The sequence below is a fragment of the Leucobacter komagatae genome, assembly GCF_000834055.1.
GTDB classification, from domain to species: domain Bacteria; phylum Actinomycetota; class Actinomycetes; order Actinomycetales; family Microbacteriaceae; genus Leucobacter; species Leucobacter komagatae_A.
On record NZ_JXSQ01000010.1, the window covers coordinates 57,352 to 103,142 of the forward strand.

Sequence of the window (45,791 nt, forward strand, 5' to 3'; positions counted from 1 at the left end):
CTCACCCTCTCGGAAGACGAGCGCGCCGGCGATGGGCAGTTCGCCCTCCGAGCCATCGAGGTGGAGCAAGACAAGCCGTCGTGGCGGGTGGCCGAGGTTGTGCACCTTCGCGACGGTCTCCTGCCCGCGGTAGCACCCCTTGGTGAGGTGAACCGCGCTGCGCAACCAATCAAACTCGTGTGGGATCGCCCGGTCGTCGACGTCGGCGGCGCGGGATGGGCGCCACGCACGAATCTCGAGCGCGTCGAGCGCCATCAGGCCAGCCGGTGCGGCGGCGCGCGAGACGGCAGCCAACGCAGCGGCCGGGAAGACAAACTGTACGGCGCTCCAGTCGGCACCAGCGTGCTCGCCGTGCGCGTACTGGGTGCCGCCGCGCGCGACCTCAGCCCACGGGTCGGCCCATTCGACAACGGGCTCGAGCGCGCGCAACGCGGTCGTTGCGCTCCCGCCCTCGAACGCGAGTACCGCTGCGAACCGCTCTGAAACGTCCTCGACGACGACGCGCAGCGCGAATCGCATGCGGTTGAGGTATGTGGCGAGAGACTCGGCAGAGTCCTCGTCGACGAGCAACCAGGCGGTCTCGCCATCGTCGACAACGCGGATTGCGTGTTGGATTCTGCCATTCGGGTCAAGCAGCAGCGTCTCGGTTGCCACGCCGGGGGCGAGCCCGAGGAGCTGCTGACTCGTCATCGAGTTCAGCCAGCTCAGGCGGTCAACGCCGCCGACGGTGATGATGCCGCGATGCGAGAGATCGACGACAGCGTTACCCGCGTCGAGGGCGCGCTGTTCGGCGACTGGCGAGCCGTAGTGGAGCGCGACTGGCTCCCCGACCGCCCCAGGCAGTGTGAGGAACGGGCTCGACATGAGGGAGCGAGCGACTAGCGCTGACCCTTGAAGAGATTGTAAATAACGGCGCCGGAGACCCAAGCGATCGCGACGCCCGCGAGACCAAGAAGGCCAAGGAAGAAGAGTTCAAGAGCCATAAGCATGGCTCCAGTCTAGCAACTCTTGCTGGAGCTAGCGGATGAGCGTGCCGAAGATGTCGATCACCGCGATAATCACCACGGAGCCGGCGATACTAAACGCGAGGCGACTGATGAAGCCCTCACGCTGGGCGGTGCCGAGCTGGAGCGCGAAGGTGACAAGCGTCGACACGCCGACGGCGAGCGTGAGCCACTGGAAACGTGCGCCGTCGACCAACACCGTCACGAGCACTCCGAACACCACGGCAACACCCCACGCGATGATGAGGCGCGGCAGGTGCCAAGACACTCGCGTGACCTCGCTCGTTTCACTTGCACTCATTTACATATCTTCCCACACTGCCGCAGTTGCCGCCCCAGTAAGATGAACCCCTAGACAGTTCGGGAGGTCAGCCATGCACCTACTGCTCCTCACCGCGGCTGATTTCGCCGGCAACCGCGACGACGGGCGGCAGCCGCAGCGCGGCTCAGGAACGCTCAGCGATCCGCCGCCGCACACTCAGCTGACACCGCTGCCCTCGCTCGACGTGCTTCCGCACGAGGTATCGATTGCGAGCATTGCGTCTCCGCTGCAGGCCGCACTCGCGCAGGAGGGGGCGACGCATCCGGCAGACGCCATCCTGCTTGACGGCACGCGCGACCCGCGGGCTGCCCGCGCCGCAGCACTCGCCCTCAGCGAGCGCACCCGGCTGCCGCGCGTCGCGATTCTGCGCGACGCAGCGCTCGCCGCGCTCTCCCCTGAGTGGGGCGTCGCCGATTTCCTCACCCCTGAGGCAAGCCCAGCCGAGATCGACGCGCGGCTGAAGCTGCTCGCCGCGGCTCACACGGCTGGCGCGCCAACCGGTGCAGGTGCAGCCGTGGAAGTGTCTGGCGTGGAGATTGATGAGTCGAACTTCATCGCGACGGTGCACGGGCGCACTCTCGATCTCACCTACAAAGAGTTTGAGCTGCTGCACTTCCTTGCGCTTCACCCGGCACGGGTCTTCACGCGCGAACAGCTCCTCACGGAGGTGTGGGGTACCGACTATTTTGGCGGCGCGCGCACGGTCGACGTGCACGTGCGGCGGCTCCGCGCGAAGCTCGGAGAGCACGAGTTGCTCATTAGTACGGTGCGCGGGGTCGGCTACGGCTTCGCGCGTGGCAGCCAGGGTTAGCCGTCACGAACAAGCGGTAAGAGATAGGAGCACGGGATGCGGGCAGACAGTCGGGACAGTGTGAGCGGTGTCATCCTTGAGGCGGGCTCGGCCGAGCACGCAACCCCGATCATCGAACGCGCGGAACGTAGCGACAGGGTTCCGCCGGTCTCCGACCAGGCGTTGCTCGCTGCGGCGCAGGGCCAGCGCGAGCTGCTGCTGATTTCTCGCGCGGCAGACAGCGGCCACGCTGCTGGCGAGCCGGTGGCCGTCGGTGTACTCGGCCAGGGCGAGCTCGACCTCGTTGTGGATCCCGCCGCGCGCGGGGCTGGGGTGGGAACCGCAGCGCTGCACGCGCTGCTCGAGCGGCACGCGGCGGCCGCTGGTGCTGCAGGCGGGGAGCCCGGGTTGCTTGCCTGGGCGCACGGCGTCAACCCAGCGGCGACGGCGCTGCTCAGCGGCGCAGGTTTTCGCCCGGTGCGTTCACTGTTTCGGATGGCGCTGGATCCGGCGCTGCTGCCGGCGGCTGGCAGTGACCCCATGAGCGTCGCGCTGCCCGAGGGGTTCGCGTTGCGAACATTCGATACGGATCGCGAGGCCACCCCCGATGCCCCCGACGATGCGAGCGCGTGGGTTGCCGTGAACGCCAGAGCGTTTGCGAGCCACCCTGAGCAGGGACGAGTGACGCTCGCGGACTTCGCCCTCATGCGCGAGGAGTCGTGGTTCGACGCGTCGGACCTGCTGTTGCTCGCGTCGGTGAACAGCACGCAGCTGGCTGGTTTCACCTGGGTAAAGACGGTACGCGACGGGGAGCTCGTTGAGACGGAGCTGTACGCGATCGGCGTTGACCCTGAGCACGCTGGGCGGGGTCTTGGCAGGGCGCTGCTTGAGGTGACGCTTGCGCGGATGGCGCAGCACGGGCCTTCCAAGGTGACGCTCTACGTCGACGGCGAGAACGAGCGGGCCGTCCGCATGTACGAGGCCGCGGGGTTTACCGTCGATTCACGAAGCACACAATGGCGCGGCCCAGCCGGACACTAGGTGCCAGAATAGAACCATGAGCGAAGAGACCCGCGAGATCACCATCGTCGATGACGGGGCTTTGCCCGCCGATCGGTACATCGACCGCGAACTCAGCTGGCTCGCGTTCAACCAGCGCGTCCTCGAGCTCGCGGAAGACGAAACCGTTCCGCTGCTTGAGCGAGCGAAGTTCCTCTCCATTTTCGCGACGAACCTCGACGAGTTCTTCATGGTCCGCGTTGCCGGCCTGAAGCGCCGCATCGTCACAGGGCTTGCGGTTCCGACGAACGTCGGGCGCGCCCCGACCGAGGTGCTCGCTGAGATCAACCGCACCGCCTCCGAGCTGCAGCTGCGGCACGCTCGCTGCTTCGCGGAGAAGGTCAAGCCGCAACTCGCTGACGCCGGGATCCACATCGTCGAGTGGGAGGCCCTCGACGATGCCGACCGCGAGATCCTCACCAATTACTACGAGCAGCGCATCTACCCCGTGCTCATGCCGCTCGCCGTCGACCCTGCGCACCCCTTCCCCTACATTTCGGGCCGCGCGCTCAACCTGTCGATCAGGGTGCACAACCCGAACACCGACAAGATCGAATTCGCGCGCCTGAAGGTGCCGCAGATGATCCCCCGTTACGTGCGTGTGGATCGCCGCGAGTCCGACGACAACGTTCGCTTCATCGCGCTCGAAGAGCTCATCGCGAACCAGCTCGACGGGCTCTTTCCCGGCATGAAGGTTATCGACGACCACGTCTTCCGCGTCACCCGCAACGAGGACGTTGAGATCGAGGAAGACGAGACAGAGAACCTCATCCAGGCGCTCGAGAAGGAGCTGCTGCGCCGTCGCTTCGGCCCGCCGATCCGCCTCGAAATCTCCGACGACATGGACGAGGCAACGCTCGACCTCCTCATCCGCGAATTCGACATCGACGAAGAGCAGGTCTACACGCTTCCGGCGCCGCTCGACCTTTCGGGGCTGTTCGGGCTTGCGAGCCTGCGCCGGCCAGACCTCAAGTACCAGCCGCACATCCCCGTCACGCACCCGGCGTTTCGCACGAGTTCGCCGAGCGATAAGCCAGACATGTTCGCTGCGATCGCCAGGCGTGAGGTGCTCGTGCATCACCCGTACGAATCGTTTGCGACCAGCGTGCAGGCCTTCATTGAGCAGGCGGCCACCGACCCAGACGTGCTTGCGATCAAGCAGACCCTGTATCGCACGTCGGGCGACAGCCCCATCGTTGCCTCGCTCATCAAGGCTGCCGAGGCAGGCAAGCAGGTGCTCGCGCTCGTCGAGGTGAAGGCACGCTTCGACGAGGAAGCGAACATCACCTGGGCTCGCAAGCTCGAACAGGCCGGGGTGCACGTCGTCTACGGCATCGTCGGGCTGAAGACGCACTGCAAGCTCGTGCAGGTGATTCGTGAGGAGAGCGGAAAGCTCACCCACTACTGCCACATCGGTACGGGCAATTACAACCCGAAGACAAGCCGAATCTATGAGGACTTCGGGCTCTTCACGACGTCCTCCGAGATCGGCCGCGACGTCACGAAGCTGTTCAACGTGCTCTCCGGGTACGCGATCGAAACCGACTACGACCGGCTCCTCGTCGCGCCCCTGCAGCTGCGCAGCGGGCTGCTCGAGCGGATCGAGCGCGAAGCGGAGCATGCCAGGGCTGGCCGGCCAAGCGGTATCCGCTTGAAAGCGAACTCCATGGTTGATGAGGCCATCATCGATGCGCTGTACCGCGCGAGTCAGGCCGGTGTTCCCGTCGACGTCTGGGTGCGTGGCATCTGCTCGATCCGCGCGGGCGTCCCAGGGCTATCCGAGAACATCCGCGTGCGTTCCGTACTCGGACGCTACCTCGAACACTCACGAATTTACTCGTTCGAGAACGACGGCGAGCGAGACGTGTTCATCGGCAGCGCCGACCTCATGCACCGCAACCTCGATCGGCGCATCGAGGTGCTCGTGAGCCTCGCCGAGCGCGAACATCTCGCGCGCGTTGACCGGTTCTTCGGCTTCGCGTTCAGCGACGACGTCTCGTCGTGGCGCATGCTCCCCGACGGATCGTGGCAGCGCCGCGTCGTCAGCGAAGAGGGCGAGCCGCTCCCCGACCTGCAGGATCTCGTGATGACAGACCGCACCCAGGCGAGGAGAGCACGGTAACTTCGTGACGAAACAGATCTTTGCCGCGGGCACGATCCCGTGGCGGCGCGTACTCACCCCTGCCGGCGCAGAGGAACTCATGGTGCTGCTCATCCACAGGAGAAAGCAGCGGGACATCTCCTTCCCGAAGGGCAAACTCGACGCAGGCGAGAGCATGCCGGAGGCTGCGGTGCGCGAGACCCGTGAGGAGACAGGCCTGCGGGTGAGGCTCGGAGCGACCCTCGGCACGATCCACTACGAGCTGCCAGGCGGCAACGCGAAGATCGTGCAGTACTGGGCTGCCGAAGTCACAGCAAAAATGGCGCTCGCTTCGACGTTCAAGCCAAACTCCGAGGTGCAAGCACTCGAGTGGGTGCCGGTCGCCGCGGCACGCGACCTCCTCAGCTACGAGGCCGACCGCGAACTGTTCGACGTCTTCCTCAAGCTCGCAGCCCCCGGCCTCCTCGACACGTTTTCGGTCACGCTGTTGCGGCACGCGAAGGCAACGGCACGCGGCGAAGAAGCAGCGGAGGATTACCTCCGCCCGCTCACCCCAAGCGGCGAACGCCAGGCGCACACGCTCGCGCCGATCCTTCGCAGCTTCGCTCCGCGCCGAATCTACTCCTCCACCGCGACGCGGTGCCTCGCCACCGTTGCGCCCCTCGCGGAGCGCATCGGCAAGGATGTGCGGGAACGCGATTGCCTGAGCCAGGATTTCTGGGACAGGGGCGACCTCACCGCGACCCGCAGGCTCATTGGGAAGATCGTGAAGCGCGGCCGCTCGACAGTCGTGTGCAGCCACCTACCAGTGCTACCCGATCTTGCTCGCGAACTCATGTTGGCAAGTGGTAGTCTGCCTGGCGAGTACGTCGAGGACGCGGCTCGCCTCCCGCCAGCCGGATTTTCGGTCTTTCACTTCTCCCGCACCCGACCGGGCGCGGGCATCCTCGGTGTCGAAACGTATCCGCTCAAGCACTAGCTCTTTCTGAGCTGTCAGGGGTTGTTCATGCGCAATGAAGCGCCGTACGGCGTGGTGGTAAATCCGAGGTCAGCGCTCGGCCGGGGTGCTCGAGTCGCGAAGGTGGTGCTCGCCGAGTTTGCGTCGGCAGGGGTGCACGCGATTGAGATCACCGGCACCGACGGCGCAGACTGTCAGGCGAAGGTGCGCGCGGCATGCGCCGATGGCCTCCGCGGGCTCGTGCTCGTCGGCGGCGACGGGCTCATTGGCCTCGTGCTCCAGGTCGCTGAGGCGAGAGCGCTGCCGATCGGCGTGGTTCCCGCAGGCAGCGGCAACGACTTCGCCCGCCAGTTCAACCTCCCCAGCAGCCCGGCGGCCGCCGTCGCGCGGGTGCTCGCCGCGGAGGGTGCGCCGCTCGCAGTGGATCTCGGTGTGGTCGAGCGCCCAGGCACCGCGGAGCACTGGTTCGCCGGCGCGCTCTCCATCGGGCTCGACGCGGCGGTCAACCGGCGCGCCAACGCGATCCGCCTCCCGCTCGGGCCGCTTCGCTACCACCTCGCGTTGCTTGCGGAGCTCCCCGTGCTCCGCGGGCGCCGCTTCACCGTGCGCTCTGGCGACCGCGAGCGGTCGTTCATGGGGGTAATCGCGACGGTGATGAACACGCGGGCGATCGGCGGCGGCATCCGGCTCGCGCCGCTCGCCTCCGTGCACGACGGCTCGCTCGACATTGTCGAGATTGCTGACGGCCCGAAGCTGCGGCTGCTTCGGGTGCTCCTCCTCCTCGCGCGGGCACGGCACGAACGCCTGCCCGAGGTGACGATCACCCGGGTCGAACGGGTGCGGATCGACGCTGCAGACGAGATCGCGTTCTCTGACGGGGAGCAGGTGGGTACGGGCCCGTTCGAGGTGCGTGTTGAACCGGGCGCGCTCATGCTGCTCGCCTAGCGGCGGCGCATCATTCTTCGGTGATGAGCCACTCGTGTAGGCCATGCTCGGCAGCGCCGAGCGATTCGACCGTCGCCCGTGTGCGCTCGCGCACGTCGGCGTCGAACTCTGGCCACTGGCACACGCCCTGCGGCGCATCGCTCGCGACCGAGCACCACCGGTAGCCCTGGTTCTGCAGGTTCGTCGCGGCAGCCCAGGCGAGATCCACGGCCTCCCACGAGCCATCTGGGTGCTGCGCAAACTGCACCCGCGAGAGCAGGAACTCGTTGTTCACGCGGTTCGCCGGCGGCGCGCTCTCGCTCACGAAATTACCTGTGCCGTAGTGGATCCACTTGCCGTTGTGCATCTCGAACGGCTGGATCGAGTGCGTGTGATTCGAGTACATGAAGTCGAACTCGCCTGAGTCCATGAGCGCGTGCGCATCGGCGGTCTGTTCGGTGGTCGGCTGCGACCAGTATTCTGCGCCGTTGTGCTGCACGCCGATAACGATGTCGGCGCCGAGTTCGCGCGCGGTCTTCGCCTTCGCGATCGACCGTTCGATATCGAGGTCGAAGTCGGTTCCGCTGAAATCCACCTGCCAATCGAACTCGCTGAAGTTGCCGTTGAGCCCGTATGTCGAGGTGATGACCGCGATCCTCACACCGTTCGCTTCGACGATGAGGGGCACGTCGCGTTCGCCCTCTTCCCGGTACGTCCCGGTGTGCTCGAGCCCGGCGGCCTCGAGGGTGTCGAGCGTGCGCACGAGGCCCTCGGTGCCCATATCGACGCTGTGGTTCGAGGCCGTCGTCGCAACGTCAAACCCGATCGCTTTCGCCGCAACCGCAACCTCTGGTGGCGTGCTGAACAGGGGAAACCCCGCGTACGGGCCGCCCGGCGCGGCGAGCGGGGTCTCCTGCTGGTAGATCGCAAGATCACTCGCGTCGAGGTACTGCTTCGCGCCGTCGAGGAGCGGAAGGAAATCGAAGTTGTGGCCCTCTTCCGTTGTCGGAATCGCGAACGGCCGCCACAGCCCGGGGTGGAACAGGAAGTCGCCAGCAAACGCGATGCTCACGCAGTGATCGGTTGGGCAGGCTGGGCCAAGGCCTGGCTGCGGCGTGACCACCTGCTCGGGCTCCTCCTGCGGTTCCTGGGGTTTTACTGGCGCTGGCGGAGCGGGCGCGTCTTGCTCCGGCTCATCGGCGCAGCCAGCGGTTCCGACGATGAGTGCGAGCGCCAGGAGTGCCGCGCCCGAGCGGAACACGGCGCGTGCCGACCGCGCGGCAACGGCTGAGTGCGTCATGGCCCTGAGTCTACGGTGAGCGTTTCGTCCGGCGTGCAACGATTTGAACCTGACGCCGGCCGGCTCGCCGCGCGACTGTCGCATCGAACGAAGGCCGCGCAATCTGTTAGCGCCAGCGCACAAGAACCCCTGCGTTGCAGACCATAGGATCGATACAGCCGCTATCCGCGGACGGGTCGCATTTCTCGATGGGGAGGATACCAATGACGGAATCACTGGATCAGGTTGGCGCTTGGATTGCAGAGCAGCTGCCAGAACTCCTCCGCAAGCACCGCGTTCCAGCGGCCTCCATCGCGGTGCTCAGCGGCGACGAGATCTTCACGACAGCGAGCGGTGTGCTCAACAAGCTCACGGGCGTTGAGGCGACACCGGATTCGGTATTCCAGATCGGTTCCATCACCAAGGTATGGACGGCCTCCCTCGTCATGCAGCTCGTTGACGAGGGGCTCGTTGAGCTCGACGCTCCGCTGCAGCGCTACATGCCAGAGTTCGCACTCGCCGACGAGCAGGCGGCGACCCGCATCACCGTCCGTCAGCTCCTCAGCCACACCTCCGGCTTCGAGGGCGATGTGTTCACCGCGACCACCCAGGGCGAAGACGCAGTCGAGCGCTTCGTCGAGGTACTCAGCGACATCCCTCAGCTGTTCGCACCCGGTGAGATGTTCTCCTACAACAACGCCGCCTTCGCGGTGCTCGGCCGACTCGTCGAGGTTGTGCGGGGCACCCGCTACGACGTCAGCCTCCGCGAGCACCTCATCACTCCGCTCCAGCTCGACCGTGCTGCGACGAGCGCGGCGGAGGCGATCCGCTTCCGCGCAGCGCTCGGCCACCTCACTCGTGAGGCTGGCGGCGAACCGCAACCAGCCAGCGAGTGGTCACTGATTCGGGCCCACGCCCCAGCGGGCTCGATCTTTGGCATGAGCGCTGAGAACCTGCTTGGCTTCGCGAAGCTGCACTTGAACGGCGGCGTCGGCCCAGACGGCACCCAGATCCTCAGCGCCGCGAGCGTCGCCGCGATGCAGGAGGAACAGGTCAAGCTTCCCGTGCTCGGAACCGGCCGCGACGGGTGGGGGCTCGGCTGGCGCATCTTCGACTGGGCTGGTGGCAGGGCGATCGGGCACAACGGCGGGACGCTCGGACAGGCCGCGTTCTTCCGCGTGTTCCCCGACCACGGCGTCGCGGTCGCCCTCCTCACGAACGGCGGAAGTGGGCAGGGGCTCTACACCGACCTCGTGTTGCCCGCGGTGGATCGCCTCACCGGGATCGCACCGCACCCCGCTCCGACACCGCCAGCCGACGCTAGCCGCATTGACGCGTCGCGCTACGTCGGCACCTACCGGTCGCAGGCCGCAGACATTCACGTCTCGCAGGACGATGACGGGCGCATCTGGATCACGCATGAGCTGCAGGGAATCTTCGCGGAAATCGGCCCGAAGCCGGAGCCGGCTGAGCTCGTGCACTGGCGGGGCGACACCGTGCTCTCGCTCACCGTCGACGGCGTGACCACCCCGCAGTACGAGTTCGTTGGCGACGACGGTGCTGGCAAGGCGACGCACCTCCACAACGGCCGCGCGAGCCGCCGCATCTCGCAGTAGCCGAAGCACGCTCCGGGACCAGCCAGGGTTGGCGGCGTCGCAGGCGACACCGCCAATCAGGTGCCGCCCAAACCGCACACCAGCCGAACAGGAGTTCCCTTATGACGCAACGGCGCATTCTCACTGACGAGTTCATCGCGCAAGCGCTCCCCGAACAGCCGTCAATTTCGCCTGACGGATCGCAGATCGTCTACGTCCTGCGCACCGTGAACCGCGCTGCCGACCGGGATGAGCGCTCACTCTGGGTGGTCTCGGCGGCTGGCGGGCAGGCGCGTCGCCTGACCTACGGCACCGCAGACACCGCTCCTGCTTGGAGCCCTGACGGCAACCACATCGCGTTCCTGCGCGTGCAGGAGGGACCGGCTCAGCTTTGGGTGCTGCCGCTCGCGGGTGGGGAGCCCGAGCAGGTCTCGTCGCAGCCGCTGGGTGCAGGTGCCCCGGTGTGGAGCACAGACAGTTTACGGATCGCGTTCACGGGCCCGATAGATAGCGCGGCGCTACCCGGGGACGGCACAGCAGAGTCCACGCGCCGCCGCACGGCGCCACTGGTCACCGACCGGCTCGGCTACAAGCTCGATGGCAGGGGCTTCTTCGGCACCGTGCGCTCCCACGTCCACGTCGTCACCCTTGCCGACCGCAGCGTGCTGCAGCTGACACGGGGCGACTGGTTCGCTGGCGCCCCAGTCTGGTCGCCAGACGGCGAGCGGATCGCGTTCTCCGCTGGCATGGAGGAGGACACCGACCTCACTCTTGCGAGCGCGGTCTACGTCGTACCGACGCACAGCGCGAAGGGGACGCCGCAGCTCGTGAGCGCCCTCGATGCGCAGCTCACAGCTGTCGGCTGGACGCCGGATGGCACGGGCCTCCTCGCGGTCGGCCGCGCAGATACAGAGATCGGCAACGCGAGCGTGTTCCTGCTGCCACTCGACGGCTCGGGCCACACGAACCTCACGGCAGCGCTCGACAGAAACGTCATGCCTGGGGGCCCCGGCTACCCTGGCGCGCTGCCGCAGCTCACTGGAGCGGCAACCGAGCTGGTGTTCTGCGCCCGCGACAACGGCTACACGCACCTGTACGCCAGCGACCTTGCCGGCACCACGGTGCGCCCGATCCTCACTGGCGATGCCAACGTATCGGGGATGGCAGTCGCCGGTTCGCGCGCGGCCGCGATCGTCGCACACGACACCCGCTTCGACGAGGTCGTCCTGGTGGACCTTACCTCCGGCGAGATGACAGTACTCACCGCGTACTCACCGGAGGAGCCGGGGGTGGTCGCGCCGGAATCGCGCAGTTTCACGATCTCAGACGGCACCGTCGTGCACGGCTGGCTGCGCCGGGATCCATCGCTCTCGGGCCCGCTCCCCCTGTTACTCGACGTCCACGGCGGCCCGCACAACGCCTGGAATGGCGCCGCCGAACCGTTCCACGCGTACCACCACGAGCTCGTGAGCCGCGGCTGGGCGGTGCTCATCCTCAACCCGCGCGGCAGCGACGGCTACGGCGAAGACTTCATGCGGGCCGTGCTTGGGGTGTGGGGCTCAAGCGACGCCAACGACTTCTTGGAGCCGCTCGACACGCTCGTCGCCGAGGGTATCGCCGACCCGGATCGGCTCGCCCTCGCCGGCTACAGCTACGGCGGCTACATGACCTGCTACCTCACCTCGCGGGATCAGCGCTTCGCTGCCGCGGTGACCGGCGGCGTCGTTGCCGACCTCACGAGCCTCGCAGGCACCTCAGACGTCGGCAATTTTCTGTCGCGGCTCGAGCACCAGGCGATGCCGTGGGAGGATCCCGAGGCCACGATGCGGCAGTCCCCGTACACGCGCGTTGGCGATGTGAGCACGCCGACACTCATCGTGCACGGCGGCGACGACCAGCGGTGTCCTGTCGGGCAAGCAGAGCAGTGGTTCACTGCCCTGCGCGAACAGCGCGTGCCTACGGAGCTTGTCGTTTACCCTGGCGGGGCGCACGGCTTCCTCCGCAGCGGAAAGCCCTCGCACCGGGCAGACTGGAACCGCCGCATCGTTGACTGGGTTGTGCGCTACGCGCCGCCCGCCGGGTCTCCCGCGCACGGCGCGGCGCTCGATGCGGCGCACTGGCAGCAGCGGCTGAGCGAGCTCGCCGAGCTCCACGGGATCCCTGGCGCGACGCTCGGCATCCTCCGCCTCGGTGATGAGCCCGCGCTCGCCTGCCACGGCGTACTCAACGCCGATACCGGCGTCGAAACAACAACCGACTCGCTCTTCCAGATCGGTTCGATAACGAAGCCGTGGACGGCGACCGTCGCAATGCAACTCATCGACGAGGGCGCGCTCACGCTCGACACCCGCGTCGTCGATGTGCTGCCCGGCTTCACGCTCGCGGATGCGGACGCAGCACAGGCCATTACCGTGCGGCACTTGCTCACGCACACCAGCGGCATTGACGGCGACGTGTTCACCGACACGGGCCGCGGCGACGACTGCATCGAAAAGTACGTCGCGTCGCTCGCTGAAGTGGCCACCACGCATCCCGTCGGTGCGACGTTCTCTTACTGCAACTCGGGATACGTGATCCTTGGCCGAGTTATTGAGCAGCTCACCGGCCTCTCATGGGACGAGGCGTTGCGCCAGCGCATCTACGCCCCGCTCGGCCTGCAACGCACCGGGACGCTGCCGGAGGAAGCACTCAGGCACCGCGCCGCATTCGGCCACCTCGGGCGTGACGAGCACGGGCCGCTCGTCGCCAAGCAGTGGTCGCCTCCGCGATCCCTCGGACCGTCAGGCATCATCAACTCGACAGCCGGCGAAGTGCTTGAGTTCGCGAGAATGCACCTCCTCGGCGGGGTCGCAGGAAACGGCACGAGGATCCTGTCTGAGCAGAGCACAACTCGCATGACGGAGTTCCAGGTCGGGCTGCCTGACCCGAGCGCGTTTGGCGATTCGTGGGGGCTCGGCTGGATCCGTTTCGACTGGGGCGGAACGCGCCTCTTTGGTCACGACGGTGGCACCATCGGCCAGTCGGCGATCCTCCGCGTGCTACCTGACTCCGGTCTCGCCGTCATTCTCATGACGAACGGCGGGAACACGAAGGATCTCTACCAGCAGCTGTTCACCGAGATCTTCGACGAGCTCGCCGGGGTGACCGTTCCGGCGCCGTTCGCACCCCCGACCGTGCCGTATACGGCTGACGTGGCCCGCTACGTTGGTAGCTACCGCCGCACGGACGTCCTCATGGAGGTCTTCGAGGAGGATGGGTCGCTGCGCCTCCGCAACACCGTAAGCGGTGCCGCAGCGAGCTTCATGGCGAACGCCGTCACCGAGTTCGAACTGGTGCCAGTGCGCGAGGACGTCTTCGCGATCCGCCCCGAGGGCGCCCAGTCGTGGGCGTCGGTGCGGTTCTACTCGCTCCCGAGCGGGGAGCGGTACATCACGTTCGGCTCGCGCGCGACGCCCCAGGCCACGCGCTAGGCCGCGCAGCAACGAACACGCGCACGCGCGCCACAGGGGGTTCACGCCGGAAACGGCGGGAACCCCCTTTCGTGCTGCTGCGGCGAGCGCAGTGCCCGCGGCCGCACCGCAGCACCCGAGTCTGAGCGCTGCCGCGCCTGGCGGCTTAGCGACGCCCGAGCATCACCGCGAGTTCACCTCATGTTTACCCTCCGGTCGGATCCCAGTCACACCCGCTCCTTAGCGTTGAGACCGTTGGGCACTCGCCCCGCACTTCAGGATCACACCACATCAGAATGGACACGACACTCGTGAAGTTCTCATCCACGATGAAGGCAGCCGCTGTCGGCGGCGCCGCCCTGCTTATCCTCACCGGCTGCGCTACCAATGAGGGCGCACCCGACACTGGCGAAGAGACCGCATCGTCGCTCTCCGGCACGATCTCCGGCGCTGGCGCTTCCTCACAGGACGCGGCTCAGCAGCAGGGGTGGATCGCTGGCTTCCAGACCGCGAACGCTGACGTCACCATCAACTACGACCCCTCGGGTTCGGGTGCCGGCCGCGAGTCCTTCCAGAAGGGCGCAGTAGCGTTCGCTGGCTCGGACCGCGCGTTCAAGACCGACGAGATCACCGCGGGCCCCTTCGACGCGTGCACGACGAGCGACATCGTCGAGATCCCCGCGTACATCTCCCCGATCGCCATCGTGTTCAACGTTGACGGTGTCGACAAGCTGAACCTCGACGCTTCGACTGTCGCGAAGATCTTCACCGGCGAGATCACGAAGTGGAACGACCCTGCTATCGCAGAGGCGAACGCTGACGCGACCCTCCCCGACCAGGCGATCGTGCCGGTTCACCGCTCCGACAAGTCGGGCACCACGGGCAACTTCACCGACTACCTTGCAGCTGCAGCCCCCGAGGCGTGGACCGCAGGCTCGGTCGAGGAATGGCCAGCAGAGATCACCGGCGGCGAGGCAGCCCAGGGCACCTCGGGTGTCGTCGAGGCAGTGAAGGGCGGCGTCGGCACCATCGGCTACGCCGACGCTTCGAAGGCAGACGATCTCGGTACCGTGAGCATCAAGGTTGGCGAGAAGTACGTTCCGTTCACACCTGAGGCCGCGGCAGCAATCGTTGACGCATCGCCGCTCGAAGAGGGCCGTACCGCGCACGACCTCGCGATCGCCCTTGACCGCACCAGCACCGAAGCGGGCGTCTACCCGATCGTGCTCGTGAGCTACCTCGTCGGCTGCGAGAAGTACGAGGATCCGGCAAACGCCGAGCTCGTCAAGTCGTACTTCGACTACATCGTGAGCTCCGAGGGCCAGGAAGTCGCCGCGAAGGCGGCAGGCTCGGCGCCGATCTCGGACACGCTCCGCGAGCAGGCCGTCGCCGCTGTAGCGTCGATCAGCTAGCCACCGCCTGGCAGGATCGGCGGCTCACCCGGTGAGCGCCGATCCTGCCAGGGCTTCGGCCCCAGTCAGGTCGCAACCAACCACACATCGGAAGGCACTCCCCTAGTGACTGCACCCACGACCGCGCCGCGCCAGGTTCTCAGCCGCGGCGACCGAGTGTTCTCGCGCACGGCCATCGCATCAGGCAGCATGATTCTGGTCATCCTCGCCGCCGTCGCAATCTTCCTCATCGTGCAGAGCCTCCCCGCGTTCGTCGCAACAGGCGACACCGCGTCGGTGCTCACCACCAACTTCTGGGCCTACGTTGGCCCGCTGGTCTTCGGCACCGTCTGGGCCGCTGTCCTCGCACTCATCATCGCGCTCCCCCTCTCTATCGGGATCGCACTCTTCATCTCCCACTACGCACCGCGACGGCTTTCCGCGGTGCTCGGGTACATCATCGACCTGCTCTCGGCGGTGCCGAGCGTGGTCTACGGCCTCTGGGGCATCCTCGTCCTCGCACCGGCCGTCCGCCCCCTCTACGTGTGGCTCAACGAAAACCTCGGTTGGATCCCGCTCTTCGGCGGCACTGCGACGGGAACGGGCCGCACGATTCTCACCGCGGCGATCGTGCTCGCAGTGATGATCCTCCCCGTGATGACCGCAATCTCCCGCGAGGTCTTCCTCCAGGCGCCAAAACTCAACGAAGAGGCCGCGCTCGCGCTCGGCGCCACTCGCTGGGAAATGATCCGCCTTTCCGTACTTCCCTTCGCGAAGCCAGGCATCATCTCGGGCGCGATGCTCGGCCTCGGCCGCGCGCTCGGCGAGACCATGGCCGTCGCGATGGTGCTCTCCGCGAGCGGCGTCGTCTCGTTCAAGCTCCTCACCGCTGACAACCCGTCGACGATCGCAGCGAACATCGCGCTCACCTTCCCAGAGGCATACGGCGAGAACGTCAACGTGCTCATCGCAACGGGCCTCATCCTCTTCATCGTCACCTTCCTCGTGAACGCGCTCGCGCGGTGGATTGTGAGCCGCCAGACCGCACGGACCGGAGCGTAACCATGTCTCTCTCTGCAGCCTCCTCCGCGGCAACAATGCGCCGCAAGATCACCGACCGGCTCGTCACCGTGCTCGTCTCCGCGGCCTTCGTCGTCGCGCTCATCCCGCTCATCTCCCTCGCGATCACGGTCGTCTCCAACGGTGTCGCCCGCTTCGACCTCGAGTTCTTCACCTCGTCGATGCGCAACGTCACCGGTGAGGGCGGCGGCGCGCTCCACGCGATGATCGGCACCCTGCTCATCACCCTCGCCGCGACCATCATCGCGGTGCCGCTTGGCCTCATGACCTCGATCTACCTCGTCGAGTACGGTCGCGGCCGGCTCGCGAAGATCATCACCTTCCTCGTGGACGTGATGACGGGTATTCCCTCAATCGTCGCCGGCCTCTTCGCATACGCAGCATTCGTGCTCATCCTCGGCCCAGGAGCCCGCATGGGCATCATCGGCGCCGTCGCACTCGCGGTGCTCATGATCCCCGTCGTCGTGCGCTCAAGCGAGGAGATGCTCCGCCTCGTGCCGAGCGAGCTCCGTGAGGCCTCATACGCGCTCGGCGTGCCGAAGTGGCGCACGATCCTCAAGGTGGTCCTCCCCACGTCGATGGCCGGCATCATGACGGGCGTGATGCTCGCGATCGCTCGCGTCATCGGCGAGACCGCGCCGCTGCTCATCACCGCAGGCTTCACCGCGAGCATGAACTACAGCCTGTTCAGCGACCGTATGCAGTCGCTGCCCGTGTACGTGTACACGCAGTTCGCGAACCAGGGCAATCCGGCCTCAGCGTTCATCGAGCGCGCGTGGGCAGCAGCGCTCCTCCTCATCCTCATCGTGATGGCGCTCAATCTCATTGCCCGCCTCATCGCCCGCCGGTTCTCCGCCGTCGCGCGCTGATCACAGACCACACCCACAGAAAGCAGCACATGTCGAAGCGCATCGAAGTTGAAGACCTCAACGTCTACTACTCGAAGTTTCTTGCAGTCGAAGACGTCTCACTCGCGATCGAGCCGCGCTCGGTCACGGGCGTTCATCGGTCCGTCGGGCTGCGGGAAGTCCACCTTCCTCCGCACGCTGAACCGGATGCACGAGACGATCCCAGGCGCACGCGTCGAGGGCAGCGTCATGCTTGACGGTGAAGATCTCTACGGCGCCGGGGTCGATCCCGTGCTCGTACGGCGCCAGGTTGGCATGGTCTTCCAGCGGCCCAACCCGTTCCCGACGATGTCGATCCGCGACAACGTGCTCGCCGGTGTGAAGCTCAACAACAAGCGCATTTCCAAGGGCGACGCCGATGCCCTCGTCGAGAAGTCGCTCCGCGGCGCGAACCTCTGGAACGAGGTGAAGGACCGCCTGGAAAAGCCGGGCGCTGGCCTCTCCGGTGGGCAGCAGCAGCGCCTCTGCATCGCGCGTGCGATCGCGGTCTCCCCCGAGGTGCTCCTCATGGACGAGCCCTGCTCGGCGCTCGACCCGATCTCGACGCTCGCGATCGAGGACCTCATCTCAGAGCTCAAGCAGGAGTACACGATCGTGATCGTGACCCACAACATGCAGCAGGCATCGCGCGTCTCCGACCGCACCGCGTTCTTCAACATCGCCGGCACCGGCAAGCCGGGCAAGCTCATCGAGTACAACGACACCGCGACGATCTTCGGTGCGCCAACCGTGCAGGCGACCGAGGACTACGTCTCGGGCCGCTTCGGCTAGGGAGGCTTCGGGGCTTCGGGGGCTTCGGCAGGGAGGCTTCCGCTAGGAAGGTTTCGGGCTGCTTCTGCTCGTCCGCTGCTCGTGTCCGTCCCCTCTGCTCGTGCTCTGTTCGCGCTCGTCCGCTCTGCGGGCGGGCGCGTTGGCATTTGGCGCTGAGCCGCCGCGCGGGCTGGTGCTCGGGCTGGTGCGCTGCAGAGCGCGCTGGCGAGTGCGCTGCAGAAGATATCGGATCCACCGTAACAAGGAAGAATTGCGCGAAAAGCTGCAGAGGATGCGCAGATCCAAGAGTTACTGCAGCTGCGTCCGGGAAACCTCACCGGAGAGCGCCGAAAAGAAGAGACCGAGCCGCAGAACGCCTCTCGGCGGAAGGCCGCTCGAAGCGGCAATTTTTGGAGCCCGGGGAACTGCGGCCCGGCACTCATAAGTGTACCCGGAGTTACTGAATCTGCTGTCCGTTAGCCAAGTGTTCCGTCGCGCCATCTGCGCGCAGCTCCGTCAAGTTCACGTGCGATCGTCGTGTACCGAAGCGCGCGCGTGGTGAGCTCGCTGCCGTGTTCTTCGTCGTGTGGATCCCTGTCATCTGCGAGTTCCGCCGCTCCGGCCGCCATCACGCGAGAGTAGGCCGCTGCGCGGTCGAGCGTCACCCCGAGGTCCCCGACGAATGCGCCACGCAGAATCTTGTCGCAGAGTTCAGCGATGGTCTCGGGCGTGGCGGGCTCGACCGCTCCCACCACGACTGGGTCGATCGTGCCGATGCGCTGCGAGCCGCGGCGGAATAGGTCTGCGGTGCCCTCAGGGTCTGCGAGTGGGATCCGCCTGAGCAGGTAGAGCCGCCAGAGCACGCCTGCCAGCGAGTTCGGGCTCTCGCGGGCCCACAGCTCGGCAATGTCGTTGATCCCGTCGCCAGCCGCGACCTCGACAACGCGTCGCACGGTCTCGGGATCGGCTACCTTGCGCACGCGATGGAGTAGTGCCCACGAGGTTTCCTGGGCTATTCGATGAGCTGCCTCGGGATCGTCTGAGCCGATGATTCCGTCGAAGGCTGCGGATGGTTGCAGAATGGGGCGCTGATGTTCTCTTGTCATACGTGCAGCTACGTTACCGTTCGCCGCGACGCAGTGACACAGCAGCCCAGATAAGCGAGCCACCGATGAGGGTCGTGAGAAGCCCTGCGGCGAACGCCGCGAGGATAAGCGCGAGTGAGGGCCACAGCAGTGCGGCGACGCCGAGCACGATGAGCACGGCGGGTAGCGCGACAAAGATCCAGTGGATCCCCTGACGCATCCGCACCGCGATCGCCAGCCACAGCACGCCGATGAACAGCATGGTTGCGGCGACGAAGCCCACCAGCAGGCTCACCGTCAGCTCGGGGAATGCGATAGCGACGACGCCAAGCACGATGAACAAGACTGCCGCTGGGGTGCTGAAGCCACGGCCCCGAGATCCAACGATCGCGGCGAGCCCGTTGCCGATGAGGGCGGCCCCGATCAGGAATGCGAGGATCCTGCTGCCTGCGAAAAACGGCCAGATGAGCAGCGTAAGCCCGAGCAGCGCAGTGACGACGCCGAGCGCGAGCGGGACACCCCACGGGAATCGGCGCGCAGGCCCTCTGCCCGGCTCTTGGCCGCCTGGAATCAGTTCCCAGCTCATTGTGCTTCCTTCCCGCATCGCCCATGGCCCCGACCGCGAGGAGCCGTGTGCGACCGCGGATACGTGCCAATTTCGAGCGAATGCACTCCCCACTGTAAACGTAGGCGCCTGAGCGGGCCTGACGGTTCGCTTTGGGAGCAATCCAGGCGTGTCGCAAAAACTGTGACATTCACCAAAACCCTTGACTCGCATTGTCAACAGAGAATAATTGGACACCCAAGCGAAAGGGGAAACTCATGGGATTCTTAGCTTTCATTCTGCTCGGGCTCATTGCCGGGGCAATCGCAAAGGCGATCATGCCGGGCAAAAGTGGTGGCGGCTGGTTCGCGACGCTGATTCTCGGCGTCATTGGGGCAAACATCGGCGGCTGGCTCGGTTCACTGCTGTTCAATGCTCCACTCGAGGACTTCTGGTCGCTTCAGACCTGGGCCCTCGCAATTGGTGGAGCACTCGTCGTGCTCCTCATCTGGGGGATGATCACGGGACGCCGAAAGGCTTAACCGGCGAAAAACGTCGCGAACGCCCGGCCAGGATTCAGTTCCTGGCCGGGCGTTCGGTGTTTTCGGGGGCGCAAACGGCACGCTTCAACGCCTGGGGGCAACAGCCCGCGAGAGTGCGCAACCGTGTGAGGGTGCGGCCTATCCCCCCGCCGCAGCGTGCGGGGTATACAGCCATACCGGAACGGTCTCCTTGATGATCTGAAAACACAGCTCGGGCTCTCGCGCACCAGGCATGCGCAGCCAGGCTTCGATCGCTCCCGCCATCGAGTGCGCGAATACCTCGGCGGCCACCGCCTGGATCTCTGGTCGGCTCGCGCCTGCGATGTCGCTCTGCCAGTAGTCCGTCGGGTGATACTTCCCGAGGAAACCGCTCAGCGTTCCGGCGAAGTGGCTCGCCAGCATTTGATGCCACACAGCGCCAACACTCCCCGAGCCAGTTTGCTCGTAGATGACGCGGTGACCTGCGACGTGTGCGAGCACCGCGCGAAGGCCAACTTCGAACGTTTCCGCGGCGGATCGCGCCGAGTAGCCCGACTCCAGTTCTTCGCGAATGCTCGTCAGCTCTTCCGACAGGAACCGAAACAGCAGCTCTTGCGGGCTTCTTCCGTGGTTATAAACGGTCCTCCGCGCCACCCCCGCGAAGAGAGCGAGCTCCGTCGTAGTGACCTGCGCAATATCGCGCTGCGCTGCGAGCTCAAATACCGCGTCCCGCAGGGCATTTGCGGTTCTGAGTTCTCGGGCGTCCATTGGCCAAGTGTACCCATTTCCGCTATTGCTCAAGTGAGCAATAGCGGGTGTAGGCTGGGCGCGTGACACCGAGGCCAACACGAACCTCGCGCCTCGAAATCTGGGGAGACGGGTGGGGGTGTCTGTCCTTGCGACGTCGAGATTCTCCAGAGTGCCACGATCATCTATTCACTACAGAAAGAGAACGTCATGAAAGCCTGGAGACTTGATAGTGTGCCTGGTGAGCTGAAGCGGGTCGAGGTCGACATTCCGCAGCCCAACCCAGGTACCGTCATTGTGGAGACCAAAGCAGTGGGGCTGTGCCACACCGACGTTGGGTACATGGAGGGCAAGATTCCGTTCGCCAAGCCACTCCCCATCATTCTCGGCCACGAAGCCGCAGGCGTCGTATCCGCGATCGGGGAAGGCGTGGAGAACGTGGCAGTGGGCGATGCGGTTGCTGCTGCGCTCATCATCGCCGACGCCCCGGGCGCGACCAGGGACGGGGCATACGCAGATTTCTTCGAGGTGACAGCGGCGCAGCTCGTACACCTGCCAGCAGGATTCGACTGGGGACAAGCTGCTGCTGCGACCGACGCTGGGGTGACCGCGTACACCGGCGTCGCCGTCCACGGCGCGGTCAAAGCGGGAGACCGTGTTGGCATCGTCGGGTTGGGCGGGCTCGGAATGACCGGCGCACGAATCGCGAAGGTTCTCGGGGCAACGGTCTTCGGCGTGGAGCCCAGGCAGTCGTCATGGGAGGTCGCGAAGGAGCAGGGAGTCGACGAGGTGTACGCCGACGTCTCCGAGCTCGAGGGCAAAGACCTCGACGTGATCATTGATTTCGCGGGTTTTGGCACCACAACTGCTGGGGCACTGCGCGCGGTAAAGTACGCAGGCACCGTTGTGCTCGTCGGGCTGGGGAAGACCGAAACGGAGTTCACCTCGTTTGATCTCGTGTCGCGATCGATCACGCTGAAAGGCTCAACGCCCGACGGCAACCCCGAAAACCTCAGGGCCGTGCTCAAGATGATCGCCGACGGGGATCTCAAGATCCGCGCAACCGAGATCGGTTTTGAGGAGATCCCAGACGGTCTTGGGCGGCTCCAGCGCGGCGAAGCCGACGGCCGCCTGTACGCGACCATCTAAGCGGAGAGCTTCCGACACCACCACAAAGGCCCGGTCAGAATGGAGATTCTGACCGGCCTTTGTGCTGTGTTGAGTTGGTGCCCCCAGTAGGGATCGAACCTACGACCTGCGGATTAAAAGTCCGTAGCTCTACCGCTGAGCTATAGGGGCAACAGCTTCCAATGCTACACGCCTGGCAGGCCAGTCTGTGGACACTCCGGAGGTGTCGGCAATCAGGTCGACGTGATCGAGGCTCCATTTCGTAACCCCGTTCAGCCTTTGACTGAACTTAGAGACTCCAACCCGACTCGCCAGTGAGCGCCGACAGTGTCGCGCGACCAATTGGCGTCATTTGGTGCGCTGGCGTGAGTTGCGAAGACCTCCGAGTCAAGGGCGTGAGTGGGTGACACACATCCTTGCGGAGGTCTTCGCTACCTGAGCTGTTCACATCGTGTGTGGGATCCTACAACTAGTGCGCGTCCCTTCGAATGCGCCGGCGCAGCAGCAACACGCAACCGAGCAGCAATAGCGCCACGGCAGTGCTCCCCAGTGCGACGGCCGCGGTCCCGCCTGTAGCGACCAGCCCCTGCGGTTTCGAAGCGACCAGCCCCTGCGGTTTCGAGGCGGTTTTCCCTGGTCGAACTTCGATTGTCACTGACGTTTTGACGTCGCCGTAGGTCAGGGTGACGACGTGCCGGCTCGCACTAGGGAACCGCATGGTCATTCCTGTCGCGACGTCGGTGTCTACGTCGGAGGTGAGTTTCGCTTGCGCCGGATCGAGTTCGATGGAGTTGCCATATTCGTCATGGCCCACAGCCGTGAAGGTAAGCGAGCCGCCCTGATCCACGGTCGTTGCAGAAGGAGTGAGGGTGAGTGAGTCGACCGAGGACGGTCCTACTGTGACCGTGGTCCGTGCCACAGCGCCGTCAAACACACCCTCAAGAACATGCGCACCCGCGGTCGTCGAGACCACCGAGCCGTCCGTAAACGTTGCGACGTCGTCGAGAGAGCTAAACTCTGTTTCAGCTGTCGCGTCGGTGGTCGTGCCGAACGAACCGTTCGCCGTTGCGGTGATCGTAGCGGCTTCGCCAGCGGCCACTCGGTCTTTCGAGAGCGAGAGCTCGAGCGTGCGTCGCTCCCACCTCGCGTACAACGTGACGTTCGGGCCGTCTGCGATATCTGCGAGTGGGGTGCTGGTCGTCACCGGTGTTCCGTCGCCTTGCGCTGCGGTGTTCCAGCCAGTGATCACCCAGCCGGCAGCGGAAGGATCAGGGAGTTCGACGAGGGTGTCGGCGGAGACAGTGTCGGACGACGGCGCATCCGCATCGGGCCAGTTCTCGTCCCAAGTCACGATATACCGCGGAGATGCGGTCACCTCGACAGTCCCGCTCACGCTACCGACCGTTGCGGTGACTGTTCGCGTGCCAGCGGTATCGAACGCCATGCTGGTGCCAGTCCCCACGTCGCGCCCGACGGTGCTTCTCAGCTCCACATCTTCAGGCGCAACCGGGAGCGGGTCCCCGTACGTGTTTGCTCCGGTCACCGTGAACTGCGCTGTGTCGCCCTGAACGACCGGGGTGAGCGGATCGCTGAGACTCACGGTGAGCATTGCGAGCGTTACGTCGGGGGTCGTGGTCACCGAGGCGGTCTCCGAAGCGACGCTCAGCCCGAATGAGTTCTGTGAGTGCACGACAACTTCATATGTTCGGCCGGGGAGAAGTCCGTCGATCTGTGAGTCGGCTGCCTCAGACCATTCGAGATCCCCGGCCTTGCGGTATTTGATGGGGTTGCCGGTGATCGCAGACCGACCGGTGTATGCCGGGTTGTTCCACGTGACATCGATCGAAGTCTGAGGTGATCCAGCGGAAGGGACAGCGGTGAGTTCGGTTGGCGCATCGGGCACATCCTGATACGTGTATCCGCCGACAACTGTTTCGGTGCGTCCTTCGAACGTTGCGGTCACGTCAACGACGCCGGGGGCGTGAGCGGGCACAGTTCCACGGCGCTCCGCATCGAGCGCAACCGGCACGCCATCAAACGCGTAGCTGGCCACAGACATTGGGCTGCTCGGCGTAGGCGAAAACACTTTTGTTCCGTTGCCGAGTTGATAGGAGGCGTTGTACCCCCAGGTGTACATGGAGCCGTCAGAGGCGAGCACAAGTCGATGCAGGCCTGTTCTGAATTGAGTGATGTGCTTTCCTTCCAGCGAAGTACCCGCTGTGTTCACCAGCACCGGGACCTTCCACATCGCAGACTCTCCCTCGTAGTAGTCGGTCGTCGGGTTGGAGCCCCAACCGAAAACAGAACCATCTGAGGCTACGGCCCCCATCGTGTGTCCAGATGCCCCAATGTGGACGATCGTTTTCCCGGCCATTGGAGAACCTGCGGGAGTCGGCACGGGCGTCGGAACAGGTGAATCTACGTAGGTGCCATTTCCGAGCATCCCGTACTTGTTATCTCCCCAGCTGTAGACCACGCCTGATGAATCGAGCGCAAGCGTGGTCGTTGATCCTGCGACGACCTGCGAAAGCGTCTTTCCCTCGAGCGCAGTGCCCTCGGTCCTGAGAGCGATGGGCGTGAGAGCGCTGGCCGTAGTGCCGTCGCCGAGTTGGCCTACGTGGTTGAGTCCCCACGCGTAGTACGAGCCATCCGAGGTGCGGGCGATGACGTGCCCACCGATCGAGATATCGACGACCTTTTCCCGGCCATTGGGGTGCCTACGGTTGTGACCTGAACGGGGACGGCCGAATTCTCGGTGTCACCATTGCCCAAAAGACCGTTGGGGCCCTGTCCCCACCCATAAACGGAGCCGTCCGAAGCAACTACCACCGTGGTATAGGTCGCTGTCGCAATCTTTACGATCGTCTTTCCCGCCATCGGGGTGCCAGCGGTGGGCACTGCGACAGGTGAAATCGTGGATGACTCCAGCCCATGGGTGCCATTGCCTAGCTGACCGTACGAGTTATTTCCCCAGGTGTAGACGACCCCATCAGTGTCGAGTGCGACCCCGTGCATGAGGCCCCCCTCGGCTTGCGTGAACTTCTTCCCGGCGAGAGGAGTTCCGTCGGGCGTGGGAATTCGAGTGGGTGTTTGAGCGTATTCGGAGCCAGAGCCAATCCCGAGTCGGCCTTGGCGGTTGCTACCCCACGCATAGATAGAGCCGTCTCTGGTGACGGCGAACGACTGGTAGTCTCCCCTCCCAACGTGCACCCACTCGCGATCGAACTGGCTCGGCGCAATGGCGACGCGTTCGCCGCCAACGCTCGTTCCCTTCGCCGGGCTCACCGTCATGCTGCTGTCGGCCGCCACCTCATCGGCGGGGTCTGCGAGCGCTGCCGAGACCGGGGCGAAAAGTGTCAGTGCGATCGTGGCGGACGCGAGCATGGCCACGAGACTGCGTCCATTCCGGGGTTCTCTGGGGGCCGACTCTGTTCGAGGAGCGGAGAGCAACATGCGAGATTTCCTTCGAGATTGGAGCGCCCACACCTGGGTATCGGCGCTCGTTGGGGTATAGGGGCTGATGCACGTATAGGTCCAGTCGGATGTCACCTATCCACTGCGTACCTCTGGCGACGAGGCCGCGCCGATGGCGGAGAAATGTACGACGACTTCTTCAAGACCCCGAAGTCCTGAAGATGCGGCGATCTCCGCCCCGATACGCGCGCTAGCGGCCCGGAATCTGTCGTTTGCTAAGACTCGGCGAACAGCCCGCCGTACCTGTTCGGGCTTGGGCGCATTCGTTGCGAGGTTCACTCCCGCACCGCTCCACCCGACCCTGGCAGTGACCTCGGCCTTGTCTTCGGTCTTCCCAGCAACCACGAGCGGAACTCCATGCTCGAGTGCGTAGTGCACACCCCCGTACCCGCCGTTACTCACGAATACATCGGTGAGGGGCAGCAGCTTGTCGTGAGGGAGATACGAGGCGACTCGAACGTTTGCGGGCAGCGGCGACGGCAACGTCTCGACCGGGCGCCCCCCGGTTGAGACGACGACAAGCACGTCCTCGCCCGCGAGCCCGGCGATCGCAGGTGCGATGAGCTGCGAATAGTCCCGGTTTGCGACAGTTCCCTGGCTCACGTGCACCATCGGCTTGCTCCCGTCAAGCTCACCCCACCACTCCGGCAATTCACCCGAGGAGGGCACCGTACGCGACAGTGGGCCAACAAAACGGACGTGCGACGGCAGGTTTGCACGCGGATATTCAAACCCGGGCACTGAAAACTGCACGATTGCATCGGCGCTCTCCTGTCCGTTCATGAAGAACCCTTGAAGCGGCTCACCCGTCGCTTCGAGGATCAGCTGCTCAGCTTCTTTCTGAACCCCGCCAAAGATGACATTCTGGGCGAGGAACCGGAGCATCGAGTTTCGCAACCTTCCGACCGGGCCACGCATCGGAGCAATCCCGAGCCCGTAGGGCGCCGTGTCTGGGCTCGAGAGCCCAAGCGGGATGATCCCAAGCGAGATCACAGCCGGCCTGGCCTCGCGCTCTACCCGAATGAGCCCGAGTGTCCCCATAAACATCGGCTCCACAAGCACTGCGTCCGTTGGCTCCGCCGAGAGGGCGGCCTCGACCGCAGCAAGCTGGCTGAGCGCCGGTCGCAAGAAGATTGCTGATATGTCGTATCGGATTCCTGCTGGGCCCTTCAGCCCAACTCGTTCGGGGAACGCGGCGTCCATGTCAGAGTCGTCGTAATCGGCATCCGCAGGGAGCTGAAGGAATTCTGCCCCGGTCGCCTCGATCGCGTCCCTATACTTCGCGCCGCTCAGAAAGCGGACGCGGTGCCCGTTCTCACTCAGGTGACGGGCAACCGCGAGAAGCGGGGTGACGTGCCCGTAAACAGGGGTGCTACAGAGGAGGACAGCGGACACGAGGGTCCTTTCAGCGAATAGTGAGGGGCAGCAAATAGAATCTCCCCCGTTGAAGTTTTCATTAAACCATAGAGGTGGCCAAATGTCTGTAGTTCCTGACGCCACAACCCCGACGCGTGGGTATCGGTCACCGCTGCGAGACGAACAGGCTGCGGAAACACGATCCCGGATCCTGAGTGCAGCCGCGGAACTTTTCGCATCCAACGGGTACGGAGGCACCTCTCTGTCCCGAATCGGTGAGCTCGCTGGAGTATCAGTTGAGACAGTAAAAGCCAGCGGCTTCAAACGAGACCTGTTGCTCGCCGCGTTCGAGAACAGCTTTGCCGGAATGGAAGGCATCGAATCGCTCGCAACCCACGCCCCCGTGGCTGAGATCACAGCAGACCTCGACAACGCCCGCTACCTTGCAGGCATCATGCATTTCCTTGCTGAGTCAAACAGGCGCAGCAGCCGCTTGTGGACAGCGTTGGTTTCTGCCGCCGTCTCTGACCTGGAACTCAGCACGAAACTCGATGGCCTCCAAGAGCGCCGCCGAGCGGACATTCTCGTGCTTGTCGACGAGCTGCAAAACCGCGGCATTGCGACATCAAGCATCCCGCCCGAAACGCACGCCGACACCCTCTCATTCATCCTGTCTCCCGAAGGCTACAATCAGCTCGTCCACGACTCCGGCTGGAGCCAAGAGGCATACGAGGGATGGCTCATCCGGACAGTCCCAGCGCTTTCAGGGCACAGCGCCCAGATTAGCCAGACCCAAGAGTAAGATCCCGCCAGCGGGTGAGCCCGGCTCGCCACTCCGAGCACGGCCCAAACTTCGCGAAAATAGGGCCGCGCTCGGAGGCAAGGACCCGGATCGGGGAGGCAAGGTCCCGGATCGGGGAAGCAAGGACCGGGGTCGGGACCGGGGACCGGGCCCAGGCCCAGGCCAGAAGGGCAGGGCCGCGCCCGCTACAGCCAGCGCCGGATCGCCGCCCCTAGTGGATCACGAGCAGCAGTGCAGCGACGGCGACGAAGAGCGCCCCAAACACGCCGTTGAGCACGCGCTGTCCGCGGGCCGTCGAGGCGAAGCGTCCGAACGGGCGCGCGGCCGCGGCGAAGAAGAACCACATGACGAGCACGTCGACAACGACCGTGGTTGCCGTGAGCACGAGGTACTGCGGGAGCTGCGGCTCATCGAGCCGCACGAACTGGGGAATGAACGCGAGGAAGAACACGATCGCCTTCGGGTTCAGCAGGTTCACCCACAGCCCGCGAAGCAGCATCGCGCGGTTCGTGACGTGCGGCACGACGGCGACGGGCGCGTCAGGGTCGGCCTGCCTTGGCGTGCTGAATATCATGCGCAGGCCGAGGTAGACGAGGTATGCGGCACCGACGTAGCGGATCGTCGTGAACAGCACGGGCGACCGCGCGACGAGCACGCCCACGCCGGCCGCGACGATGATCACGTGGATGACGATCGCGAGCTGCTGGCCGATGATGCCCCACAGCGATCGCCGCCAGCCGCGCGCGAGCGCGTTCGACATCGTGTTGATCGCGCCGGCACCCGGGGTCAGGCTAATGACGAGACACGCGGTCAGGAGCGAGAGCCAGAGCGAGAACGACACCAGGTCAGTGTATTGCCGTTCGAGCCCCGCTCAGGCACGTACTAGTACCGGGTCCGGCCGGGCCCGGCCTCGCACCGCCGACAGCCAGGCCCCGCCGAAAGCCAAGCACCGCCGACAGCCGGGCCCCGCCGCGCCCCGCTACCAGCCCGGCTCACCTCGGCGAACTACCAGCCGCGCTCGGCCAGCCTGTGCGGCGCGGGGAGGTCCGCGACGTTGATCCCGACCATCGCCTCGCCCAGCCCGCGCGAGGCCTCGGCGATCGCGTTCGGGTCGGTGAAGCTCGCGGTTGCGCGCACGATCGCGTCGGCCCGCCGCTCGGGCTCGTTCGACTTGAAGATGCCCGAGCCGACGAACACCCCGTCGGCCCCGAGCTGCATCATCATGGCCGCATCGGCCGGCGTCGCGATCCCACCGGCGGTGAAGAGCGGCACGGGAAGCGCGCCTTCGCGTGCGACCTGTGCGACGAGCTCGTAGGGCGCGCGCAGTTCCTTTGCCGCGACGTACAGCTCCTCCTGCCCGAGCGCCTTGAGGCCCGCGATCTCGCCGCGGATCGTGCGGATGTGCTTCGTCGCTTCCGACACGTCTCCGGTTCCCGCCTCGCCCTTCGAGCGGATCATCGCGGCACCCTCGGCGATCCGTCGCAGCGCCTCGCCGAGGTTCGTCGCCCCGCACACGAACGGCACTCCGAAGCGGCGCTTGTCGATGTGGTGCACGTAGTCGGCGGGCGAGAGCACCTCGCTCTCGTCGACGAAGTCCACGCCGAGCGCTTCGAGCACCTGGGCCTCGACGAAGTGGCCGATGCGGGCCTTCGCCATGACCGGGATCGAGACGACCGCGCGGATCCCGTCGATGAGGTCGGGATCGCTCATCCGGGCGACGCCGCCCTGCGCGCGGATATCGGCCGGTACTCGCTCGAGCGCCATCACGGCGACGGCACCCGCCTGCTCGGCGACGCGGGCCTGCTCGGGCGTGACGACGTCCATGATCACGCCGCCCCGGAAGCGCTCGGTCAGCGCGGCGAATTCGGTGTTGGTGGATGTGGTCTGCAGTGCATTTCTTGCGTTCATAACTCAACCCTCTCGCCCATTTTGGTTTATCTCAAGACCCACTATTGACCAATACAAATAGACCACTTTGCGTCACTGCGCGCACAGCAACGGGCATCGACCTCGCCCCCTACGCAACCCCCGCCCCTGCCCCGACGCAGCCGTGTCCAGAACCCTGAAGGCTCAGCACCAGGCCTAGACTTCTGGGTATGCAGCACCGCAGCAGCCAGGCCGGCACCCGCCAAGTCGCCACCGGCCTCACCGCCCTCGTAGGCATGGCGGTGCTCGCGGCGATGAGCCTCGCCGGGTGCGCGCCAGAGCCGCCGGCCGCCCCGACCGCGCCCCTGAGCAGCCCCTCCGCGAAGCCGCCCCCACCCACGCGCGAAGAGCTCCGGGCAGCAGAAGCGGAGGCGTGGGTTGCGACTGCCTCCACCCGCGAGCTCGCCGGTGCCGTCATCATGGCGACCGCCCCGACGACAGACGCCACCCAACTCCGCGAGCTCATGACCTCGACGGGGCTCGGCGGGTTCATCATCATGGGGGCGAATGTGCCAGGCACGCCCGACGAGCTCAGCGCGCTCACCGCGCAGCTCACGGTGGATCAGGATCTGCCGCCGCTCGTCGGCATCGACGAGGAGGGCGGTCTCGTCGCCCGGCTTCCCTGGGACACGCTGCCGGGCGCAGACGCCCTCCGTGGGGCACCCGCGGCCGACGCCGAGGCAGCGTTCGCGGAGCGGGCCGCCATGCTCCGCGCGGCCGGTGTCAACGTAAACTTCGGGGTGGTCGCAGACGTGACGGGGTCTGAGACGAGCTTCATCTATCCGCGCACGCTGGGCAACACGGGGGCCGATGCGAGCCCGCGCGTAGCGGCAGCGGTTGCGGGCGAGCGCGGCGTCGTAGCCTCGACCCTCAAACACTTCCCTGGGCACGGAGCGACCCCCGACGACTCGCACACCGCGATCCCCCGCACCGACATCACCCTCGACTCCTGGCGCGCAGACGCGCGGCTCCCCTTTGCGGCCGGGATCGATTCCGGGGCCGAACTCCTCATGTTCGGGCACCTCGCGTACGGTGCAGTGAGCGAGAAGCCCGCCTCGCTCGCCCCGGAGTGGTACGAGATCGCTCGCAACGACCTCGGCTTCGAGGGCGTCACGGTGACCGACGACCTCGGCATGCTCCGCGCGAGCGGCCTGCCCGAGTATCAGGATCCGACGAGCACGACAGTTGCCGCGCTCAACGCCGGAGCCGACCTGGCGCTCACGGTGATCGGCATGGACGCGGCCGGGGCAACGGCGCTCGTCGACGGCGTCACTGCCGCCGTCGAGAGCGGCGCGCTGCCCGAGGCGAGGCTGCGGGAGGCGGCGACGCGGGTCGTCGAGCTGCGGCTGCTGCTCGCGGAGTGAGTGCGGAGACGCACACGTCAACCACCGCACGCACACAGGCCGAGCAGAGACCGGATGGGGGGAGAATTCGTTGTGGATCCTAGGGGAATTGAACCCCTGACCTCGTCATTGCGAACGACGCGCTCTACCAACTGAGCTAAGGACCCGTGCGGGCGTTGCAGCCCGTACAGCGAACAACTTTATCAGCCGTTACCGGCCCACGCGAAATCCGCCTGCGCGGAAATTACGCGGATTCGCTGCGACGCGGCAGCACGATCCTGTGCCCGGTCACCGGGTGCCGGATCACCTCGACGGGCGTGCGGTACACATCGGTAAGCACGTCCGCTTCAAGCACCGCTTCTGGGGCGCCATTGGCGACGATCCGCCCCTCCCGGAGCAACGCGATCCTGTCGGAGTACGCACTCGCAAGGTTGAGGTCGTGCAGCACCACGAGAACAGCGTCACCCGCGGCGGCGCGCTCGCGCGCAAGCGTCAACACGGCCTCCTGGTGACCGAGATCTAGCGCGGCCGTCGGCTCGTCAAGCATGAGCACACCCGTGCGGCCAGCGATCACGCGGGCGAACGCTGTGCGCGCCCGCTCCCCACCAGACAGCGACGGTACACGCCGATGCCCAAGGTGCCCGATGTCGGTGGCGGAAATCGCCTCGCCAATCGCCTCGTTATCCTCGTCCTCGTTCGGTGTGCGCCGCCACGGCGCACGCCCCATCTCCACGACCTGGTGCACCGTGAATGGGAACAGCAGCTGATTCTCCTGCAGCAGCACCGAGCGGCGCCGAGACAGGTCGGTGAGCGACCAGTCTCCGAGCGGACGCCCGCCGAAGTCGACGCTCCCTGCATCGGGCTGGAGGTCGCCAGAGAGCAGGCTGAGCAGCGTGGACTTGCCTGCGCCATTCGGGCCGAGCAGCGAGAGCACCTCGCCCGCACGCAGCTCGAGCGAGACATCGTCGAGCAGCTTCTTCCTGCCACGCTCGATGACGACCGAGGATGCCGAGCACACGACGGAACCGTGCATCGCTACTGAGGGGAGCGCAATGTGACGAGCGTTCATTATCCCCAACCTCCCGAGCGCTTGCGCGTGCGGCGAAGCAGCCAGAAGAAGAATGGGCCGCCGACGAGCGACGTGAGGATCCCGATGGGGAGCTCCGCCATCGGCACCAGAGTACGTGCTGCGAGATCTGCAAGTGTCATGAGGAGCGCGCCAGCGAGCGCAGAAGCGGTCACGAGCGGAAGGTGGGCCGGCCCGAGGACCATGCGCATGAGGTGCGGGATCACGAGGCCGACAAACGAGATGATGCCGGCAAACGCGACAGCGGCCCCAACGAGGAGGGAGACCACAAGGATCATGCTGATTCGCAGCAACTCAACGTTGACGCCGAGATGCCTGGCGTTGCGTTCGCCGAGGGAAAGGAGGTCGAGCTTGCGGGACGTAACGTAGGCCGCGATTAACCCGACCGCGATGATCGGTGTCACTATCAGCACTTGCGACCAGCTCATGCCTTTGAGACTGCCAAGCTGCCAGAACACAATCGCCTCGCGCGACTGCGAGTCGCCGACGAACGTCAGCGCAGCGATCGCCGCGCCTGCGATTGCGTTCACCGCGATGCCGGTGAGCACGAGCGTGACCACCTCGGTACGCCCCTCAGCTCGACTCATCGAATACACGATGAGCGTAGCGATGAGTCCGGTAACGAAGGCAAGCACCGCCGTGGTCCACTGCCCGAAGACGGTGAGCCCGAAGACGATCGAGATGCCAGCTCCGACTGCGGCGCCTGAGGAGATACCGATCACGCCGGGCTCCGCGAGCGGGTTGCCGAAGATCGCCTGCATGATGAGACCAGACACCGCGAGCCCAATACCGATGAGCACCGACATTGCGACGCGTGGGAAGCGGATCGCCCAGAGCGCGTCGTCACCAGCCGGAATGCTCGGCAGCGGCAACCAGTCGATGCCGATGCGGTGCAGCACAGAGCCGAGCACCTCGTGCGGTGGGATCGCCAGCTGCCCCGTACCTGCGGAGATCAGCACGCTGAGCACCAGCAGGATCGTGAGGACTCCGAAGAGTAGGGGTGCGCGACTCCCTCGTCGTGACAGCGAGGTGCGGTCGGGGTTTTTCATGCTCGCGCGAAACGCTTTCTAGGAGATCCAGACGCCTTCATGCGCCGTGTGCGTGTGCAGCTTCGAAGAAACTCACACTTCATCATACCTTTGTGAGGTTAAGCTTGGTACCGTCAACCTTGAGAAGGAGACTGATGCTCAAGCCTCGCACATCTCGCACTCGGGCGGCAATCGCCCTCGCCCTTGGTCTTGCGATCGCGCTGACCGGCTGTCAGCTCAGTGGACCCAATTCCACGGGCGCTGCGGGCGAAGCCGCGGCGCTCCCTCCGCTCGACTCCCTCACCCCGCTCGACGACCCCATTGCGCACGAGGGCCCGTCCACCGCCGTGGTTGGCCCCCCGAGCGTCACGCCGCTCGCCGAGAAGCCGCAGGCTGAGCTTCCGGTGACCGTGCAGTCGCACGATCGCTCGGGTGATGTCCCCGTCGAGGTCACCGACACCTCCAGGGTGCTCGCAATCTCATTGACCGGGACCTTGAGTGACATTGTCTACAACCTCGGGCTTGGCGACCAGCTCATCGGACGCGACGCCACAACGTCATTCCCCGGCGCTGAAAAGCTGCCACTCGTTGTCACAGGCGGGCACGATGTTGAGGCGGAGTCCGTGCTCGGGCTTGAGCCGAGCGTGATCTTCACCGACCTCAGCGTCGGCGGCATCGACTTCGTGAACATGATGCGTAACGCGGGTGTCCCGGTGATCGTCGTGAATCGCTCGGTGGACCCTGCGTCGGCGGAGAAGGCGACGGAACAGGTTGCCGCTGGCTTGGGTGTGGCAGACGCAGCAGCGGCGCTCAATCAGAAGGTGGCTGAGGCGATCGCGGCCAAGGAGCAGGAAGTTAAGCGCCTCATCCCAGCCGACGAGTCGAAGCACCCCAGGGTGGCATTCCTCTACGTTCGCGGCGGGGCAGGCGTCTACTACCTCTTCGGCGAGGGCAGCGGGATCGATACGCTGCTGAAGTCCCTCGGCGTCATTGACGTGGCCGAGGAGGTCGGGTGGAAGGGTGAACGCCCGATGACCGACGAAGCGCTCGTAAAGATGGACCCGGACATCATCCTCGTAATGTCAAAGGGATTGACGAGCACTGACGGCATCGACGGGTTGATCGAGGCCCAGCCGAGCATCGCGCTCACCACCGCCGGAAAGAACCGAAGGATCATCGACATCGACGATTCCCTCCTCTTCGCAAGTGCTGGCCGCACCCCCGACGTCATCGACGCCCTCGCACGCGCAATTTACGCACCGGACTCGCTCTGAGCCACCCGCAGCGGTGCTCGATCTGTGCTGCTCGGAGCTCGTTCAGCATGGGCTCTGCTAGAGCGAGGTAGTCTTATCCGGTGAAACTGTCGACGGCCGCTCGGGCGCTCGACGATATCTGAAGGAATCTGGGAGACACGGGTGGCGAAGGAACACGAAGCTGCGCACGGAACACGGTCGCGCCGCTCACCCGCTTCTGAGTACCCAGAGGATCGCTTCGACGGCCTCCCGAGCGACGGGCCGGTCGGCAGCCACCGCGTTACGGCGCAGCCGCGGGTGACACGCCACTTCGTAATCGGGGGCCTCATCGGCGCCGCGCTGTTGACGACCGTTGGCATCGTCGGCGTGACGATTGCAGGCTCGTCAGGCAAGCTTCCCCTCCTTCCAACTTCCGGCACGTCCGCCGAGTCAACGAAGGTGAAGCCGGTTCTTGACCCCGAGGCTAAGGTCGCCGTGCTCGACGGGACGACCACTGACGGTGATGCAGCGACCGGCGTCGCGGCAGCCATCACGTCGGAAGACTGGGGCGTGATTGTGCTCGCTGGCCCCGCTGCCACCGCCGACGTCGAGATTTCCGCGGTCTTCTATTCCGACCAGGCACATGAGGCAGCCGCGCTCGCCCTCGCTGAGCGACTCGGCGGTGTCTCGACCTACCAGCGCGACGAATACGCGAACGGCGAGGCACAACTCACCGTCTTGATCGGTGACGACTACGCCGGTCCGAGCGAAGCGTAGTCAGTTACGCTCGCAGCGTTCGCTCCGGGCGAGCGCCTCTCCTTGCACTCTCAGCACCAGAGTGCCAAAATTAGAGTTAGCAGTCGGATCGACTGAGTGCTAAACCTGGCGCAGAACCCTCGTGGTCTCTGCAGCTTTCCCTAGACGTCCGGGAGGGGCGAATTACATGGCAAAGATGATTGCGTTTGACGAAGAGGCACGTCGCGGCCTTGAGCGGGGTTTGAACATCCTCGCTGACACTGTCAAGGTGACGCTGGGCCCGCGCGGCCGCAACGTCGTTCTTGAGAAGAAGTGGGGCGCCCCCACGATCACCAACGATGGCGTTTCTATCGCCAAGGAGATCGAACTCGACGACCCGTACGAGAAGATCGGCGCTGAGCTCGTCAAGGAGGTCGCTAAGAAGACCGACGACGTTGCAGGCGACGGCACCACGACCGCAACCGTTCTCGCTCAGGCGCTCGTGCGCGAGGGCCTCCGCAACGTTGCTGCTGGCAGCGACCCCATTGCGCTGAAGAAGGGCATCGAGAAGGCTGTCGCTGCGGTAATCACCGAGCTGCACGCGAACTCGAAGGAGATCGAGACCACCGCCGAGATCGCTGCTACCGCTTCGATCTCCGCTGCGGACGATCAGATCGGCGCACTGATCGCCGAGGCGATCGACAAGGTCGGCAAGGAAGGCGTTGTCACCGTCGAGGAGTCGAACACGTTCGGCACCGAGCTCGAGCTCACCGAGGGCATGCGCTTCGACAAGGGCTACCTCTCGGCCTACTTCGTCACCGACGCAGATCGCCAGGAAGTCGTGTTCGAGGATCCCTACATCCTCGTCGTGAACAGCAAGGTCTCGAACATCAAGGACCTGCTCCCCGTAGTCGATCCCGTTATCCAGTCGGGCAAGCAGCTCCTCATCATTGCTGAGGACGTCGAGGGTGAAGCTCTCGCTACGCTCGTGCTCAACAAGATCCGTGGCATCTTCAAGTCGGCCGCTGTGAAGGCTCCTGGCTTCGGCGATCGCCGCAAGGCAATGCTGCAGGACATCGCTATCCTCTCCGGCGGCCAGGTCATCTCGGAAGAGGTTGGCCTCAAGCTTGAGAACGCGACGCTCGACATGCTCGGCACCGCACGCAAGGTCATCATCACCAAGGATGAGACGACCATCATCCAGGGTGGCGGCGAGAAGGAAGCCGTTGAAGGCCGCGTGCAGCAGATCCGCCGCGAGATCGACAACACCGACAGCGACTACGATCGCGAGAAGCTCCAGGAGCGCCTTGCGAAGCTCGCTGGCGGCGTTGCAGTGATCAAGGCTGGCGCAGCGACCGAGGTTGAGCTCAAGGAGCGCAAGCACCGCATTGAGGACGCAGTCCGCAACGCGAAGGCAGCAGTCGAAGAGGGCATCGTCCCCGGCGGCGGCGTCGCACTCATCCAGGCAGCGACGAAGGCATTCGCAACCCTCGAGCTCGAGGGTGACGAGGCAACCGGCGCAGCAATCGTGAAGGTTGCTATCGAGGCTCCGCTCAAGCAGATCGCACTCAACGCTGGCCTCGAGCCGGGCGTTGTTGCACACAAGGTGTCGGAGCTCCCGATCGGTCACGGCCTCAACGCCGCAACCGGCGAGTACGTCGACATGCTTGCTGCTGGCATCAACGACCCCGTAAAGGTCACCCGCTCGGCGCTGCAGAACGCGGCTTCGATCGCTGGCCTCTTCCTCACCACCGAGGCAGTCGTTGCTGACAAGCCTGAGCCGGCTGCTCCCATGGCAGCTGACCCGGGTGCAGGAATGGACTTCTAAGTCCTGCGCTTCAGCTAGCTGAGGTTTCTGAAAGCTGGGTCGCACCTTCTGGTGCGGCCCAGCTTTTTTGTTTGCGTCCGCCGATGAGTAGGCCGATGGTCAGCCCGGTCACGAAGATGGCCACGCCTGCCACGGTGATCGGTGCCCAAGGCACGGTTGGCGCGGCGACGGCAGCATCAGTCTCGAGTGGGGTGTCCCGTGGGGCCTCTGCGGTGGGCGGGGCAATGGCGTTGGCCTCGCACTCCCCCGCCCGCAGATCGAGCGTGATCGGGTCCAGCTCTGCGCCGGCTTCATAGAACCCTGCGAACGCGACAACGCCGGAGTTCGTGAGCTCGGTGGGAAGGTCCGTGAGCGACAGGCTCCCGTCGACCGGGGTCAACGGTTCAGCCACCGTGATCGCCCCCACCCACTCTTGGGCTTCGTCCACAGCAACATCGCCTTCCATGTCTGTGCTTCTCGAGTCCAGCAGCAGCGCCGCCTTGCCATCGCCCTCGAACTCGATCGTCGGTTGTGCGAGTGTGAGATCGAGCACACCATCGTGTCCAGTGAAGTGCACGGTTCCTGGGAACGTGACCGAGCCGGTGCCAGTGCTGAGGTCGATGCTTCCCGTAGCGCCACTCCAGACAAAAGCCGGGGACTCGTAGGCGAGACCGTCGCTGGTCTCCCAGGATCCGTTGGCGATGGAGCCGCTGATGTAGGAGCGGAAGCTGGCCTTGACCCCCCAGCGCATGGTCCCGTCAGTAATTTCACACATCCCCCCAGTGGCCTGTGCGGTGATCGGGGCGGCTGCGGTTGCGGTTGCGGTTGCGGTTGCGGCGAACGTTCCCGCGAGCATGGCGGCGACGCCGGCGGTGGTCAGGCAGCCGACAAGGCGGCGCAACATACGGTGGTTCACGAATTATTCTCCTCGAGCTTGCTCGGCCTGCAACGCGCCGAACGGTTGACCGGTGCACTGCACTTCGCACCGGGTGTGGTCACAGTCGTTGGCGGATCGCGAGGGCAGAGGTGCTGCCAGCGATGAGGCTCATACCCCCGGCGATCACCCACCACTCCCACAGCGCCATCCCCGCCCCAACCCCCGCGGTGCGCAACCCGCCCTCGGCTGCGGCGAGTGCCCCTTCGACCGCGCGCACCGTCCTCGACGCAGCAGCCGCCTTCTCGGGAGAGAGCACGTCGATCTCAGCGCCAACGTTCGCACTGCCCTGCATGGTGAGCGTGTAGGGGCCTGGGGAGATATCGGCTGGCAGGCGCCCCGCCCACGTCACTCCGCCGGAAGAGTCTGCCTTGACAGTGTCATCGAGCACATGCTGGCCCGGGTAGAGCACCACGAGCACGCCTTCGTCCTCGGGATCGAATCCTGCCGCGCGGACTTCGATCCGCCCTCCAGGCACGATCTTTTCCGGGTCGGTGAGCACCTCAAGTCCGACTGTCGCTGGCGGATGCTCCGCCGCGGTGTAACGCGACTCGGCGCTGTCCTGGCCCTGCGTTGTGGAACTGTAGGTCACCCTGCTCGACGAACCGACGGTGAAGGTCAAGGGTTCGAAGGCAATCCCCTGATCCGCGGATATCCCGACAAGGCTCCCCCGGACGGGAACGTTGCTCCACGTGACCTCACCACCGGCCCCGATGCGCTTCGTGGCCGCAGCGAGATCCAGGGCTACCGTGCTTGGGCCGTACGACCCGGAATACCCTGTCGTCAGCGTCGCCGATGTCGCGCTCGTCACGGTGATCGTTGGGCTGGCCACCCGGAACATTGTGATCCCGTAGCCGTTGAATGCGACGCTACCCGAGTAGCGCACGGTTCCCGTATGCGACGTCTCGTTCCACGTGGAACCACTCTGCGGAAAGAGGTAGCCCGCACCAACTCCGGCCGTAGAAATACTGCCTCCGGCGCAGTGCCCACTTGGCGTTGGGCAGGCCGCGGTATTCGATTTCGCGGTCGTGTACCCGGCGAAGTAATCTGAGACGCCCCATCGCAGCGACCCCGCGCCAACGCCACCGTTCAACGGAGCCCTGCCCGGCGCACCTCCGCCGGGCGACTTCGCCGCGTCGATGCGCAGCGTCACCGAGTTGGAGTTCGCATGGTGGTAGCGCTCGCTCTCTTGCGGCAGGAAGAGAGCCTGTGCGGTGTAGACGCCCTCTGGGAGTCTGGTGGTGTCGAGCACCGCCGTGCCGCCAGACACCCGAACGGGGCTCCCGATCGTGGTGCTGCCGTAGCTGAAGGTCACTGTCCCAGCGATCGACGGCGAGACGTTCGCCGTGAACTTCACGCTCTCCCCGACGGTTGCGGAGGTCGGCGAGGCGGAGAGCCGCACCGATGTCGACTGCTTGTCGGCCACGGCGAAGTCACCGGGAAGTGTGATGTTCAGGGGGTCGAGCTCCTCGCCCACCCCGTAGAAGCCGCCAAAGGCCACCGCTCCCTGCGCGGTCAGGCGGGCTCCAACATTCTTGAAGGTGAGGTGCGTGTTCGCGCTATTCATCTCGGGGATGCCGAGCGACAGCGTGGCGAGGGGAGCACCAACGAATGAGAATTTCTTGCCGACCGAGTTCATGTCCTTGAACTCGTAGCCCTCGACGTCTGCGTAGAGCGTCCCGCTCGTCGGCGAGGTAATCTGCACGCGCGGGTTCGTGAATGCTAGGTCGAGAGCGTAAACCGATGCGTTGCCCACCTTCATCGGGTGCGACTGAAAGTGGACCCCGTTGCCCTTCCCGAACGAGATATCCGCGCTCGTCCCGTTTGTCGCAGCGCGGCCGGTCCCGCCGCCCCACTGGTAGGTGCCCTTCGGCTGCGCCTGCTTGGTCGCGCCGAGCAGCGTTGTCTTCCCGCCGAAGGCAGGGGCGTTGTAGATGTAGTTCCTAAACGACGCCTTGACGCCCCAGTCGAGTGAGGCACCCTTGACCTCGATGACCGTCTTGCTTGGTTCGGAGACGCGCACAGGGAATGCGGGCGTGCTCGACGCCCCAAATGCATCGACGTCCGTGGGGGTGAAGGTGGCCGTGATCGAGTGCGCGCCAACCGGGAGCGTCTTCGTGCGCAGCGTGGCCGTGCCGTTCTGCAGCGCCACAGGGTCGCCGAGAGCGGCGTCGCGGTTGAAGAACTGCACCGCTCCCACCGCGTCAGCGGGAGTCACTGTGACAGTGAACACCGCCTCCTGCCCCACCAGAAGTGCGCCCGTGCTCGACGAGTCGAAGACCACCGTCGTCGCCACGGCACCGGTTTCCTCCCCTGCGTCGTCACCCTCGAGCCCCGCCGTCGGGAGGGAGAAGCTGACCGGGTCAAGATCTTGGCCGGCCTCGTAGAATCCGGCGAACGCGACTGCGCCCTCAGCTGTGAGCTCGGCTGCAGCGTTGCTCCAGCTTCGCACACCACCCTCAACCGTCGGTTCGGGGAGCGTGAGACTGGCGAACAGCGTATCCGGGCTCTCGAACCACTCACCCACCGTATTCGTGTCTACGAACTCACGGCCCTCGACATCGACCCGGAGCTCACCCGCCGTCGGCGAGATAACGACAACCCTCGGGTTCGTGAGCGTGATATCGAGGGTGTCGGGATCCTCCGTTTCAGGCCCACTCTGGTGCCCGCGGAAGTGCACGCCGTTGCCACCACCGAACAAGACGTTGGCCGTTGACCCGTCGAGCTCTGCTTCACCCTGGCCGCCACTCCACCGGTACTGGTCCGTGACGTTCCCGAGGTACTCGATCGACCCCTTCGCGATTGGCCCGACAATGTAGTTCCTGAAGGATTCCTTGACGCTCCAGTCGAGCGTGGCTCCGCCCACCGGAGCCGGGGCGTCATTGGTTTCGACTGCCGCCCCGGCGAGCGCGGGAGCGATCAGGGTTGCCCCCGCGACGAGGAGGGTGATGAGCGCACTCCCCATCGCTCGGCCTGCGAGGCGGAGGGATGGTCGACGGGGCAGACCGAGCGAAGCTCGGCGACGCCGGCTGTCGGCATAGTGCGCTGAGAGTGCGCTCATCAGAGGTTCCCCTTACTCGGTGGCGCTGGCGATCCGGCTGCGAACCGCAAGCCCACGGCGAGCCGCGAGCAGCGCCCCGCCAAGGAGCAGCAGCATGCCTCCGGCGGCCGCAAGGGTCAGAGCGACACCGTCGCCGGCGCCGGTCTTCTCGAGGGCGTTGCCCGATCCCTTGTCGCCGCTGCCAGCGCCGCCGCCACCGCCGCCTTCACCGCCGCCGCCAACACCGCCGCCATCACCGCCGCCTCCGGGGCCGGGTGTCTTCGCCTTTTCGACGAGGAAGGCGTCAGGGAACGCGAATTCGCGGCCCGTATCCGTGTTGGTGACCACGATCGTGTGTGCACCGAGCACAGCATCGGTGGGGACCGTCCAGCTCACGTTCACGAAACCGTCTGCGTTCGCCTCATGCACGCCGAGGATCGCCTCGACCTCCGACAGCACCTCTACCCCGAATTTCTCGCCCGCGCCGAACGCGCCGATCTTAAGTTCGACCTCGTCGCCCGGGTTCACCGTGACGGTCCCGGCTGGCTTGCCGTTGACGAGCGCCGCCGGAAGCGGCGCGACCGCGATCGCGACCTCAGCTGACACTGAGCGCGCGTGGGTGTCGGTGTTTGTCGGAACGAACTCTGCGGTAACCCGGTTCACGCCAACGGCGAGCTCCGTCGTCGCCAGCGCGGCTGCGCCACCGACAACTTCGATGGGCTCACCGAGCGACACTGCGCCGCTCTTGAACTGGACCGAGCCCGGGACGTCGGGAGTGACCGTGGCGCTCAGCTCAACGCTGTCGCCGAGAAAAGTCGAGGTCGCCGACGACTCGAGCGTCGCACTTGTGCCCTCCGCGGGCGCAAACGCGATCGGTGTGAACGTCTCGAAGGGTGCATAGGTCGCCCCACCGGCCCCATAGGTGTAGACGCCGTAGCGCCCATCAGCGAGGGCCTTCGCGCTGTCTTTCGTGAGCGTGAGGGTTGTTTCGAATGTGCCGTCGGCGTTCAACTCGGTGCCGCCAGGCACGGAGGCGATGAGCTCGAGTTCCGCCGCCTGAACGGCCCACCGCGAGGCGAGTGTGCTTCTGGCGGCCGATCCGATGCCCTGCGAGGGCTGCCACTGCTCGGCGAAGGATCCGAACACCACGTAGGTGCCGGCGAACTTCCCTTCGAGCGGCTGGTACCGACCGGTCGTGTGCGGCGCATTCGGCAGGAACCCGCTGCCCCTCACGGTCACGGTCTCGCCGGCAGGGTTGATCCCCTCGACCTTGTCGACAGTGACCGTTGCTCGCGTGAGCATCGTGACGTCAACGGGCTCCGAAACGGAGCCGAGGAAGGCAGAACTGACCGTTGGAACGAACTCCGCGGTGACGCTGTTGGTTCCAAGGCTGAGTGCGGAGGTCTCGAGGGTTGCCACCCCCGCGACCACGGGCACGCTCTCTGCGAGCTCGACGCCATCCGCCCTGAACTGGACCGTTCCGGCCGCCTCCGGGGTGACAGTCGCCGTCAGCGTGACCGGGTCGCCCTCGGCCGCCACGGCGATGGATGAGGTGAGCGTCGTTTGGGTCGCTTCCGCGGCGACGCGCTCCGTAATTGGGAGCGAGAAGGTTACGGGGTCAAGCGATACCCCAGCAAGGTAGAACCCGCCGAACGCGTCGGAACCTTCCTCGGAAAGCACGGCCGGCGCCGCTGTCCAGGTCATGACGTTGCCGGCGACGCTCGGCTCCGGCAACTCGACTTCTGCAAGCAGTGCATCCTTCATCGAGTACAGCTCACCGACGGTCGTCGCGCCCAGGTATTCGCGGCCCTGAACATCCACGCGGAGCTCTGCTGTGCTCGGGGAAAGCACCACCACCCGCGGATTGGTGAATGCGATGTCGAGAATGTACGGATCCTCAGCGGCCGAACCGCTCTGGTGCCCGCGGAAGTGAACCCCGTTCCCTTCACCGAAGGACACACTCGCGGTCGACCCGTCGAGGGCCGCGGTTCCAGCCCCTCCGCTCCAGTGATACTCTCCCGTCGTGTTGCCGAGCAGGTCGATCCTGCCCTTCGCCATCGGCCCAACAACGTACGTCCGGAACGACTCTCGGACGCCCCAGTCGAGCGTCGCGCCAGCGACGACCCCGTCTTCCGATTCCGCGGGCTCAGCGGAGGCAATTGTCGGTGCAGCGATGAGACTGCCCGCTACAAGCAGGCTCGTCGTGAGTGCGCCGAGCAGCGCACCAGACTTTCTGCGCTCAGTGATTCTCATACGTACGTACTCCTTGTCGAAACAGGCAGAGAACGCCGAGACGCGCCCTCATCAGATCAAAGTAAGGTAACCCTAAACTTCGATGCACGTATCAGTTTGGCTACATTTATCGCACTGCGCAACCCTTGTTGTCTAAATACCCGAAAGCGCTGCACCTGGAGACGCGCCGCTTGGCGCATCCGGCGGGCGTCAATACCGGCCACTTCAAACGAAAACCGGCCGGGCAGTAAAGCCGCCCGGCCGATTTCAGAGACTTGTTATGACGTACTACTCGCCCGAGGGCTCCTCGGGGGTGTCTACGACTGCTGACTTCTTCCCTCGGCCCGCAATGAGCATGCCGCCGGTAACACCGATCGCGATCAGGGCGACTCCACCGATGACAATCGGAATCCACGGGATCTCGGGAGAGGCTTCCGGAGCAGCCGGCTCAGCCTCAGGGGTCCCGGTTTCCGGAGCGTCCGGTACCGGGGCAGTACCCGTTGAGACGCCAATCTCACACCCGGTGGTCTCGACTGAGAGCGAGAGCGGATCAAGGTTGCTGCCGGCAACATAATCACCGTAGTCCCCGTTCAGAGCCTTCGCCCCGTCAGAAGTGAGGAGCACCGGCGCATCAACGACGGAGAAACCGTTGCTCGTATCGGCGCCAGCGAGAGACACCTTACCCATGGTGACGCGTTCAAAAACGAGTTCACCGCCCTCAACGTCGGTGGAAGCAACCCCAACGACGAGCTGCGCGGATTCGGGATCAGTGAAGACTATCTCCGGGTTCTGCAGGTCAAGCTTCATCAGCCCACCGTGCCCGGTGAAATGGACGTCACCCGTGAAGCTCACGGAGCCAGACTCGAGATCTGCACCGAACTCGCCAGTGCCATTCGGCCAGCTAAACGCTGGCGTCTCATAGCTCGCCCCGTTCTCGGTCGTCCACTCACCGTTCGCAATGCTGCCGCTGATGTAGTTGCGGAACCGCTCGAGCACGCCCCAGCGGAGCTCAGCCGAGGTGACGGTGCACGCAGTAACGTCTCCGTTCCCGGCTTCTGTCGAGGCAAACGATGGGCTGACAGGCCCGAACAACACACCGGCCGCAAGGCCGGCGGCAACGACCGCCGTCGCGCCACGGCGCACGATACTTCGATTCACAAACGTCTCCTTGTAGCGCATTCGTCTAGCGGCTAGTGCCGGTATCGACCGTAGCATTTGCTGAGTTGCGCCGCTGGTTCACAACCATGGCACCCATAGCTCCCGCAAGGGCGATCAGCGCACCTGCGCCCACCCACCACATCCACACGGGACCATTGGTCAGGTCCGCGACCACCGCTGCTGTCTGCTGCGGCTGCGCGCTCGCCTCAACGGCGTCCTGCTCGATGACAGGCTTGGCCTTCTTCTTGGCCTTTTCAACGACCTTGATAATCGCGCCTGCGTCCGTGCTTCCCTGCAGGGTAATGGTGTGCTCGCCAGGCTCGATGTCATCCGGGAGAGTGCCGATCCAGCGCACCTCACCAAAGGAGTTCGCACCTGCCTTGTCGTCAAGCACGATTGGGTCTGAGTAGAGCACCACGAGAATGTCTCGCTCGTCGACCTCGAAGCCGGGTGCTGCGAATTCGATCTCGCCGCCGGGAACGATCTTGTCAGCAGGGGTAATCACCCTGATCCCGGTCGTCGCAGGCGGGGTCGGCGCTGCGACCCGGGCAGCCTTCTGCTCGGTCTTCGTAGTCGAGCCATACTGCACACGACTCGGCGCACCGACGGTGAAGCTGAGCGGATCAACACCGAACGAACCGCCACCGGCGGCCCCGGATCCTGAGCTTCCGCCGCCCGAGATGACACCGTTCACGGGCACGCCGCTCCAGGTCACCTCGCCGTTTGCGCCGACGGTCTTCGAGGCAGCCCCGAGGTTCAGGCCAAAGGTGCGCCCGCCAGCCGTGATCGTGCCCGACGTCGCGCTCGTGACATTCACCACGGGGTTCGCAAACGACTCGGTCAGCAGCCCCTTGTGCCCGGTGAAGGTCACCACGCCGGAGAACTGCACGCTGCCAGTCTGCGCTTTGGCGTCCCAAGAGCCGCCATCGGCCTGCGGGAACGTGTACGCTCCCCCGCTGCTACCAACACCGTTCGTCGAGATTGCACCCTTCGCAATGCGCCCGGTTACGTAGTCCTTGAAGCCAGCAGAGATCCCCCAGGAAAGCGACCCAGCCTGCTGAGAGTTTGAGGTGCCAATTGGCTTCTGGTTCGGCTGTGGCTTCGGCTTAACGACCGGCTTGGTGGGCGGGACAGGTGTGGTGGTGCCACCGTCTTTGCCTGCGCCCACAGTGAAGCTGACATCGTCAAATTTCTCGCCTGCTGGGTAGTTCTGGAAGGCGACAACGGACTCCGCTCGGAGCGTCGCGGTCGCCTTTTTCCAGGTCACCTCACCGTTCTTGCCGGTACTCTTCGTCGCCCTCGAAAGGTCGATGTCGACTAGCGGCTGCACCTTGCCGTTGACTGTCGCGGTCATCACTGCTGCCTTGGGCCCAGTGATCTTAATCTTTGGGTCGAGAATCGACAGCTGGAGCGCTCCCTGATGCGCCTCGAAGCTCACTCCACCAGCGTAAGGAACCGTACCTGTTTGGGACTGCGCGTTCCAATCACCACCCTTCACCTGTGGGAAGACGAACATGTTGCCCGACCTCGATGCGGCTCCCAACACCTGCACCTTGCCGCCGGCAAAGTTTTCGATGTAGTTTACGAACCGACCAAAAATGCCCCACTGTAGATCACCATTGCCAGGCTTGACCTCGACTCCTCCGAACACTGCGTCCCACTGCGCCGGCGTCACCGCGATGTCAGCCTGACCCAGGTAACGCGAGTCGTTCAGCAGACCATGAGCAAGCCACGACACCGCGACGTACTCCTTCGAGCGGTCAAGCTTGTCGGCAGGAACCTCAAGATTCCGAGTCACCTTACCGTCCTTGATGAACGTCTTGTAAGCGAAGTCCTCTTTCGCCCCAGCGTCAGCGCTCGAACCGTATTCCTTGACCCGGTCCTTCTCGATGATCCCGACGTACACGCCCTGATCATCCTTGCCGGTATCAGGAACATCAGCCGCAGCACGCAGCACGATGTTCTCGATCGTCGTCGACACCTGCAGACCCTTGGCAGAAGC

General features: G+C 65.2%; 35 protein-coding genes, 2 tRNA genes and 1 pseudogene (1 of these 38 running past the window's edge). 18 read left to right on the top strand and 20 right to left on the bottom strand.

The window, feature by feature from the left end; translation table 11 throughout:
• Positions 1–864, bottom strand: the 5' portion of a protein-coding gene (gene ygfZ, locus SD72_RS08930; RefSeq protein WP_042544108.1) for a CAF17-like 4Fe-4S cluster assembly/insertion protein YgfZ. Its footprint begins 249 nt before the window's first position; only the first 864 of its 1,113 coding nucleotides appear in the window; its start codon is at positions 862–864; its stop codon lies off the left edge, out of view.
• Positions 865–1,017: 153 nt separating this feature from the next.
• A complete protein-coding gene (locus SD72_RS08940; protein ID WP_042544110.1) occupies positions 1,018–1,305 on the bottom strand; it encodes a hypothetical protein in 288 nt (95 codons plus the stop codon).
• Between the two features lie 73 nt (positions 1,306–1,378).
• On the opposite strand from SD72_RS08940, the gene SD72_RS08945 reads away from it, so the two are divergent.
• The 5 genes from SD72_RS08945 to SD72_RS08965 are packed head-to-tail and all read left to right on the top strand — an operon-like array spanning position 1,379 to position 7,179.
• Entirely contained in the window at positions 1,379–2,137 is a 759-nt protein-coding gene (locus SD72_RS08945) for a response regulator transcription factor (protein ID WP_084767029.1), read from the top strand.
• A gap of 36 nt (positions 2,138–2,173) precedes the next feature.
• Positions 2,174–3,157, top strand: a complete 984-nt coding sequence (mshD, locus tag SD72_RS08950; RefSeq protein ID WP_052492574.1) for a mycothiol synthase — start codon at positions 2,174–2,176, stop codon at positions 3,155–3,157.
• Positions 3,158–3,173: 16 nt separating this feature from the next.
• A complete protein-coding gene (locus SD72_RS08955) occupies positions 3,174–5,297 on the top strand; it encodes an RNA degradosome polyphosphate kinase (protein ID WP_042544111.1) in 2,124 nt (707 codons plus the stop codon).
• Positions 5,298–5,301: 4 nt separating this feature from the next.
• Positions 5,302–6,255, top strand: a complete 954-nt coding sequence (locus SD72_RS08960; protein WP_042544112.1) for an NUDIX hydrolase — start codon at positions 5,302–5,304, stop codon at positions 6,253–6,255.
• A gap of 27 nt (positions 6,256–6,282) precedes the next feature.
• Positions 6,283–7,179: a diacylglycerol/lipid kinase family protein gene (locus SD72_RS08965; protein ID WP_042544149.1), complete on the top strand. Its 897-nt coding sequence runs from the start codon at positions 6,283–6,285 to the stop codon at positions 7,177–7,179.
• A gap of 10 nt (positions 7,180–7,189) precedes the next feature.
• On the opposite strand, the gene SD72_RS08970 is transcribed toward SD72_RS08965, so the two are convergent.
• Positions 7,190–8,458 carry a CapA family protein gene (locus SD72_RS08970; RefSeq protein ID WP_084767036.1) on the bottom strand — a complete coding sequence of 423 codons (1,269 nt, stop codon included), beginning with the start codon at positions 8,456–8,458 and terminating at the stop codon, positions 7,190–7,192.
• A 203-nt stretch (positions 8,459–8,661) separates the two neighbouring features.
• Here SD72_RS08970 and SD72_RS08975 point away from each other — a divergent pair, with 203 nt between their 5' ends.
• From SD72_RS08975 to pstB, 6 genes and pseudogenes are all read left to right on the top strand, one after another.
• A complete protein-coding gene (locus SD72_RS08975; protein ID WP_042544113.1) occupies positions 8,662–10,053 on the top strand; it encodes a serine hydrolase domain-containing protein in 1,392 nt (463 codons plus the stop codon).
• 101 nt (positions 10,054–10,154) lie between these two features.
• Positions 10,155–13,502, top strand: coding sequence for a serine hydrolase (locus SD72_RS08980; RefSeq protein ID WP_042544114.1), 3,348 nt, complete (start codon positions 10,155–10,157; stop codon positions 13,500–13,502).
• A gap of 290 nt (positions 13,503–13,792) precedes the next feature.
• Positions 13,793–14,893, top strand: a complete 1,101-nt coding sequence (gene pstS / locus SD72_RS08985) for a phosphate ABC transporter substrate-binding protein PstS (RefSeq protein WP_042544151.1) — start codon at positions 13,793–13,795, stop codon at positions 14,891–14,893.
• A gap of 105 nt (positions 14,894–14,998) precedes the next feature.
• Positions 14,999–15,934, top strand: a complete 936-nt coding sequence (gene pstC, locus SD72_RS08990) for a phosphate ABC transporter permease subunit PstC (RefSeq protein WP_042544115.1) — start codon at positions 14,999–15,001, stop codon at positions 15,932–15,934.
• Positions 15,935–15,936: 2 nt separating this feature from the next.
• Complete coding sequence (gene pstA, locus SD72_RS08995; RefSeq protein WP_157000525.1) at positions 15,937–16,821, top strand: phosphate ABC transporter permease PstA; 885 nt, start codon at positions 15,937–15,939, stop codon at positions 16,819–16,821.
• A gap of 29 nt (positions 16,822–16,850) precedes the next feature.
• Positions 16,851–17,631: pseudogene (gene pstB / locus SD72_RS09000) on the top strand (phosphate ABC transporter ATP-binding protein PstB).
• 455 nt (positions 17,632–18,086) lie between these two features.
• Here pstB and SD72_RS09005 read toward each other — a convergent pair.
• Together SD72_RS09005 and SD72_RS09010 are read right to left on the bottom strand one after the other, a co-directional pair.
• Entirely contained in the window at positions 18,087–18,716 is a 630-nt protein-coding gene (locus tag SD72_RS09005) for a hypothetical protein (protein WP_042544116.1), read from the bottom strand.
• A gap of 13 nt (positions 18,717–18,729) precedes the next feature.
• The gene (locus SD72_RS09010) at positions 18,730–19,281 is read right to left on the bottom strand and encodes a DUF308 domain-containing protein (RefSeq protein WP_042544117.1); all 552 of its coding nucleotides are present in this window, start codon (positions 19,279–19,281) and stop codon (positions 18,730–18,732) included.
• 236 nt (positions 19,282–19,517) lie between these two features.
• On the opposite strand from SD72_RS09010, the gene SD72_RS09015 reads away from it, so the two are divergent.
• The gene (locus SD72_RS09015) at positions 19,518–19,781 is read left to right on the top strand and encodes a GlsB/YeaQ/YmgE family stress response membrane protein (protein WP_042544118.1); all 264 of its coding nucleotides are present in this window, start codon (positions 19,518–19,520) and stop codon (positions 19,779–19,781) included.
• Between the two features lie 138 nt (positions 19,782–19,919).
• On the opposite strand, the gene SD72_RS09020 is transcribed toward SD72_RS09015, so the two are convergent.
• Positions 19,920–20,528, bottom strand: a complete 609-nt coding sequence (locus SD72_RS09020; protein ID WP_042544119.1) for a TetR/AcrR family transcriptional regulator — start codon at positions 20,526–20,528, stop codon at positions 19,920–19,922.
• Between the two features lie 189 nt (positions 20,529–20,717).
• On the opposite strand from SD72_RS09020, the gene SD72_RS09025 reads away from it, so the two are divergent.
• Positions 20,718–21,656, top strand: a complete 939-nt coding sequence (locus SD72_RS09025; protein ID WP_042544120.1) for a zinc-binding dehydrogenase — start codon at positions 20,718–20,720, stop codon at positions 21,654–21,656.
• 75 nt (positions 21,657–21,731) lie between these two features.
• Here SD72_RS09025 and SD72_RS09030 read toward each other — a convergent pair.
• The 4 genes from SD72_RS09030 to SD72_RS09045 form a co-directional block, all read right to left on the bottom strand.
• A tRNA-Lys gene (locus SD72_RS09030) sits at positions 21,732–21,806 on the bottom strand.
• A 298-nt stretch (positions 21,807–22,104) separates the two neighbouring features.
• Positions 22,105–24,321: a fibronectin type III domain-containing protein gene (locus SD72_RS09035; RefSeq protein ID WP_084767061.1), complete on the bottom strand. Its 2,217-nt coding sequence runs from the start codon at positions 24,319–24,321 to the stop codon at positions 22,105–22,107.
• Positions 24,249–25,019: an RCC1 domain-containing protein gene (locus SD72_RS09040; RefSeq protein WP_198141923.1), complete on the bottom strand. Its 771-nt coding sequence runs from the start codon at positions 25,017–25,019 to the stop codon at positions 24,249–24,251. The genes SD72_RS09035 and SD72_RS09040 overlap by 73 nt, the downstream gene beginning before the upstream one ends.
• Before the next feature lie 165 nt (positions 25,020–25,184).
• Complete coding sequence (locus SD72_RS09045) at positions 25,185–26,504, bottom strand: glycosyltransferase (RefSeq protein ID WP_042544123.1); 1,320 nt, start codon at positions 26,502–26,504, stop codon at positions 25,185–25,187.
• Positions 26,505–26,586: 82 nt separating this feature from the next.
• On the opposite strand from SD72_RS09045, the gene SD72_RS09050 reads away from it, so the two are divergent.
• The gene (locus SD72_RS09050; protein WP_042544124.1) at positions 26,587–27,267 is read left to right on the top strand and encodes a TetR/AcrR family transcriptional regulator; all 681 of its coding nucleotides are present in this window, start codon (positions 26,587–26,589) and stop codon (positions 27,265–27,267) included.
• A 211-nt stretch (positions 27,268–27,478) separates the two neighbouring features.
• Here SD72_RS09050 and SD72_RS09055 read toward each other — a convergent pair whose 3' ends face one another.
• Both SD72_RS09055 and pdxS read right to left on the bottom strand, forming a co-directional pair.
• Positions 27,479–28,108 (bottom strand): LysE family transporter, encoded by a 630-nt coding sequence (locus SD72_RS09055; protein ID WP_042544125.1) that lies wholly within the window; start codon positions 28,106–28,108, stop codon positions 27,479–27,481.
• A 164-nt stretch (positions 28,109–28,272) separates the two neighbouring features.
• On the bottom strand, positions 28,273–29,175 hold the full coding sequence (pdxS, locus tag SD72_RS09060) for a pyridoxal 5'-phosphate synthase lyase subunit PdxS (protein ID WP_042544126.1): 903 nt from the start codon (positions 29,173–29,175) through the stop codon (positions 28,273–28,275).
• A 188-nt stretch (positions 29,176–29,363) separates the two neighbouring features.
• Here pdxS and SD72_RS09065 point away from each other — a divergent pair, with 188 nt between their 5' ends.
• A complete protein-coding gene (locus SD72_RS09065; protein ID WP_042544127.1) occupies positions 29,364–30,557 on the top strand; it encodes a glycoside hydrolase family 3 N-terminal domain-containing protein in 1,194 nt (397 codons plus the stop codon).
• A gap of 73 nt (positions 30,558–30,630) precedes the next feature.
• Here the strand turns inward: SD72_RS09065 and SD72_RS09070 are convergent.
• The 3 genes from SD72_RS09070 to SD72_RS09080 form a co-directional block, all read right to left on the bottom strand.
• Positions 30,631–30,703, bottom strand: a tRNA-Ala gene (locus SD72_RS09070).
• A 77-nt stretch (positions 30,704–30,780) separates the two neighbouring features.
• Positions 30,781–31,605 carry a heme ABC transporter ATP-binding protein gene (locus SD72_RS09075; protein ID WP_042544128.1) on the bottom strand — a complete coding sequence of 275 codons (825 nt, stop codon included), beginning with the start codon at positions 31,603–31,605 and terminating at the stop codon, positions 30,781–30,783.
• Positions 31,605–32,672, bottom strand: a complete 1,068-nt coding sequence (locus tag SD72_RS09080; protein WP_042544129.1) for a FecCD family ABC transporter permease — start codon at positions 32,670–32,672, stop codon at positions 31,605–31,607. The genes SD72_RS09075 and SD72_RS09080 overlap by 1 nt, the downstream gene beginning before the upstream one ends.
• A 134-nt stretch (positions 32,673–32,806) precedes the next feature.
• Between SD72_RS09080 and SD72_RS09085 the strand changes: the two genes are divergently transcribed.
• The 3 genes from SD72_RS09085 to groL all read left to right on the top strand — a co-directional run bounded on the left by SD72_RS09085 (position 32,807) and on the right by groL (position 36,446).
• Positions 32,807–33,925, top strand: coding sequence for a heme/hemin ABC transporter substrate-binding protein (locus SD72_RS09085; RefSeq protein ID WP_042544130.1), 1,119 nt, complete (start codon positions 32,807–32,809; stop codon positions 33,923–33,925).
• Between the two features lie 141 nt (positions 33,926–34,066).
• Entirely contained in the window at positions 34,067–34,660 is a 594-nt protein-coding gene (locus tag SD72_RS09090; protein ID WP_042544131.1) for a LytR C-terminal domain-containing protein, read from the top strand.
• Positions 34,661–34,826: 166 nt separating this feature from the next.
• Entirely contained in the window at positions 34,827–36,446 is a 1,620-nt protein-coding gene (gene groL / locus SD72_RS09095) for a chaperonin GroEL (RefSeq protein ID WP_042544132.1), read from the top strand.
• Between the two features lie 10 nt (positions 36,447–36,456).
• Here the strand turns inward: groL and SD72_RS09100 are convergent, their stop codons facing one another.
• From SD72_RS09100 to SD72_RS09120, 5 genes are all read right to left on the bottom strand, one after another.
• On the bottom strand, positions 36,457–37,341 hold the full coding sequence (locus tag SD72_RS09100) for an HtaA domain-containing protein (RefSeq protein WP_157000527.1): 885 nt from the start codon (positions 37,339–37,341) through the stop codon (positions 36,457–36,459).
• Between the two features lie 79 nt (positions 37,342–37,420).
• Positions 37,421–40,420, bottom strand: coding sequence for an HtaA domain-containing protein (locus SD72_RS09105; protein ID WP_084767048.1), 3,000 nt, complete (start codon positions 40,418–40,420; stop codon positions 37,421–37,423).
• Between the two features lie 12 nt (positions 40,421–40,432).
• On the bottom strand, positions 40,433–42,652 hold the full coding sequence (locus tag SD72_RS09110; RefSeq protein ID WP_042544134.1) for an HtaA domain-containing protein: 2,220 nt from the start codon (positions 42,650–42,652) through the stop codon (positions 40,433–40,435).
• A gap of 267 nt (positions 42,653–42,919) precedes the next feature.
• The gene (locus SD72_RS09115; protein WP_198141924.1) at positions 42,920–43,789 is read right to left on the bottom strand and encodes an HtaA domain-containing protein; all 870 of its coding nucleotides are present in this window, start codon (positions 43,787–43,789) and stop codon (positions 42,920–42,922) included.
• Positions 43,790–43,814: 25 nt separating this feature from the next.
• A partial coding sequence (locus tag SD72_RS09120; RefSeq protein WP_232299706.1) for an HtaA domain-containing protein occupies positions 43,815–45,791 on the bottom strand: 1,977 nt, incomplete at its 5' end.

Bases quoted from the DNA above. Each gene is read 5' to 3' on its own strand.
- SD72_RS09025 (WP_042544120.1), top strand. From the start codon at position 20,718: ATGAAAGCCTGGAGACTTGATAGTGTGCCTGGTGAGCTGAAGCGGGTC.
- SD72_RS08965 (WP_042544149.1), top strand. From the start codon at position 6,283: ATGCGCAATGAAGCGCCGTACGGCGTGGTGGTAAATCCGAGGTCAGCG.
- SD72_RS09085 (WP_042544130.1), top strand. From the start codon at position 32,807: ATGCTCAAGCCTCGCACATCTCGCACTCGGGCGGCAATCGCCCTCGCC.
- SD72_RS09110 (WP_042544134.1), bottom strand. From the start codon at position 42,652: ATGAGAATCACTGAGCGCAGAAAGTCTGGTGCGCTGCTCGGCGCACTC.
- SD72_RS09010 (WP_042544117.1), bottom strand. From the start codon at position 19,281: ATGAGCTGGGAACTGATTCCAGGCGGCCAAGAGCCGGGCAGAGGGCCT.
- SD72_RS09075 (WP_042544128.1), bottom strand. From the start codon at position 31,605: ATGAACGCTCGTCACATTGCGCTCCCCTCAGTAGCGATGCACGGTTCC.
- pdxS (WP_042544126.1), bottom strand. From the start codon at position 29,175: ATGAACGCAAGAAATGCACTGCAGACCACATCCACCAACACCGAATTC.
- SD72_RS08980 (WP_042544114.1), top strand. From the start codon at position 10,155: ATGACGCAACGGCGCATTCTCACTGACGAGTTCATCGCGCAAGCGCTC.
- SD72_RS08945 (WP_084767029.1), top strand. From the start codon at position 1,379: ATGCACCTACTGCTCCTCACCGCGGCTGATTTCGCCGGCAACCGCGAC.
- SD72_RS08975 (WP_042544113.1), top strand. From the start codon at position 8,662: ATGACGGAATCACTGGATCAGGTTGGCGCTTGGATTGCAGAGCAGCTG.
- groL (WP_042544132.1), top strand. From the start codon at position 34,827: ATGGCAAAGATGATTGCGTTTGACGAAGAGGCACGTCGCGGCCTTGAG.
- SD72_RS09080 (WP_042544129.1), bottom strand. From the start codon at position 32,672: ATGAAAAACCCCGACCGCACCTCGCTGTCACGACGAGGGAGTCGCGCA.
- SD72_RS09005 (WP_042544116.1), bottom strand. From the start codon at position 18,716: ATGACAAGAGAACATCAGCGCCCCATTCTGCAACCATCCGCAGCCTTC.
- SD72_RS09020 (WP_042544119.1), bottom strand. From the start codon at position 20,528: ATGGACGCCCGAGAACTCAGAACCGCAAATGCCCTGCGGGACGCGGTA.
- SD72_RS08940 (WP_042544110.1), bottom strand. From the start codon at position 1,305: ATGAGTGCAAGTGAAACGAGCGAGGTCACGCGAGTGTCTTGGCACCTG.
- SD72_RS08955 (WP_042544111.1), top strand. From the start codon at position 3,174: ATGAGCGAAGAGACCCGCGAGATCACCATCGTCGATGACGGGGCTTTG.
- SD72_RS08970 (WP_084767036.1), bottom strand. From the start codon at position 8,458: ATGACGCACTCAGCCGTTGCCGCGCGGTCGGCACGCGCCGTGTTCCGC.
- SD72_RS09050 (WP_042544124.1), top strand. From the start codon at position 26,587: ATGTCTGTAGTTCCTGACGCCACAACCCCGACGCGTGGGTATCGGTCA.
- SD72_RS09065 (WP_042544127.1), top strand. From the start codon at position 29,364: ATGCAGCACCGCAGCAGCCAGGCCGGCACCCGCCAAGTCGCCACCGGC.
- pstA (WP_157000525.1), top strand. From the start codon at position 15,937: ATGTCTCTCTCTGCAGCCTCCTCCGCGGCAACAATGCGCCGCAAGATC.
- SD72_RS09040 (WP_198141923.1), bottom strand. From the start codon at position 25,019: ATGCTCGCGTCCGCCACGATCGCACTGACACTTTTCGCCCCGGTCTCG.
- mshD (WP_052492574.1), top strand. From the start codon at position 2,174: ATGCGGGCAGACAGTCGGGACAGTGTGAGCGGTGTCATCCTTGAGGCG.
- SD72_RS09015 (WP_042544118.1), top strand. From the start codon at position 19,518: ATGGGATTCTTAGCTTTCATTCTGCTCGGGCTCATTGCCGGGGCAATC.
- SD72_RS09105 (WP_084767048.1), bottom strand. From the start codon at position 40,420: ATGAGCGCACTCTCAGCGCACTATGCCGACAGCCGGCGTCGCCGAGCT.